Origin of the sequence: Burkholderia lata (assembly GCF_902499025.1) — a bacterium.
Classification (GTDB): domain Bacteria; phylum Pseudomonadota; class Gammaproteobacteria; order Burkholderiales; family Burkholderiaceae; genus Burkholderia; species Burkholderia lata_C.
On record NZ_CABVPW010000027.1, the window covers coordinates 56405 to 112915 of the forward strand.

The following is a 56511-nucleotide window of genomic DNA, read 5'->3' on the forward strand; positions in this document are numbered from 1 at the left end:
ATGACCGGGCGCTCCTGGGCGGGCTGCGGCGGCTGTCGCCCGACAGCGGCGTCGCACACACAGATATATACCAGCCGCGATAGCGGTGCCAAGCCCGCTGGTGCGCCGACGCCACGATTGTGTCATCGGCCGGTCAGCTTCAATCGGGTACCCCTTTCCCGGGTACCCGCATCCATCAGTCTTCCAGCGTTTCGTGCACGGCCGCCGCGCCGCGCTTCCAGTAGGCCGCCGCGCGGATGCGCGACTTGTCGACGCCGCGCTCGCCGGTCAGGTGCTGGCGTACCGCACGCATCGACAGCGCTTCGCCCGCCGCCCACACGTAGCCGTCGCCGGACGGCGGCAGCGGCAGGTTGCGCACGGCATTCAGCAGCAGGTCGCCGTCTGCGGCGTCGGTTTCAGCGCGGAAGCGCCAGATCTCATGCACGTCGGCGCGCGTGTCGAACGCGATCTGCGCGGTGCGATCCGCGACTTCCATCACGACGGCCACGCGCGCACCGGCCGGCAATTCCTCGAGACGCCGCGCAACCGCCGGCAGCGCCGTATCGTCGCCGATCAGCAGGTGCCAGTCGAAACCGGTCGGGACGACGAACGAACCGCGCGGGCCGCCGATGCCGAGCCATTGGCCGACACGTGCCTGTGCTGCCCACTGCGACGCGGGGCCCGGATGGTTCAGCACGAATTCCAGATCGAGTTCGCCGGCGGCGCGGTCGAAGCGGCGCGGCGTGAAGTCGCGCGCGACCGGCTTCGGTTCACCTTCCGGAAACTCGGGACCGTTCGCGCCGAGCGTCGGCAGCGCGGGACGTTCGGCGCCGGGCGGCGGGAAAAATACCTTCACGTGATCGTCGAACGACGCGGATTCGAAATCCGCGAGATCGGGGCCGCCGAGCGTGACGCGCAGCAGGTGCGGCGTCACGGTGTGCACGCGCAGGACCTGCAGCAAGCGGAACTTGAGGGTGTGGCGCACGCGGGTCACGGTGCGGTCGGATGTGTTCTGCATCAATCCGTTCTCCTTAGGGTTTGACGGGGCGGCGCGGATTACGCGCCGGTGCCGCCTTCGATTTCGGCCGTCGCGCGGCGCATGATGGCCGCGATGCGCCGCTGTTCGGTGGCGTCGGCGGCGCTCTTGTGCAGCAGCGCGCGCTTGAGGGCGAGACGCGCCTCGACGAACTCCGGCAGCCAGCCCGCTTGCGTATCGTCCGGTGCTTCGTTGCCCGCCGATTCCCCGGCGAACGCACGGCGCATGAATTCCATCTTGCGTGCGAGATGCGTGAGACGCGCGAACAGCGTGTCGACACGTTCGCGCTGCGCGTCGAGATGCGCGCGGCCGGCGTCGGTCAGCGCATAGCGCTTGCGGTTGCCTTCCGCCTGCGACGCGACGAAGCCGACTTCTTCGAGATACGTGAGCGCCGGATACACCATGCCGGGGCTCGGGCTGTAGAAACCGTTCGAACGCGTGTCGAGCGCCTTGATCAGCTCGTAGCCGTGGCTCGGTTGCTCGGCCACCAGCGCAAGCAGCAGCAGCTGGAGATCGTCAGAGCTGAACTGGCGGCCGCGCGGCATGCCGTCGTCGCCGAAATCGCCAAAGCCGCCGCGCCCGCCACGGCCACCGAACGGGCCGCCGCCAAACGGATCGTGGCCGCGACGATGGCGGCCGATCGCGTACCAGAGACCGGCGAGCCCGTCAGGGCGGGCATGCGCACCATGACCGTCGCATCGGGCATGGCCGCGGGAAGGGGTGTGTCGCATGATCGTGTCCTGTATGTCGTAAAACATATCTAAAGATATATATCGAAAGATAGGTCGTCAAGGACATTTATTGGGGTTGGATGAAGCGCGCCGTGCGCGTGTGACTCACGTGCCGGTTCGGATGACCGGATGGTCGACGGGACGTCAGCGTTCGTGACCGGTCAGGCCATCGATCCGGGCGTACAGCCGAGCCGATTCCAATCGATCTCCCGATGACGTCGCGAACCATTCGACATCGCATAACCGCGATTGTCGGTAAATCAATTAAGACGGGTTTTCAAAACTCCGGTTGCAATCATTCGAATTTCAGAAATGATTTGATTTATTTTCTATAATCCAAACAAAATTTGCGCTCTGGAAAAGATCGTTGAATCGGTTCCGTCCTTCAATGTGACGGTACTTCACCAGTGCTTGATTCACCGGGGAGGCGCGGCGATGATGATCTTCGACCCTTTATTTGCAACCCGGAAATCCTTCGAAAATGTAAAGCATTGCAATGTGAAATACATGGCGCGGTATTACGGTTGCAGTTTGTGATTTTATTTGGCAGGATTTTCATCAAGTTGCTCTGCTTTAAAACAATAAAGAACTCGATAATTCAATTGAATGAAATGACGCACGCGGGTCGAGCAACGATTTGAAAGGAAGCTGACAAGAAAACAGGTAACGAGGCGGCGAACAGGCGGCATTGTTCGCGATCATTGAATCAATCGCTGGCCCGGCAACGTCGATGCGTCACTCGAGCGATCCGGGCGAAACCGATACGGGGCGGCCATGGCGATGCTCAAGAACCACTCTTCCGGAGAAGCTTGCCTGCTCCGCGCGTATCACGTGTTCGGCCGCGATGCTGCGCGCTGCGATACGGTCATCCAGGACGCGTCGGTGTCCCGCGTCCATGCCCATATCCGCTGGGCTGGCGGGCGGTGGGAACTCCACGATCACAGCAGCAACGGCACGGCGGTATCGGGTGTGCCGTTGCGCGACGGCGAGCATGCGGTGCTGCAGCAAGGCGACGTGATCCGGTTCGGCAGGGCCGGGAGCGCGCCGTGGCGCGTCGATACGCTCGACGATCCGGCCGACACGCTGTGGCCGATCCGCGGTGCCACGCATCCGATCGTGCTCGTGCCGCGCCAGATCCTGCCAGCCCGGGCGGCGCAGCCGGTCACGATCGTCCGGTCGCCGGCCGGCGAATGGCTGTGCGACGACACGTTGCCGCCGCGCACGCTCCATGATGGCGATGAAGTGTCGACCGGCGACTGCGCGTGGCGCCTGTCACTCGTGCGCGCCGGTTCGACGATGCAGATTGGCGCATCGGCGCATTCGGCCGCGCCGGTGCAATTGCTCGAATTCTTCGTCAGCCAGAACGAAGAGCACGTGCGCATGTTGCTGCATGTGCGCGGCGGGGTGGTCGACCTTGGCGAGCGCGTCCATCACTATGGCCTCGTCACGCTTGCCCGCGCGCGCTCGGCCGACATGCTGGCCGGTTATGACGCCACCACGCAAGGCTGGATCGAACTCGACCGCCTCGCGCGCATGCTCGGCATCGATACGTCCCACGTCAACGTGCAGATTCACCGCGCCCGAAGCCAGTTCGCGGCGCTGCCGGGGGCGAATGGGAGCCAACTCGTCGAGCGCCGGCGCGGCAGCGTCCGCTTCGGCGATGTTCCGTTCCGCATCATGCGCGGCGAGCACCTCGAATGCCAGTCGGTGCCGGACGTCGAGTCGCGTATCGGTGCGCGGCCCGCGGCGCCGGCTCCTGTCGTCCACTACTCGTGAACGCGGCCGAACCGGCAGTGATGCCGACCGTATCCCGCGCGCCCGTCGAGCCGGACGCACCTGCGCCGCAGCAGTCCGCCGCGCCTTTCGCCGCGCTTGCCGGCAAGCGGCATTACCGGCTCGGCGCGCGGCTCGGCGAAGGCGGCGCCGGCGTGGTGTTTCGCGCGACCTGCGACGAGACGGGACAAGACGTCGCGATCAAGCTGATGCGTGACGATGCCGCGCTGGGCGCGGAGGAACGCGCGCGCCAGCGTGCGCGCTTTCGGCGCGAAACGAACCTGTGCGAAGCGCTGCGGCACCCGAACATCGTGGCGCTGCTGGACAAGGGGGACGCGCCGGACGGGCGGCTGTTCGCCGTATTCGAGCTGGCGCAGGGCCGGACCTTGCGCGACCGGCTCGCGGCGGAAGGACCGCTGTCGGCCGTCGACACGGGCCGGCTGATGACGGAGGTGCTCGGCGCGCTCGGGGCCGCACATCGGCGCGGCATCGTGCATCGCGACCTGAAGCCGCAGAACATCGTGATCACGACGGCCGAGGACGGGCCGCACGCGAAGCTTCTCGACTTCGGCATCGGCGCGTTGCTGCCCGCCGCGGAGGACATCACGCGCCATCCCGCGACGCTGGCCACCGAGGTGCTCGGTTCGCCGCCCTATTGCGCACCCGAGCAATTGCGCAACGAGCCGCCAACGCCCAAAAGCGATCTGTATGCGTGGGGCCTGGTCGTGATCGAGTGCCTGACGGGCGAAGTCGTCATGCGCGGCGCAAGCGTGGCCGACATTCTCTATCAGCAGCTCAGCCCGGTGGATGTCGCGCTTCCGCCGTCGATCGCGTCGCATCCGCTCGGCGCGGTACTGCGGCACGCGCTGAACAAGAATCCGGCGCAGCGCGTGGCGTCGGCGGACGCGCTCGCGGAACAGTTCCGCGTGCTCAATTTTGCCGCGCTCGTCGGCCAGTTCGATGCCAGCCGCACCAGCCGGCAGATGCGCCCGGACCCGCTCGCGCCGCGCGGCGACACGCTTACGACGGCCGGCGAGTACCGGCAGGTCACCACGCTGTGCTGTTGCGTCACGATCGTCGGCGACGGACGACAACGCCATGCGGGAGCCGATCACGGCGCGTTGCTCGACGGCTACGAGGAGCACTGGCTGACGAAGTGTGCCGACATCGCGGTCGGCTATGGCGCACATGCAGCCGGACGGCTCGGCGACACGCTGCTGTTCCATTTCGGCCTGCAAGGCGATATCGACCGGCCCGCGCGCCGTGCGGCGCGTGCGGCGCTCGACATGGTGCGGGTGGCCGAGCGCGCGCAGCTGCCGGTGCCGGCGGCCGTCGGCGGCGCCGGTCATCGCAAACGCTGGCGTGTCGAGGTGGCGGCCGCCATTCACGTCGGGCAGGTGCTCGCGCATGCATCGCACATGTCGGGCGTGACGACGCCGGCCGTGGCGTCGCGGCTGCTGCGGCTGGCCGGACCCGGGCAGATCCTGATCAGCGACGACGCGCGGCTCGTGCTCGAACGGCATGCGGACTACCGGCCGACCTCGCTGCGGCTGGCGCGGGCAGGTCTCGTACCGCAGCCGGTTCATGAATTGCTCGGTGAGCGTCAGGTCGATACGCCGTTCGATTCGCTCGATGCCGGCATGCGCGCAGCGATGGTCGGCCGTGCGCGCGAACTCGACGCGCTGCTGCGCGCGTGGCAGGAGACGCTCGCGCGACATCGTCGCGCAGTGCGCGGCAAGACCGCGCCGCACGGCGTGCCGCGGCTCGTCGTCGGCGAAGCGGGAATCGGCAAGTCGCGGCTCGTGCACGAGCTGTGCGAGGCCGTGCGGCTCCAGGGGCATGCATTCGCACACTGCGGGTGCCTGCCCGAGCGGGAGAACCATGCGCTGTTTCCGATCCTGCGGTTCATCGGCGCGCATTGGCATGTCGACTCGGAGAGCAAGACCGGTTTTGCACTCGCGGCGATCGACGCGATGATCGCGCCGCTCAAGTGCGATCACGCGGCGGCCCGTGTCGCGCTCGCGACCTGGCTGGGGCTGCCCTGCGATGCGAAGGGACTCCTGTGGTCGAGTGCGCGCGAGCAGCACGCACTGTTCGACGTCCTCGAGCAACTGATCGTGTCACTCGGCAACGGCGCGCCGGTGCTGCTCGTCGTCGAGGACATCCAGTGGATCGATCGCTCGACCGAGGATTTTCTTGCGTACCTGGGGCAGTCGCCGCGCGCAGCAGCGCTCGGCATCGTGCTCACGTCGCGCCCCGACAAGCTCGGTCGCTGGCGCGAGGCGACCGAGCGCCTCGTGCTGCGCCGCCTGCCGCGCGACGACGCGCAGCGCCTGATTGCGGCGCACCTGGGCGCGGGCGCGTTCGATCAGCCCTGGCTCGAGCAGCTCGCCGACCGCACGTCCGGCATCCCGCTGTTCATCGAGGCGGTCGCGCGCGACCTGGTGATGAGCGGCGCGGACGGAACGCCCGAGGGGCTGCGGGAGACGGACCCCTACCCGCTTCCACTCAGTCTCGGCGGCATGCTCGGCCTGGTGCTCGACCGCATCGACGACGCGCGCGACACGGCGCAGCTCGCCGCGACGATCGGGCTCGAGGTGGATGCGCAGTTGCTCTCCCACGCGTCGCAGCACGATCGGGCCACGCTCGATGCGCATCTGCGGGTGCTGATCGAAGAGCGGATCGTGTATGCGCAACATCGGCGCGATCGCGTGTTCTATTCGTTCCGCCATGCATTGATTCGCGACGCGGCTTACGAATCGATGCCGCCCGCCGTGCGGCGCAGCAACCATGCGAGCATCGGCCGCGTGCTGGCCGAACAAGCCGATCGCGGCGCCGGTGCGCATGCGTTCGGTGTCGCCGGGCATTTCGCGCGATCGGGCGCATTCGCGGAAGCGATCGCTCACGGCATCGACGCGGCACGCCGCGCACTCGACCGTTCCCGGTACGACGACGCGATCCGCTACGGGCAGGCCGTGTTCGACTGGCTCGGCAGCGCCGACTACCCGCAGCGCGAACACGACCGCGCGCGAATCCGCGCCACGCTGACGCACGCGACGATGGCGCGGTTCGGCTGGGCGGATCCACGGGTGCGCGAGCATGCGGAGCAGTTGTTGTGGCAGATGCAGACGCTCGACGATCCGGAGCTCGAGATCAGCGCGTTGTGGACGCTGTCGACCTACTACCACGTCGCCGGCGATCGTCCCACCATGCGCCGGATCGGCGTGCGGCTCGACGCGCTCGCGATCGAACGCGGCGATGCCGGCGTGCAGGTCGCGGCGGACGCGATGCGTGGCATGAGCCTGTGGGTCGATGGCCACCATGCGCGCGCGCGCGTCGCGTTCGACGCGGTGCTGGCCGGCTACGACGTGCGGCGTGACGCGGGCCACCGCCGCATCCTGGGCCTCGATACGCGCGCGTGGTCGATGGCGTCGCTCGCGAGCGTGCGCTGGTGCATGGACGACGATCCTCGGGCCGCACTGACGATGGCGCACGAAGCCGTGTATTGCGCAACCTGCCTCGACCATTTGCCGACGCTCGGCGTCACGATGATGTACCTCGCACGCACGTACCAGCTCGCGGGCGATCGCGATGCGGCACGCACGCTGTCGGAGGCGATCCTCCGCCTGTCGGACGTGCATCGGCTGCACGCGGTCGAACACTATGCGGCGATCATTCATGCGTGGGCACAAGGGGATCGCGCAGGCGTTGTCACGCACCTCGACGCGCAGCAGCAGTCGGGCGGCCTGCTCGGGCTGACCTACTACGCGTCGCTGCTTGCCGAGCTGGACGCCGCGCGCGGCGACTACGACGCGGCGCTCGCGCAGATCGAGCAGTGCCTCGCATGGTGCGAATCGACCGGGGAACGGTATTACGAAGCACAACTGTTGCTGAAGCAGTGCGAGTACTTGCGTCACGCCGCGCCGCGCAGCGGCGGCGTGACTGCGCCGGACGCGTGCCGGCGCGCAGTCGAAATTGCAACGGCGGCGGGCATGGGCCGGATCGCCAGGCTCGCTGGAGCAACGTTGCAGTCGTTGCCGTAAGCAGTTCCATTCATCATTCAGGAGAGCAGACCGATGAGCAAGGATCTTCGATTACCGACGTACGAACAGTTTCTCGAATACCGGGCCGCCGTCATCCGGGCGATCGCCCTCGCGTGGCATTCCCCGGCGTTTCTCGACGAACTCGAGTCCGATCCGGTCCACGCGTTGCGCGAGCATTTCGACTACCACTTCCCGTTCCGGCTCGACCTGAAAGTCCAGGTCAAATCGTCGACCTGGACGCCTGACGTCAACGGCGACTGGACGGCCGGCCAGAAGAACAAGCTCACGCTGTATCTGCCGCCCGCACCGGCGGACGAGGCGCAATTCGCGCAGGCGCTGGCCGCGTACAACGCGAACCACATCACCATCATGGAATGACCTCGGGGAAACCGACATGGCAAAGGACAACGCAAATCCGACGCTCGAATCGATGCTGGAGTTTCAGAAGGTCTATCTGCGCGCGATCGCGCTTTCATGGCGGAACCCGGAGTTCAAGGGCGAGTTGCTGGACAAGCCGTTCGAGACGCTCGCGAAATACTTCGGTTACCAGTGTCCGTGGATCATCGACATCGAGATCGTCAAGACGGGTGACGAGCATGGCTGGACCGGCAGCGGAAACGACGGCGGGAGCTGGAACCTGCCGCGCAACGTGATGACGGTCGGCATCCCGGAGCAGCCGACGAACCTGGACGAAGAGGCCGTTGCGCTCGCGGCCTACTGCGACGCGGGGCCGAGCTACCTGTTCACTTGCTGCTGATCTCGCCTTGATCCGGCGCGGCCCGGACCGCTTCCCCGGGCCGCGCAATGTTTGTTGACCCGTCGCACGGAACCAGACGATGCTCGAAGACTTTTCGCGCGTGTTGCGCTTCAAGCCGCATTTGCTCGTGCTCGATGCGGGGCCCGAGACGTTGTTCGTTGTCGATGAATTCAAGCGCGCGATGCTGACCGGCGCGATCTTCGTGCGGATTGCCGCTTGCCTGCGGGCGCGGATGGCGATCACCGAAATCGTGACGTCGCTGTCCGGCACGTTCGGCGAATGGGACGTGCTCGCGGGGCTCGATCACCTGGTGCGTCGCGGGTACGTGCGCGCCGATCGGCCGCATGACGACGATGACGCGCGCGGCTTCTTTGAACGCGCCGGACTCGACGGCGATGCGGCCTGCGCCCGCGTTGCCGGATTGCGGGTCGCGGTCGAAGCGTTTGGCGCCGACGCGGCGGCGCTCCGACGTGCGCTCGACACGGCCGGCATCGATGTTGCGCCGGACGCCGATCTGACCGTCGCGATCACAGACACGCACGACCGCGACGATCTTGCGGCGTGCGCCGCCCGCGTGGCGGCGCGCGGCGGGGCATTGCTCATCGTGGCGGCCGGCGGCGTGCAGACACTGATCGGCCCGTTGCTGGCCGGCGACGGCGCGCTCGGCGATGCACCCTGCATCGAATGCGTGCGCTACTGGATTCGGATCAACCGGCCCGTGGAAGCGCTGCTTGCACGCCATCACGGCAGCGACGCGACGCGGCTGCCGCCGGCTGTCTCGCGCGCCGCGGCCGCGGCCGCGGCGGCGCTCGTGGCGGCGACGGTCGAGCAGGTCGCGGTCAACCGCGCGGCATCCGAACGCGCGCAAACGCACATCGTTGCGCAGCGCATCGACACGCTGAGCGCCGAGCGGCATCGCGTGATCCGGCGTCCGCAATGCTCGTGCTGCGGCAATCCCGCGTGGATGCGCGAGCAGGCGGCGCGTGCGCCGCGGCTCGCCGGCCATGCGCCGCTGGCGCGCACCGACGGCGGCTACCGGAGCGTCGCCCCGCAACAGATGTTCGACCGCCATGCACACCTGATTTCGCCGGTCAGCGGTGCGATCGCATATCTGCATCCGATGCCGAAACGGCACGCGGGCTTGCGCAAGGTCTATGCGTCGGGCTTTCTCGTGTGCCCGGCCGCGGTTCCGGCCAGCAACCGGTTCGACAGGATCTGTTCCGGCAAGGGCCACACCGACGAGCAGGCCCGCGTGAGCGCGCTGTGCGAAGCGCTCGAACGATACAGCAGCGTGTATCAAGGTGACGAGGCGACGTTGACCGGCAGCATGGAAAGCCTGCTCGCCGATCCGGCTTGCGATGCCGCCCCGATCCACGTGAACGATCTTCAGCAGTTCAGCGAGCGGCAGTTCGACGCGCGCGAGGCGATCAACGCATTGACCCGTGACGTACGCAAGCAGGTGCCGCCGCGCTTCACGGCGGGTGACGTCATCGACTGGACGCCGGCGTGGTCGCTCGTGACCGGCCGGCGCCGCGCCGTGCCGCTGAGCTACTGCTATGCGGAAACGCCCGACAGCGCTCGGCCGCCGGTGTCATGCGTGCACAATCCCAATGGCTGCGCGGCGGGCGCGAGCATCGACGAAGCGATTTTGCAAGGCATGCTCGAGCTGATCGAGCGCGATGCGGTCGCGATCTGGTGGTACAACCGGATTGCGCGGCCCGGCATCGATCTTGCGAGTTTCGGCGACCCGTATTTCGATGCGCTCGTGCATGAGTACGCGACGCTCGGATGGCGCTTGTGGGCGCTGGACATCACCACCGATCTCGCCGTTCCGGCCGTGGCCGCGCTTGCGGAGAATCCGCGGGACGGGCGTTTCTCGATCGGTTTCGGCTGTCATCCGGACGGCCGCATCGCAGTGCAGCGGGCGCTCACCGAAGTCAACCAGTTGCTCGATGTCGCGGCGGATGCGCCGCATCCGTGGGATCGCGACATGCTTGTGGCGACCGGCTTCCTGTATCCGGCGGCCGGCACGCGCGCGACGACACCTTCGACGTGGCAGCGGATCGACACGGCGTCGGTGCCGGCGGCGCTCGCGCACTGTGTCGGGCGCATCGCGGAGGCCGGCATCGACGTGCTCGTCGTCGACAAGACGCGGCCCGACATCGGGCTGTCGGTGGTGCAGGTCATTGCGCCGGGGCTGTGCCATTTCTGGCCGCGTTTTGGCGCGCGACGGTTGTATTCGGTTCCGGTCGAACAGGGTTGGCGTGCGCAACCGTGCGACGAAGCGGACCTGAATCCGGCGCTGCTGTTTCTGTGATCCCCCTGGCGCCGTTCGCGACGGCGGGCGGCACCGGGCAGGCCGATTCCGCCTGCCCGGCGCCGCCGGTCGACGCACCGGCGCGGGATCACTTGCCCCGTTGACGGTGATGTACGGATCCCGGGTGACCTAGCCCTTCAGATGCGCGTGCCGGTTGTACGCGGCGACGACGAACGTATAGGTTTCGTTGCCGGGCGGCGGCGCTTGCGGCTGTCGGGCCGCCCGACCCAGGCAGTGGGACTCAGTCGAGGATCGTGATCGACGGGTCCCACTGGAAGTAGCCCACCAGCTTGCCGCTGCGCTGGTACACGGCCACGACGAACGTATAGGATGCCGAACCATTGCGTCGCGCGGTGGCTTGCCAGTAGAAGTCCGAACTGGGGCGTTCCTGTACGCCGCCGTTCGGCCAGCCCGGTGCGGGATCGGGCTCGGTCGGGAAGGTATGTTCGAAAATCGGGGTGGACAGCGGCGCCTTTTCCGGAGCCGTGTAGCCGATGAACCTGAACGTGTGAATGAAGCACTTGTAGTCCGCCACGTCGGTCAGGGAAATCGTGCGCCACCGGATGATGTCGTTGACCTCGGCCTGCATTTTCAGATCGCTCCCGGCCTGACCGGAAATGACGTTCCGGTCCGTGGTGACCATGTAGACGTCGTCGTAGCCGTTGTTCGGCAACAGCGTCGGATTCATGGGGTCCTGGCTGAGTTGAGTGCCCGGCTTCTGGTAGCCGAGGATTTTTTCCACGTCGAATGCGGTCAGGACATCGACGATGTTGTACGTACTCAAGATCTGGGACATGACAGCTCCTTTCACGCGTTATCGTTAAAGAAACTCTTTGCCGAGTGACGACGTGCGTGCGTCGGCACCTCTGCGATTGAATCCTGGAACTGGGGATTGAGGTAGTCCGGTTCGGTGATGCCGGAGGCCGTAAACCACGGGTCGAAGGCCGTGCATTTCGACTCTGCCGCCGCGGTCTGACTGAAACCGGCGCAGCAGCTCATCAAGGCGATCGCCACGCAAGTGCCAAGGCTTTTCATTCGTTTCTCCGCTTGTTCAGTGGTCGGTGGGGCAAGACGCCGGATACGGTTTGACGCGTTGCGCTGCCGTGTCGCGTGGCGTTGCAATGCGAATCGACCGGTTCGCTTCATCGATGGTGGAAATGGCGCGTGAGTGCTTTTTCGCGGATCGCGAATGCCGCCGCATCCGGGCGTTCCACTTCATGACGCACGCGTTGTGCCGCCTGCCGGGCGGTGCGTCGTCGTTCGATCGGGCGGTTCCCGTTCGAATCCAAGGCTAGGTGGACGCGGATGTCGGATCAATTACACGTGATTACACGGTCACGCGTTGCTGGCGGTGCGTGCATGTGAATCCTGCATTCGATGCACGGATGTCCCAGCGCCTGCGGAACCCGCGTCCTACAGTGGGCCAGATATGCCGATCCGCCTTTGGGCGCCGGATCAGCCTTTAATCTGGAGACAGCCACATGACAGCCGAGTACACCCTTCAACACCGGATCGCGGGCGACGCGTGCGACGCCGCGCAGGGCGAGTGGTTCGAGAAATTCGAACCGTGCACCGGGCACCTGCTTGCGCGCGTCGCGGCCGGCACCGGTGCCGACGTCGACCGGGCCGTGCGCGCGGCCCGTGCGGAATTCGACGGCGGGCACTGGAGCCGGTTGTCCGGCGCAGAGAGGGCGAAGCTGCTGAACCGGCTGGCCGACCTGCTCGAGCAGGACGCGGAACGCTTCGTCGAGCTGCTGGCGCGCGAACAGGGGCGCCCCGCCATGGAAGTGCGCGTGATGGACCTGCCGATGTCGATCGACACGCTGCGCTATTTCGCCGGGTGGGCGGACAAGCTCGAAGGCCGCCAGATTCCGACTGGCGGCTTCATGGGGCGCCCGACCGTCAACTACACGGTGCGCGAAGCGGTCGGCGTCGCCGGCCTGATCGTGCCGTGGAATGCGCCGCTGATGATCGCGTGCTGGAAGCTGGCGCCCGCGCTCGCGGCCGGCTGTACGGTCGTGATCAAGCCGTCGGAAGACGCGCCGCTCGCGGTCGGTGCGCTGGCGGACCTGGCGGCGCAGGCAGGCTTTCCGCCGGGTGTCGTGAATCTCGTGCACGGCATCGGCGCGTCGGTCGGCGCGGCGCTGGTCAATCATCCGGGCGTCGACAAGATCAGTTTCACCGGCAGCACCGAGGTCGGCCGCACGATCGCGCGCGAAGCCGGCGCTCAGTTCAAGCGGCTGACGCTGGAACTCGGCGGCAAGGCGCCGCAAATCATCTTCGACGACGCGAATCTCGAGCAGGCGATCGCCGGCGTCGCGATGGGGCTGTTCGTCAACCAGGGGCAAACGTGCGCGGCCGGCACGCGCGTGCTGGTGCAGCGCCGTCACTACGATGACGTCGTTGGCGCGCTCGCGCATGCGGCGCGGTCGGTCAGGGTCGGCACGCCGTTCGACCCGGCGACGCAGATGGGCGCACTCATCAGCGCCCGCCACGCCGACCGCGTGAAGACCCATATCGCAGCGGCGCTTCGCGACGGCGCGACGATGGTCGCGGGCGACGAGCCGGTGCCGTCGCAAGGCTTCTTCGTGCGGCCGACGGTGTTCGCGAACGTCGATCCGGCGATGCGCATCGCGCGCGACGAAGTGTTCGGGCCGGTCGGCACGATCATTCCGTTCGATTCGGAGGAAGAAGCCGTCGCGTTGGCGAACGACACCGTCTACGCGTTGTCCGCATCGCTGTGGACCCGCGATCTCGCAACCGCGCACCGCACTGCGGCGCGGCTGCGGGTCGGTGCGGTTGCAGTGAACGCATGGAGCCCGCTCGACGCGCGGCTGCCATGGGGCGGCTTCAAGGAGAGCGGCGTCGGGCGCGACCTGTCGCAAAGCGGGCTCGACGCGTACCTGGAGGAGAAGGTCGTCACGATCGCGATGTAGCCGCGCACGTGCCGGCCAGGAGACACCACGACAACAAGATCGCGGGCGTTGCATGGCTCGCCCGCCTATCCCACTCGACAGACACATGACTACTCAAGACCTGACCTTCGATTACGTCGTCATCGGCGCGGGTTCCGCCGGATGCGTCGTGGCCGCGCGGCTGATCCAGCAACGTGCCGGTTCGGTGCTGCTGCTGGAGGCCGGCACGCGCGACGACAATCCGTTTCACCGGATTCCGGGCGGCGTGATGCAGGTGTTCCAGAAGAAATCGTGGCCCTACATGACCGAACCGCAGCCGAACGCGAACGGTCGCAGCATGATCATCGCGCAGGGCAAGGTGCTGGGCGGCGGCAGTTCGGTCAACGGAATGATCTACATCCGCGGACAGCGCGAGGACTACGACGACTGGGCGACGCAATGGGGATGCACGGACTGGCGCTACGACGACGTGCTGCCGTATTTCAAGAAGGCGGAAGTGAACGAAAGCCTCGGGCCCGCGTATCACGGCCAGACGGGCCCGCTGCCCGTCAGCGAGAACCGCTATCGTCATCCGTTGACGGCTGCGTTCATCCGGGCCGGCCAGGAAATGGGGCTGCGCTACGTCAACGACTTCAACGGCGAAGTGCAGCAGGGCATCGGCTATTACCAGACGACGACGCGCAACGGCGAACGCGCGAGCACCGCGCAGACCTATCTCGCGTCGGTGCGCGACGACGCGAAGCTGAAGGTGGTGACCGGCGCGCTCGTGCACCGGATCCGGACCGACGCGGGGCGTGCGGTCGCGGTCGAATTCAGCGAGGGGGGCAATGCGCCCGTGTCGGTGCGCGTGCGCAACGAGGTCGTCGTGAGCGCGGGGGCAATCGGGAGTCCGAAGGTGCTGATGCTGTCCGGCATCGGGCCGGCGGAGCATCTTGCCGCGAGCGGGATCGATACGGTTGCCGCATTACCGGTCGGCCAGAACTTCCACGATCATCTGCACATGTCGGTGCAGGCATCGATTCGCACGCCGACGAGCCTCTACGGCGAGAACACGGGGCTTCGCGCGATGCGCCATTTCCTGCAATGGAAGTGCTTCAGGAGCGGGCTGCTGACCAGCAACATCCTCGAAGGCGGTGCCTTCATCGACACGCTGGGCACCGGGCGGCCGGACGTTCAGTTCCATTTCCTGCCGCTGCTCGACAACTTCGACAATACGCCCGGAGAGAAGCCGCCGGCGAGCGAGCACGGCATGTCGGTCAAGGTCGGCCATCTGCAACCGAAGTCGCGCGGGCAGGTGCGGTTGCGCAGCCAGGATCCGGCGGACCTTCCGACGATCGATGCGAACTTCCTGAGCGACCCGGCCGACCTCGACGGCCAGATCCGGGCGGTTCAGGCCGGGCTCAGGATCCTGTCGGCGAAGGCGCTGCAGGCGCACGTGAAGGAAATCGTCGCGCCGGCCCGGATCGATCCGGACGACCTGCCGGCAATCGAGCGATTCGTGCGGCAGGACATCAAGACCGTCTATCACCCGGCCGGCACCTGCAGGATGGGCACCGACCCGCGGACGTCGGTGGTCGACCAGAAGACGCTGCGCGTGCACGGCTTCGCCAATCTGCGCGTGATCGATTGCTCGATCTGCCCGCAGGTGCCGAGCGGCAATACGAATGCACCGGCGATCATGATCGGCGAACGCGGCGCCGATCTGCTGCTCGGTCGATGAAACGGGCGGCGCAGGGATGACCCGCGCCGCCTTCGCGTCGGGCGATGCCGACGCGATTCCGTTCGAATCAGAGCGGAAACACGGCCTTGAGCCAGAATGCGGCGCCTTCCGGGCGGTTGCGCACATCGGTTTCCATCTGGTATTTGGCGGTCACGAACCAGCCGTTCCCGCTGTCGTACTTGATCGACGGGCCGATCGCGAACGCACGGCCACGATTGCCGGCGATGGTTTGCCCGGCCTGCGAATCGTCCGTCATCTGCCGGTAGACATAGCCGCCTGCGCCGACCGTCAGCCCGTTGCCGAACCCCCAGCCCGCCGAATAGTCGACGATGAATTCCTGGCCGGACTGGTAGTCCGTCGCGTGGTTGCGCTGGTTGAAGGTCCACATCAGCTTTGCATCGAACACCGGCCCGGTACGGCCGCCGTACGAGATGCCCGCGATCGGCTGGATCGCCCAGACGTTTCGGCCGATGTTGGCCAGGTCGCCTTTGTCGTACCGGCCCGTCGGCGCGAAGAAATCGACCGCGAGCAGCGTGTGGAGCGTCGGCGTGACGTGCCAGCCGAGCGCCGGCCCGAACGTCATGTCGCCGACGCCGGTTCGCCGCTGCGATTGCCCGCCCGCGTGCACCTCGAGCGTGACGAGCGGCAGCAGTGCATGCATGGCCAGCGACGCGCCGGCAAACGTGTAAGGCGTGACCCACACGATCCGCGGTGTCACCGCATAGGCGGTGATGCTGAAGTCCGGCGGCGCGACGTTGCGACCGTCGTTGTCGCGCAGTTCGCCGGCGTGGTAGCGCTCCGCATAGATCAGCGCATAGAGCCCCGGTGGCGGTAGTGCGCAGCACAGGTAGCCTTCCGCCCCGGTCGGGTAGACGGAGCCGCCGCCTTCGGTTGCGTGAGCGCCGTGCGCGACGACGAGCGCGGACAGCATCACGGAAAGGGATTGTCGTTTCATCGCTTGTCTCCTCCTGCGGCGCGCGAGCGGCCGCCGTTTGTCTTCGGGCGGTGTGCGGGACGGCATGGGCCACGCACGTGAAACCCGGCCGGAAGCCGTGTTCCGCCCGTCAGCAGGGTGCCGCGCCAGTTTTTCGCTCGCATGTGTTTGCGTGCAGAGCCATCAGGAGTGCGGTGCATCTAGGGGAAATCTTTACTGCGTCAGGTAGCGTTCCGGCCGCGCATGGGAGTTGTGCGAATGTTCTTTCGCGTCGATGCGCCGTACGCTACGAGCCGATCCCCGCTCATCGATGCTGGCCGTGCGCGTGTCGGCGCACACGGCCGGAAGTCGGGCGAGTCGATCGTCGCGCCTGCTGCAGGTGGATGCAGGCGGCCAGGCAATGGACGTACTTGAAGGCCGGATTTTTCTGGAGGCGAACGTCATGATCGATTCGGGTGCGCATCCGCCGCGGCGGGAAGGCGGCGTGTCGTGCTGGTCGGAGCAGATCCGGCACCGGTTCTTTCCGCTGGAACTGAACGCCGGCGGGTCCGGCGAATTCGACGCCAGCGTCGACGTGTTCGATCATGCGCGCTGCCGCGTGGCGCGCATTTCGGCGAGTGCGCACAGCGCCTCCATCGGGCGTGACGCCTGCAAGACGCTGAAGCACCGCTACATCAAGGTGATCTGGCAACTGAGCGGCGTGGCGAGACTCGAGCAGGGTGCGTGCGAAGTGATCGTGCCGCCAGGGCATTTCACGTTGTACGAGGCGAGCAGCCCGTACTGGATTCAAAGCGACGCGCACGGCGAATTCGTCACGATGCTGTGCGAAGTGGCCGATCATGACGCGCTGCTGGCGTTGGCCCGGCACGCGATCGGCCGCGCGATGCCGACGACGGGCGGCGCGGCCGTGGCGCTCGCGAGCCTGCAGGCGATGATCGCCGAGGGCCGGCGCATGAATCCGCGCAGCCGCTTCGGCGTGCTGGAACTGGTGGCGACGTTGCTCGCCGAGACCATCGATTTCACTGACGGCACGGCGCCCGCTTCGCGGCGCAAGATCCGCGAGACGTTGCTGCGCGATGCGCAGCAATACATCCATCGGCATCTGGACGACGGCGAACTGTCGCCCGATCGCATCGCCGCGGCATTGAAGGTGTGCCGTCGCACGCTCTACCAGGCGTTCGAATCGATCGGCGAGCGGCCGCAGGCGATGATCCAGCGCCTGCGGCTCGAGAAGTGCCATGAAGTGCTGTCGCAGACCGGCGCCGACGGGGCGAGCATTACGCGTCTCGCGCTGCAGTCGGGGTTCTCCGATCCGGCGTATTTCGCGCGCCTGTTTCGCCGGCGCTTCGGGGTCACGCCGTCGCAGTGTCGGGATGCGGCGATGCAGGATGGGGGCGGTGCGGATTCGTCGAGTGAGTCGCGGTTGCACGGGAGGCAGGACGCGTGACCTTCTGGCGCCACGCCGCGATGCCAGGCACATCGTGCCCAAATCGCTTCAGCCCGGCAGCACCGCATTGACCACGATCTCGATGCCCATGCCCGGTACGACGAGCGCACTGACGACCACACTTGAGCGATTGGGATACGGGGCGTAGAAATACTCCCGGTATACGTTGTCGATGATCGGCATGCTGGCGACATCGGTTATCTGGATCTGCACCTGTGTGACGTCATCGAGCGAGCCGCCGGCGGCGGCCATCGTTCGTGCCAGATTGGAAAAGGTCAGTCGTGCCTGATCCTCGATCGGTCCCGTGTCGATGCTGCCGTCGGACCGGACGGGGCCATGCGCGGTGAACACCAGATTGCCCGCGCGCACCGCCCATGAGAAAGGCTGGCCGAGCGATGGCAGCCCGGTATCGATGACTTCCTTCATCGCACGTTCCCCCGCATCAATTCGTCGAGCATCGCATACCAGTCGCAATCCGGATCTCGCAGCGCGAGATGTGTTTCAAAGTGGTTCAAGTCGAGCGCTTCGCGACACACGACCGGGGCCGACTGGCAGGCCAGCAGGCTCGCCAGCCGACGATTCGACCGGATCACGCGTTCCGAATCGCGTTCCCCGTAGCTCAGTGCGAACGGCACCGTATTACCGGCGGTCCAGCAGACGGGGCTGAAGAGGCCATCGTCGTTCGCATCGCCGAGCACCATGTCGTACACCCGTGCTTCCAGGCTGCCTGCCGACGGGGACGGGTGCGCCAGATCCATGATTCCGCTGATCGGTGCGCATCCGCGTATCGTCACGCCGCCAGCGATCGCGTCGTCGCGCCCGCCCGGGCGCAAGGCCGTCAACGCGGCCAGATGACCGCCGGCCGAATGCCCCGCGACATAGACCCGCCGCAGGTCGCCCGCGAAACCCGGCGATGCGGCCAGCGCGCGCAGGAGCAGCGCGCAGTCGTCGAACGCGGCGGGCATCCTGCTTTCGGGGGCGAGGCGGTAGTCGGGCAGGACGAGCGTTGCCCCGAGGCGGACGACATGCTCCGCCATGAAGTGCCCCCATTCCTTGTAGCCGTTCGTCCAGCCTCCGCCGTGCCAGAAGATGACGACCGGCGGTTTGTCGGCGTGACTCGCATGGAAAACGTCGTAGCGGTGGAGGCGGCTCGGTCCGTAGCTGACGTTCCGCTCGGAAGCAATGCCGGCGGGGACGTCCTGCGCCCAGGACAATGCGGTGCGGGCATAGCTTTCCGCTTCGGCCGTCGGCAGCGGCATCTGCGCATCCAGTTGAAAAGGCGACGGGATCAATGGGTCTCCTCATGATCATCGTGCCGGCGACAGCGGGCCGCCGCGCACCGGTTGGTTAGCATGCCGGACATCATAGAGCAGCCTGAAATTTATAAAAAGAACAAAATTTATATTGACGGTGGTTATTGACCGACCAACAATGCGCCACATCGGATGACCGCCGTCGCGGAACGCGGCAGCAGGGCATCCGTCTTCGCGGGCAGGCGATTCGCGGGGATGACAAACAAGTCAGGAGACAACGATGGTTCAGGCGGTTGCCGTAGGCACCATGCGCAAGGTGACACTCAAGATCGTGCCGTTGCTGTTCGTGTTGTGGCTCGTGAATTTCCTTGACCGGGTCAATGTGAGCTTTGCGGCGCTAGACATGACGAAGACGTTTCATTTCACGCCTGAGCTCTACGGCTTTGGCGCGGGCATCTTCTTCATCGGCTACATCCTGTTCGAGATTCCGAGCAATCTGGCGCTGCAGCGCTTCGGCGCCCGCCTGTGGTTGGCACGCATCATCGTGACCTGGGGCATCGTTTCCGCGTTGCAGGCGTTCGTCTTCAACGCGACAAGCTTCGTGGCGATCCGTTTCCTGCTCGGTGTGGCGGAGGCCGGCTTTCTGCCAGGCGTGCTCTATTACCTGACTCGCTGGTTTCCGGCCGAGCAGCGGGCCCGCGCGATCGGGCAGGTGATGTCGGCCAACATGATCGCTGTCGTGGTAGGCGCGCCGCTGTCGGCCGCGATCCTGTCGATGGGTGACGTCGCCGGCCTGGCCGGGTGGCAATGGATCTTCATCCTCGAGGCGGTGCCGGCTGTTGCGCTCGGGGTGTTCGCGTACTTTTTCCTGTCGGACGAACCGGAGCACGCGCGATGGCTGTCGGCGCCGGAGCGCGAATGGCTCGTCGACACGATGCAGCGCGATCGTGAAGCCGCTGCATCGCTCGGAACCGAGAAACTGGGTGTGGCGATGCGGGAACCGATCGTCTGGCTGCTCGGGATGCTTTATCTGCTGGTCGGAACGGGCTTCTTCGGCATCACGCTGTGGTTGCCCCAGATCGTCAAGCAGATGGCAGCGATGTCGACGATCCAGGTTGGCATGCTGAGCGCGTTGCCGTTCCTGCTCGGTGCGATTGCGATGGTGCTCAATGGCCGGCATTCCGACCGGACGCTTGAGCGCCGCTGGCATCTGGCGATCCCGCTGGCGGTCGGCAGTCTCGGGCTGCTGGTAAGCGCGCTCGTTCACTCGGCTGCGCTGGAACTGGCGTTCGTCTGCGTTGCGATGGTCGGAATCGGCGCGTCGCTGAGCGTCTTCTGGTCGATCCCCTCGTCGTTCCTGACCGGTCGGGCCGCAGCCGGCGGGCTGGCGCTGGTCAACACCATCAGCGGCCTGTCGGGCTTCATCGGGCCCTATGCGATCGGATGGATTCGAGGGCACTCGCCCGACTTCTCCAATGCACTGTTCTTCATGGCAGGCAGCATCGCGGCAGCGGCCGTGCTTGCCGCGGTCCTGCCTTTTCCCGGTGTGCCGGGCCGCAAGCTCGACCCAACACCCCGCTCCGCAGCCTGACGGCCGCGCCAGTCGACCGCTCGCCGTGATCGCGCTACGCCGGATCAGGGCAGCAGTTGCGCGACAACCTGTGCGGTTTCGTCGATGTGCGCGAGCAGGAGCTTGCGCGCGCGCGGCGCGTCGCGATCAAGGACCGCCTCCATCAATTCCTGATGTTCCCTGACGATGTCGCGAGCGAGTGCTTCCTTCGGAAGCGGCGCGGCGAAGCGCATGCGGCGGTAGCGCTCGGAATGCCGCACGAGTTGCTCGTCGATGCGACGCAGCCACGTTGAGCGGGCGGCACTGATCAGGGACGCGTGGAAGCGTCGATGGGCGAGTTCCCAGCGATTTGCCGCCTGGATGTCGTCGGGTGCGGGCAGCGGCGTATGGACCAGCTTGTAGAAGGCGGCGGTGATCTGCGCACCCCATTCCTCGTCGCCGTGCCTGATCGCGTCGACAAGCAGGTCGCCTTCGATTTTCTTGCGCGCTTCGAGGATGTCGAGCAGATCGTCCCGTGACGCTTCGGCGACCCTGAAGCCGCGCTGCCCTTCGTTCGTGACGAGCCCGTCGCAACTGAGCAGCATCAGCGCTTCGCGAATGGGACTGATGCCGACGCCATAGCGTTCCTGAAGCGTCTGCGGCTTGAGCTTTTCGCCCGGCGGAAAGGCGCCGGACAGCAGGTCGTTCTGCAGGTATTCGTAGGCCTGTTCCGAAAGCGTCGCCTTCGGGGCATCGGCCGCCGCGCGTTGCAGTGTTTGCGCTCTTTGCACCATGTCCTGTCCTAGAACCGTCGTCCGGGGAGCGGACGCATCCCAAAAGTATATGCAGACGCTGAATTTATAGGGAAAACCACGGTTTTTGCAAGAACCTCGTAATTTATATAGACATTAAAATTTATAAATTATAAGGTTGCGCCGGAATCCTAACGATGTGCGACGTCAACCTTCTTGCTCGGGGAATCGAATGAAAAAGCGTCTGGCATGGCCTTGCCTGTCTCTGGTGCTGGCTGGAGCAGCGCATGCTCAAAGCAGCATGACGATGTACGGGCTGCTGTCGGAAGGTGTCGTGTACACCAGCAACGCCGGCGGGCATCAGCAGTGGCGGCTGGCCAGCGGCGTCCAGCAGGCGCCGCGATGGGGGATCACCGGCAAGGAGGATCTGGGGGGCGGCAACCGGGCGATCTTCACGCTGGAGAACGGGTTCAACCTGTCGAACGGTACGCTGGGCCAGGGCGGGCGCCTGTTCGGGCGGCAAGCGTTCGTGGGCCTGGCCAACGAGCGCCTCGGTCAGCTCACGTTCGGCCGGCAGAACAACACGATGTCGCAGACGCTCGCCCCTTACATGGCCGCCGTGCAGTTTGCGACTTACGGGTCGCCGATCGGCGACAACGACAACGTATTTCCGACCTTCCGCACGAACAATACGGTTCAGTACAAAAGCCCGGAGATCGCCGGTTTTCAGTTGCTGTCGGCCTATGCGCTGTCGAACATGGCGGGCGGTTTTGCCGTCAACCGCGATTTCAACGCCGGATTGATCTATACGAACGGGCCCTTGAGCGCCGGTATCGCCTATCACGAGGTCAACCGGCCGAACGATGCGGCCAATCCGTCAGGGGCAGTGTCGGGCGACTACGGCTTCACGACGCCGTTCATGACGAGTACGACGGGCGCGGACGTCGACAAGCAGCAGATGGCCGGTATCGGCGGATCCTATGCGATCGGCTCCGCAAAGGTGTCGCTGCTGTTCACGCATGTCTTGTTCGACTACGTCGATCAATCGCGGCTCAGGCTCAGCAACTACCAATTGACGGTCACCGACTATCTGTCGCCGACCGTCCTGATCGGCATGGGCTACATCTACACCGCGGGCCGTTATCAGCCGACCGGCAAGGCGCCGAAATGGCACCAGGTGGACGCCGGCATCGACTGGTTCCTGTCGAAGCGAACCGACCTCTTCCTGGTCGGCATTGTCCAGAAAGCCGCCGGTGACGCGCAGTTCGCACAGATCTTCTCCAACGCGCCATCGAATTCGCGGCAGCAGGTTTCCGTGTCGATCGGCATGCGGCACAAGTTCTGAGCCGGCGGCTTCCAGCGAGGCTGGATCGACCGTCTCCGTGAAGACGGTCGCCACGCCGCTCAGAACCGCGTGCTGAACCCGATCCGCGCGATCGACTGCAGTGCGCCGCTCGACGCTCCGTTCGCGTCCATCACGCCGTTGATCTGCGCATTGCTGCCGTGGTTGGCGCGCTGATGCACGCCCGCCACGTACACCATCGTGCGCTTCGACAGCCAGTACTGGACGGCGGCCAGGAACTGGTGCGCGTGCGCGTTGTCGAGCGTGTCGTTGCCCTTCATGTACGTGTAGCTCGCGCCGACCACCCATGCCGGCGACGGCCGCCATGCGGCACCGGCTTCCGCCGACCACGCGCCCGCGCCGTTCTGCGCGTTGTGTACGGTCGTGAAGAGCGCTTTCCCCGTGACCGTGCCGAGCGTGTAGTGCACGCCCGCGCCCCAGTTGCGCACGCTGGTCGGCGGCAGCCCGTCCGTCGCGCCGTACTTCTGGTTCGTATAAGCCGCGCCCGCGCCGAACGGGCCGTTGTCGTAGCTCGCACCGACGCTGACCGTGTTGTTCGCGCCCACCGACCCGGCGACGTTCCCGAAGCCGTACAGCGCGCCGAAGGTCAGGCCCGACAGCGACGGGCTCGTGTACTTGACCGAATTCGCGACGCGATTGCTGCCCGCGACGCGATCCCAGTCGAATGCGCCGGTCGGGTTGTTCGGCAACGCGAGCTTGTCGAATGGCCCGTTGCGAAAGCCGTACAGGCCGACGAGATCCTGCGCGATCTCGTTGCCGCTCGCGGCCAGCGCATCGACCATGAATTCGTACTGGTTGCCGAGCGTCAGCTTGCCGTAGCGGTCGTTTTCCACGCCGACATAGGCCTGGCGCGCGAACAGTCCGCCGCCGATGATCGAGCCGTTGCCGAGCGAATACTGGTTGACGAGCCGGAAGATCGCGCGCGTGCCCGCGCCGAGATCCTCCTTGCCTTCGAAACCGAGCAGGTTCGGGAAGAAGATGTTGTCGTCGAACTTCGCTGCGCCGTGGCCGCCTTGATTGCTGACATAGCTGATGCCGGCATCCATCAGCCCGAACATCGTCACGCTGCTCTGCGCGAACGATGCGGCGGGAAGGGCGCACGCCGCGAGCGCCAGAAGGGTCTTTTTCGTCATCTCCAATGTGCTCCTCACATGTTCCGATCGGATCGGATATTTTTTGATTGGACTACTGATTGATATGAACAAAGATGAATCGGGGAATTCCCGATTCAGTGACAAGCTGAGGAAACCGGTGTGCGACGGGCATCGACAGAAATCACGCGCGTGCCGATGCCCGTTCAGCAGCGTGCTAGACCGTCGAATACCCGCCGTCCACCGGCACGACCGCACCGGTCACGAACGACGCGCCAGGCGAGCACAGGAACAGGATCACGTCCGCGACTTCGTCGGCCGTGCCCCAGCGCCCGAGCGGCGTGCGTTCGAGGATGCGTCGCGATGCCTGCGTGTCGGCCTTCAGGCCGCTGCTGAGTGGCGTGTCGATCCAGCCGGGCGCAACCGCGTTCACGCGGATGCCGCGATCGGCCCACGCCTGCGCGAGCGAGCGCGTGAGCTGCGCGATGCCGCCCTTGCTCGCGCTGTACGCGGGGCGGTCCTTGCTGCCGAAGTACGTGTACATCGACGCGACATTGACGATGCTGCCGCCGTGCGCCGACAGTGCCGGCCGCGCGGCGTCGGACGCACGCATCACCGACGTCAGGTTCACGTTCAGCACGAGCTCGAACTGGTCCATCCGGTACTCGTCCGCGTGCCGGCTGATGCCGACACCGTTGACGAGCACGTCGAGCCGCGGCAGCGCCGCGATTGTGCGCGTCAGCGCGTCGCTGTCGGTCACATCGAGTTCCATGCAGCGGATGCCCGCATGCGCGGGCGCATGCGGGCCGGCCGCATCGAGCCCGAGCGCGACAACCGACGCGCCGGCTTGCGCGAACCGCATCGCCGTGCGCGCACCGATGCCCGACGTGCCGCCCGTCACGACGACGGACTGGCCTTCAAACGCCCACTGACGACTCATGCTCGACGCTCCCGATGGTGTGTGCGCGACGGGCCGGCCGTTGCGCGGGTGAAACGAGGATCTTGATCTGCGCGCGGTCGGCGAGCAGCGCGTCGAAGCCGTCGGCGACGGCGTCTTCGAGCGATACGGTGCGCGTGACGATCGACGTGAGGTCGAGTGCACCCGACGCGACGATGCGCAGCAGGTCTTCGTACGCGTGCCGGTAGCCGACGCTCGCCGTGAAGGTCAGCTCGTCGTTGACCGCGCGGAACGCGTCGAAGCCCGCATGCGGCATCAGGCCGACCATCACGACGCGGCCGCCCTTGCGCAGCGCGTGCATCGCCGCTTCGAACGTTGTCTGCAACCCGGCCGCCTCGAAACTCGCATCGACGCCGAGCCCGCCCGTGGCTGCGCGGATCGCATCCTGCAGCGCGGGGGCACCGAGTGCGCGTGCGTCGAACGTATGCGTTGCGCCGAAGCGCGCGGCCGCCGCGAGCCGTTCGGGCGAGACGTCGACGGCCACGATCGTGGTCGCCCCCTGCAGCTTCGCGAGCATGATCAGCAACAGGCCGATCGGCCCGAGCCCGAACACCGCGCAGGTCTCGCCGAGCCGCAGTTCGCCACGCCGCAACGCGTGCAGCGCAACGGCCGCCGGCTCCATCACCGCCGCCTGTTCGAGACTGACGCTGTCGGGCAGGCGATGCAGCATGTACGCGGGCACGACCGCGAAGTCGGCCATGCCGCCGTCGCCCATCAGCCCGGCGAAGCCCATCGACACGCACAGGTTGTACGACCCCGAGCGGCAATACGCGCACTGGCTGCAGCGATACTCGGGCTCGACCGCGACGCGATCGCCCGCGCGCAGCGCCGTCACACCGGCGCCGACTTCGACGACGGTGCCGCAGAACTCGTGGCCGAGCGTCAGCGGCGCGGTGCGGCGCGACAGCGGATGCGGCAAGTCGACGGGAATCGCGTGCGGGCCGTCCGCATATTCGTGCAGGTCGCTGCCGCAGATCCCGCAATACGCGATCGCGATGCGCACGTCGCCGGGGCCGACGCGCGGCGTGTCGATTTCCACGAGACGGACGTCGCGCGGGCCATGCCATTGAAGTGCCCGCATGTCAGCGCCCTCCGAGGTTTTGTGCATCGAGACGGCTCGCGGCCGTGCCGGCGAGGGCGCGCTTGCGGAGTACGGCGGGCGCCGTTTCGACGAGGCCGAACGACAGCACGCACGCGAGGATCGCGCCGGCAGCCGACGTCCACATCGCGAACTGCAGGCCGTACTTGTCCGCCGCGAAGCCGGCGACGGTCGGTGCAACGAAGCCGCCGATCAGCTCGCCCGCGCCCATGATCAGGCCGAGCGCGCTGGCGATCGCGCGCGGCGGCACCGTTTCGGCGGGAATCGTCGCCATGAACAGCGTGAAGCAGCCGAGGCCCGTGTACGTGGCGAACACGAGCGCGCCGAGCGCCCACAGCGAGCCGGCCTGCATCATCACGATCGGGCACACGGCCGCGATCAGCGCGAACGCGATCATCGTCGGCTTGCGGCCGATCCGGTCGGAGATCGCCGGCACCGCGAAGCCCCAGAACACCCACGCGGCGCCGAGGCAGGTCATCACGACGCCCATGTCGGCCGGCGACAGGTGGCGGCTTTCCACGAGGAACACCGGCGCGAACGAGATGATCACGATGAACCACGTGAGAAAGAAGCAGCTGATCAGCATGCAGAGCAGGATGTTGCGTTCCTTCAGCAGCGCCCAGCGGCTGACTGCCGCGCCGCTCGCGGCCGGCGCGCCGGCGGTATCGGCCTGCGCGTGCCGCACGCCGCCGGGCGGCACTTCGCGCACCCAGCGCCAGATGCAGAGCGCGATCAGGAAGCCCGGAATGCACGATACGTAGAACGCCTCGCGCCAGCCGTACGTGGTCGCGATGCCGATGACCACCGGCGGGCCGATCATCGCGCCGAGCAGGCCGGCGGCGGAGCCTTGCAGCAGGCCCATGTTCAGCCCGCGGCGGCTCGGCGTCGAGCTTTCGACCATCAGCGATTGCGACAGCGGCAGCACGGGGCCTTCGGCGATGCCCATCAGCGCGCGGAATGCGATCAGGCTCGCGAAGCCGCCGACGAGCCCCGACAGCGCCGAACACACGGAAAAGCCGAGCACGGCCGCGATCAGTAGCGGCTTGCGCGTGCCGCGCGCGTCGGACCACGCGCCGGTCGCGGCGCCGGACAATGCCCACGTGAGCGCGAGCGCGGACGACACCATGCCGAGCTGCGTGTTCGTCAGGTGCAGCTCGGCCGACATGAACGGGAACAGGAACGACAGCGCGAGGCGGTCGAAGAACACGAAGCCGAACGTCATGAACAGGATCAGCAGCAGCCTGTTCTCGTACGTCCAGGCGGATCGGGAGGAGGAAGCGGATGTCATGGTGAGCCTCGCCGCGAGTCAGCGGAACAGCTTCTCGATCGCTTGCGCGCCGAGGCCGACCTTCTCGTAATGCGCCTTGCACATCGCGATGTACGAGTGCACGTCGAAGTAGCCGTCGGGGTTGCCTGCGTCGTCGAGCCAGATCAGCGGCCCCTTGACGATGAAGAACGCGCGCATCGGCTCCGGGTGATCGAAGGCCACGAGCGTGTGGCCCTCGCCCGGCGTCTCGTATACGAAATCGCCGCGCGTCGCGGTCCACTCGTGCTCCAGATAGCCCCACTTGCCCGACAGCGTGTAAGCGAACACCTCGTGCGGGTGATAGTGCCGGTTCACGAGCCCGGCTTCCTTGGCCATCAGGATGTCGCACCATTTGTTCTGCGACGGCGAGATCCACAGCGGCCGCGACGAAACCGTTTCGGTGAACGGAACGTAATAGCGCTCGTCGTCGGTGGCCGCGTTCGCGATGTACGCTTCGGGCAGCGCATCGGGCTTGAACGGATTGGCAATCGGCGGGATGTTTTGCCAGAATTCGGCTACGGCTTTGTCGACCACGGTTTGTCTCCTGGTGTATGAGTTGTCGTGGGCTCGACTTTAGCCAGCCGGTGCGCGCCGCTCTTGACTGGGCTGGACGAATTGCTTGACCGCGCCGGACATTGCATCGCACCAAAATCCGGACGAACCATCCCCCAATCCGTGCCGCTCCGCACGACAGGCGCCCGCAGGAGGCGACGTGACGAATACGACCGTTTTTTCCCGCACGCGAGGCTCGACAGCCGACGTGCCGGTGCGCGACAGGATGGCGTACTGGGATGCGTTCAATGCGGCGACGCTGGTCGGGCTGCGCTGCTCGTCGCTGTCGCCGGCCGGGCTCGAGGTCGAGAAGACCGATATCTCGCTGCCGGGCCTGGGCATCGCGGACATCAGCGGCCAGGATCACGTGATCGAGCGCAGCCCCGCTTTGGTGCGCCAGTTGCCGAAGGAGTCGCTGTTTGCGTGCCAGCTTCTAAGCGGGCGCGCGTATTTCATCCAGCGGGACCGCTGCCTGCTGGCGGACGCCGGCGATGTCGTCGTCTACGACACGCGCGTGCCTTATCTGTTCGGATTCCTGACGCCGATGCGGCAGCTGCTGATCGATATCCCGATCACGACGTTCGACGACCGGCTCGATGCGGAACTGGCGGCGCTGCCGCTGCGGATCGCGCCGAAGCCGGGCGCGGGCGCGATGCTCGGCACGACGTTGCGCGCGAGCGTCGAGCGCTTCATGAAGGATCCGGTCGAGCGCGACGCCGCGCGGTTCGCCGAACACACGCGCACGCTGATCGCGGAACTCATCGATGCGGAGGTGAACGGTGCGGGCGCTTCGCGCGCGTCGTTGTCGTATCTGCTGACCGCGAAGCAGTACATCGCGACGCATCTCGGCGACCCGGAACTCGGGCCGCAGGCAGTCGCCGACGCGGTCGGGCTGTCGCTGCGGCATCTGAGCCGGCTCTTCGCGGCCGAAGGCGAGTCGATCACGCAACACATCTGGTCGGAACGCCTGTCGCATGCGTATCGCGAGCTGACCGATGCGCGGCTGCGCAAGACGAGCGTTGGCGAAATCGCGTTTCGCTGGGGCTTTTCGAGCCAGGCGCACTTCAGCCGTGCGATTCGCGACCGCTACGGTGCGTCGCCGATGGCGCTGCGCGAGGCGGCGCGCGCGGACGGGGGCTGACTGCGGCAGTCGATGCAGGTGGAGCGGCGGCGCGTGTTTCACGCGCCGTCTTTTTATTGTCGTGAACGAAAACGCCCGCGCGCCGTGTCGCGTTACTCCGCCAGCATGAACTCGGCACAGCGCTCCGCGATCATGATCGTCGGCGCGTTCGTATTGCCGGACACGATGCGCGGCATCACCGACGCATCGCAGATCCGCAGTCCGTCGACGCCTCGTACCGCGAGGCGCGGCGTGACGACCGCATGCTCGTCGTTGCCCATGCGGCAGGTGCCGGCCGGGTGATAGACGGTCTTCGCGCGGTGCCGCACATAGTCGGCGAGTGCCGTCTCGGTCAGTGCCTCGGCTTCGCGCACGATGCGGGCGAGCGACGGCGCGCGAATGATCTGCCGGGCGAGCGCGACGCCGCGTACGAGGCCGTTGACGTCGGCCGGATCGGACAGCGCGCCGCTGTCGAACAGGATCGGTGCGGCCGGATCGTTGCCGCGCAGTTGCACGGAACCGCGCGAGCGCGGCCTGAGCAGGCACGGGTTGATCGACAGGCCGTGGCCGGGCAGCGGCTCGCGATCGACGTCGCCGACGAGCGTCGGCAGCACGTGGAACTGGATGTCCGGGCGGCCGCTGCCGGTCGTGTCGACGAACGCGCCGGATTCGACGACGTTCGACGTCAGCAGGCCCGTGCGGCACAGCATCCACTGCAGCCCGTGCCGCAACGCCTTCAGCCCGCGATCCTCGCCCAGCAGGCTGACGGGCGCGTGGCTGCGGCCGTAGATCGAGACTTCGAGATGATCCTGGTAGTTCGCGCCGACGTCGCGGCTGTCGTGCAGCACGTCGATGCCGTGCGCGTGCAGGTGCGCGCCGGGCCCGATGCCCGACAGCATCAGCAGCTTCGGCGTGCTCAGCGCACCGGCCGCGAGCACGACGTCGGCGCGCGCGGTGGCCGCACCCGTCGCGCCGCTTTCCGTCCGCCATTCGACGCCGGTCGCGCGCCGGCCGTCGAACCGGATGCGTGTCACGCGGCAGCCGGTCAGCACGCGCAGGTTCGGGTGGCCGATCGCGTCGGCGAGATAGGTGGCCGCGGTACTGCCGCGCTGCCCGTCGAAGATCGTCGTGTGATAGAAGCCGACGCCATGTTGCGCGGCGCCGTTGAAGTCGTCGTTGTACGCGATGCCGGTTTCCTGCGCGGCCTTCACGAACGCGAGGCTCAACGGATGCCGGAAGCGCGTGTCGCCGACCTTCAGCGGCCCGTCGATGCCGTGAAACGGCTCGGAGAGCCGCAGGTGCGATTCGGCGCGCTTGAACACGGGCAGCACGTCGTCCCAGCCCCAGCCCGTGCAGCCGAGCGCGGCCCAGTCGTCGTAGTCGTCGCGCGTGCCGCGCACGTACAGCATCGCGTTGACCGAACTGCCGCCGCCGAGCGTGCGGCCCTGCGGCACGTAGGTCTTGCGTCCGGCGGCACCGGCTTGCGGCTCGCTCTCGAACGTGACCGTGCGCCGCGTGCCCAGCACGCGGATGAACGTCGCCGGAATCCGGATGAACAGGCTGTCGTCCTTCGGGCCGTCCTCGAGCAGCAGCACGCGCCTGCCGGCCTTCACCAGCCGATGCGCGACCGTGCAGCCGGCCGAACCGCCGCCGACGACGATATGGTCGTACGTCTCCATCCCGCTTCTTCTCCTTGCTGTCGGGCGGCGAAACGAGTGCCGCCGCGCAGGAAGCCAGCTTAGCGACCGCTATGCGGCCCCATTTGACCGGGACGGACGCCGTGCTTGCCTCGCCGGGACACGGCGGCGGCGGGCGGGCGGCGGGCTAGCGCGCGTCGGCCGGCGCCGGCGCGCGGGTATCGGTCGGCGTCTCGCCGAAGCGCGCGCGATAGCTGCGGCTGAAGTGCGCGCTGTTGTTGAAGCCCCAGCGGAACGCGATCTCGCTGACCGTCAGGTGCTTCAGCGACCGGTCGCGCAGGTCGGCACGGCAGCGCTCGAGCCGCCGCGCGAGGATGTAGCGCGTGAGCGGCATCCCTTCGATTTCGAAGACGCGCGCGAGCTGGCGCGGCGACAGGTTGATCGCGCGGCTCACCGACTGGCTGTCGAGGTCGTCGTCGGCGAGATGGCTGTCGATGAACGCCTTGGCGCGCGACAGCGTGTGGACGGTCGACTTGGTCGGGGACGCGTCGCCGTCGCGCAGCCGCAGCATCGACTGCACGAGATCGAGGATCGCGGCAGCGCGCCGTTCGCGCGCATCGTGCGTTGGCTCCTGCGGCGCCGCGAGCAGCGCGTACACCTGCCGCACGGCCCACGACGCGACGCCGTCGTCACGATCGATCTTGACGAGGCTGCGGTAGCGCCACGGGCCGACGCGCGCCTCGAATACGTCGCGCGGCACGTCGAGCACGGTCATCGCCATGTCGGCGGGAAAGCCGTGGCCGTAGGGCATCGACGTGTCGTAGAGGACGAGATCGCCGGGCCCGTGCTGCATGCAGTCGACGTCCTGGAACGTATAGCCTTGCCCGGCGTGCATCAGGCAGATGAACACGGCGTCGCGCTGGTCCGCATGGATGTTGTGCGACGTGCGCACGACCGCATGCCGGTTCGCGACGATGTCGCATGCGCGGAACAGCCCGAGGTCGCGCTTGCGCAGCGTCGCGTCGATGCCTTCCGACGACTTGCCGCTGCATTCGATCCGCACGAGCGTGCGAGCGACATGGTCGACCCAGAAGTCGACGCGTTCGTGGCCGCGTACGGCGCGCGTCGAGATCGTGGCGATCTCCGTGCTGGTGTCCGGCATGACGTTCTCCCAATGACCGCTCGAGCGGCGCAGTCTCGGGCACGTCGAATGGCGCGGTCAATCCGTGAAAGACCCGGGACAGGCGTGTGATCCGCTTGCAGCGGGGCGCTGCGCCGGCAAGCGCGATCGATGTCCGGCTGAGTCAACACGAGTGGCCATGCCGGTCAAAACGCGATGGCGGTTTTCGGCTATGTAGCGTGCATTTCGCTACGCACGGGAGACGGGTGACGCCGGCTTACTTTGACGAAGACGATTGCAGCCCGAGCGACACGTCCTGCTCGTAACCCATCTTGCCGCCGCGGAACTCGACGCTGACGTAGCCGGCCCGCCGTGCGTCGGCGACGTTCGCGTAGATCGACGTCATCACCATGCCCGCGTCGCAGTCGAGCGGGATCGTGCGGTCGACGCGGCCCGTCGCGATGTTCACGGCCCGCAGCGACTGCATCGCAATGCCGCATTTGTCGGACAGCGCATAGACGCCGACCAGCATGTGCGTCTTCGTGCGATACCACATCGGAATATCGACGGTGCCGTCGATCTGGAGGTGATCCTGATCGTTGTCGTTCAGTCGACCGACTTCGTTCAGCGTGATCGGGAATGTCTTGCGACCGTCGTCCCAGGTGCCGGTCGCCGTTTTACCGGAGACGGTCAGCGCGATCGGGCAAGGCTTCGGCCGCGATGGCGATGCGGCCGGTACGACCGGCGAGTCGGCGTTCGATGCGGGCGACGATGCTTCGCACAGCGTCACGCGGCCGTCGGGCTCTCGGTGGCCCTGCAACGGGATCGGCTTGCGATGCGCGTCGTAGTAGTAGCTGCCGTCGACGCGCCAGCGGCCCGCGTCGTTGCGGTTGATCCGGTCGTAGGTCTGCAGCGATACGTGGACGGGTGCATTGCCGATCGTGCCGGTGTAGTTCGCGACCTCGTACCAGCCTGCGTAAGACGCGGCCGGCGCGCCCGCGAGCAGCGCGGCGAGCATGGCGGTGAACGGGGGGACGTAGCGGGCGCGATGGGTGTTCCGGGGCATGGGCGGTTTTTGTGCGTGGTGTCGGTTCGGGCATCACGGATATCGGTACGGCCGTGTCGAGCCGTGCGGCGGGCCGCCCGGACGCACGCCATTGTATCCATCCGCCGCTTACGAATTACCCGCCCCCGCGAATGCGGCGACGAGGGCGCGTAGATGACACGGGCCGGTCGCGGAACCGCACGGACTGCGCGATCCGATCGACCGGCCACCGCCAAGACTTCAGCCCGCGCTGGCCTCGTCGATCCGGCGAATGTCGTCCTGATCGAGCTGAACGCGGATCGCTTCGCCGAGCGATGCCAACTGCGCCAGCGACGTCGCGCTGGCGATCGGCGCGGTGATCGTCGGCCGTGCGATCTGCCATGCGAGCGCGATCGCGGCCGGCTGCGTGCCGTGCTTCGCCGCCACCGCATCGAGTGCCGCCAGAATACGCAGCCCGCGTTCATTGAGATAACCGGCGACGCGATCGCCGCGCACGCTCTTCTTCAGGTCGGCCTCGCTGCGGTACTTGCCCGACAGGAAACCGCTCGCGAGCGCGTAATAGTTGACGACACCGAGCTTCAGGTCGCGCACGACCGGTTCGAGATCGCGTTCGTAGTCGGCGCGGTCGAGCAGGTTGTATTCGGGCTGGATGACCTGGTACGCGGGCAGGCCGTCGCGCTTGCTGACGTCGGCGGCTTCACGCAGGCGCGCGCCGCTGTAGTTCGATGCGCCGATGATCCGCACCTTGCCCGCGTCGATCAGCGATTGATAGGCGCCGAGCGTTTCCTCGAGCGGGGCCGTATCGGCGAGATCGCTGTGCGAGAAATACAGGTCGATGTAGTCGGTCTGCAGGCGGCGCAGCGAATCGTCGGCGGCTTTCAGGATGTTGTCGCGGGTCAGCCCGGCGCGCGCGGCCAGCAGGCCGACCTTGGTCGAGATCACGACCTGTTCGCGCTTGCCGGAACGCTTGAGCCACTTGCCGATGATCGTTTCCGATTCACCGCCGCTGTTGCCGGGGGCCCAGGCCGAATAGACGTCGGCCGTGTCGATGAAGTTGATGCCGGCGTCGGCGAGCGCGTCGAGCAGCGCAAACGACGTGTTCTCGTCGACGGTCCAGCCGAAGACGTTGCCGCCGAACGCGAGCGGCGAAACCTGGATGGTCGACGTGCCGAGGGTGCGTAGTGCCATGTTTCTCTCCGGGTGCTGCGAGGTGAGTGGATTGGACTGCGGGAGATGAAGCCGGTCGCGTTGAGACGGCCGGGCGCGGCATCAGGTTCCTCCCACCGCACGCAAAACGGCGTGTTCCGAGGCCGTGTGTCGCGATGCCGGATCAAGCGGCGTCATCGTGGATGCGCCTTCCGTTCGAGCGCCGCCCGGTACGCGCCAAGATCTTGTATTTATTACCGATTTCCTCGTGTGAAGCGAAGAAATTACCGGGTGCGTCGGCGTTGTCGCCGGTCAGTGTCTACGATATCCTTTCATCCCAAAATTATGGGAGGCAGCAGGCCGCTGCCATACGAACGAAAAACATTCTGAGGCGGTCATGGCTGACCCTGCGGCATTCATTCGAACTCCGTTTTTCCTGCAAGACAAGCGCCTGCTCACGCTGTCTTTCCCTCACGACGACGCACCCTCGGTCACCGACTCGTACGGCCGGCATCGTCCGGCGCGGCTGGTCGCCGAGCGGCTCGTCGCGCACGAGGGGCTCGGGATCGACTTCACGTTCGAACTGACGCTGTTGTCCGGCGAGGCGGGCGTCACGCTGGTCGACATGCTGGGCAAACTGCTCGCGGTGTCGATGGTGCGCCCCGATGGCGGTCTGCGGCATTTCACCGGCTATTGCACGGAGTTTTCGCTCGTCCGCAACGACGACTCGATCGCGGAATATCGTGCGGTGCTGCGCCCGTGGAGCCACTTCCTGCGGACCCGCGTCAACAACCGCCTGTTCCTCGGGCAGTCGCTCCAGCAGCAGATCGGCACGCTGCTCGCCGATTACCAGGCACTCGCACCGTCCTGGGACTGGCGCGTGCGCGGCGACGATCCCGCGCGCACCATGAACGTCCAGGGCGGAGGGCTCGGCGAAAGCGACTGGAACTACATCGTTCGCCATCTGGAAGCCGTCGGCTTCCTGTACTGGTGGGAGCACGACGAGAAAGGCCTGAAGCTGGTCGTCGGTGACGACAGCACGGTGCAGTGCCCGGCCATCGACGGCCGCTCGCCGGAGATCCGCTTCCAGACGCACGACGGCCCGATGGCCGCGGACGCCATTTCGCAATGGTCCGCGGTACGGTCGCTGTCCGCGGGCAGTTACAGCGCGACGGCGTTCGACTTCAAGGCGCCGCATCCCGCCAATGCGCAGATTCCGACGCTGCACCCGCCGGGTATCGCGCCGCAGGTCGAGCACCACGAATACGTCGGGCACTATGGTTTCGTGAAAGACGCGCGCGCCGGCGATGCGCTGGCTCGCGTGCGCATGGAAGAGATCGAGGCGGCGGCATCGCGTTTCGACGCGGCCGGCAATCATCACGGCATCCTGCCCGGGCGCTGGTTCCAGCTGTCCGATCACTTCAGCGTGTCGTCGGGCAGCCCGGAGGATCACCGCTACCTGATTCTCGAAGCCCGGCACGAAGCGGCGAACAATTACCTGCAGGCCGACGGCAAGCCGGAGTATCGCAACCGCTTCGTCGCCGGCCTGCGGCATACGCCGTGGCGCCCGGGCCGCGGCTTCAACAGCGAACCCGTGCGTGTGCTGGCGCCGCAAACCGCGACCGTCGCGGGTGCGAAGGGCGCTGGCAGCGTCGACGTCGACGAGTACGGCCGGGTCTGCATCGTGTACCACTGGGATCGCGCGGCACAGACCAGCGCACGGATTCGTGTGGCCGCCGGCTGGGCCGGTGGCGAGAAGGGCATGATTGCCCATCCGCGCGTGGGCAGCGAGGTGCTGGTGATGTGCCTCGACGGCAATCCCGACCGGCCCGTCGTGTCGGGCACCACGTACAACGCGGAACGGATGCCGCCGTGGGCGCTTCCGGACCAGCAGGTGCTGACGGGGCTGCGCAGCCGCGAGTTGTCGGGCGACAGCGGCAATGCCGCGGGCGGACGTTCGAATCACGTGCTGCTCGACGACACGCCGCAACAGCTCCAGCTCAAGCTGCGCAGCGATACCGACGCGAGCGAACTGACGCTGGGGCACAACGTCCGCATCGACAAGACGCAGGGGCGCACCGATCAGCGCGCGCGTGGTTTCGAATTGCGGACCGACGCGCACGGCGCGGTGCGGGCCGCCAAGGGCCTGCTGGTGACCAGCGAGGCGCGTTACGACGCGCGGGCCCATGCGACCGACCTCGACGAGACCGCCGCGCGCCTCGAGAAGGCGCACGATCTGCATGAATCGCTGTCGGGTGCCGCGCATGACGTGAAGGCGCAGGAGGCCGGCGACCAGGATGCCGTCCATCAGGCGCTCAGGACGCAGAACGACGGCCTCAAGGGTAGCGGCGGGAATCCGCAGCAGGGCGAGTTTCCGGAATTCGCGCAGCCGTTCCTGGCACTCGCCAGCCCGGCCGGCATCCTGGCCACGACGACGGGGTCGACCCATGTCGCGAGTGACCAGCACGTTGCGCTGACGAGCGGCGCCCATACGAGCATCGCCGCGGGCAAGAGCATGCTGGTCAGTGCGCAGGAGGCGGTACGCGTCGCCGCATTCGAGAAGGGCATCCGGCTGGTGGCCGCCGCCGCGGACATCGACATCCAGGCGCTGAAGGACAGCATCAACGTGCTGGCCAAGCTGGATGTGAAGGTGGATGCGAACCGCATCACCATCACCGCCAAGGAAGAAGTCCTGATCAATGGCGGGACCAGCTATACGCGCTGGAACGGCAGCGGCATCGTCCATGGGACCAAGGGCGAATGGACGGCGCATGCCGCGTCGCATACGTTCATCGGGCCGGACAGCCTGCCGGTGCCCGCACAGGCGTTCCCGGGAACGGCATGCGCACCGTGCATGGTCAATGCGGCGTCGATGGCGTCGCCATTCGCGGCCAAGGCTTGAGACAGGGCACCGCATGACGAACGAGTTGAAGGCCGCGCAGGCGGTCGATGTGCTTCAGGCCGCATTGTCCTCACAGGACGGGCTGCGTGCTTACGTCCTGATCGACGGTGCGTTGCTGAATGCATTGCCGGATGAAGAAAAGGCGTCATGGCCTGCGTTTGTCGCGGCATCGCTGCTCGACAACGCCGACGACGATGCGAGAGTCGTCGGGCCGCTGCTGTTCGAATGGCAGCCTGACGATGACAGCGCCGATGCGGTGGGCGAGACCGGGCCGCGTGACATTCCGTGGCAGGCGGCGAGCGTGCTGGTTTCGCCATTGACGCTCGCGCAACTGGCTGCGCATCTCGCGCCGATGGTGGATGTTCAGCTCGAGCAGATGGAGAGCGCGATGCTGATGCGCTTCTTCGATCCGCGCGTGTTCCCGTTCTGGCTCGAGATTCTGCCCGCGGCGCATCGCGCGTATCTGGCGCAAGGTGTGCGGCACTGGATTCATCTGGATACCGGATTGCAGATCCGGACGGCGGAAATCGCCGTGCCGGCCAACGTCAAGCAGGCTGCCGAGTTTCCGCTGCAGTTGTCCCAGGCACAGGAGGACGACCTGCTGGCTGCCTGTTATCCGTACACGATGATCGAGCGGCTGCGCGCCGAGAAGCCCGCGCTGCTGGCGTCGTTGCCGGCCGCGCAGCACTACGGTTTCGTGCGCGATCAGCTTGCGCGGTGTCAGGCGCATGGCGCGGAAAGCGCGGCGTCGCTGCTGATTTACTGCGAACTGGCGCTACGGTACGGCCCGCGCTTCGACGAGCATCCGGCGATGGCCGCCGTGTTCGACGCGGTGGCGCAAGGGCAGGATTTTCCGCAGGCACTGGGGCTTGTGCCGGTGGAAAGCTGGCGGCAGATGCAGGAAGTGGCGGGTTAGCGGCACAGGCGTGGCGCGTTGCCTTTATCGGGCTGGTTGGATGGACGAATAGGCCCCTGAATGAAATCGATTGGGAAAGAAGGATGTTCAACATGAACCGCTGCTGGATCGCTTTGCTGTCCGTGATGGTGTTTTCCACGGCCGCATGCAGCAAGACCACGGGCGATGCCGAAAAGGAAAGCCTGGCGCCCGGCGACGCGAACAAGTGGAATGACCCGAACTACGACGTGATCACGGCGGGGTCCTTCAACTATACGGACTCCGATATCTACGGCGTCTACCTGCTGCCGCCGGACAAGAACAGCCTCGACGATGCGGCAAGCGCAGACGGGGCGAGTGCCACGCCGCGGAACGCGACACGCTGGACAGGCGGCGGCGGGCAGAGACCGAGCCTCGCATGGGATCTTCGCTGGACCACCCCCCGCAAGTTCAAGGTGTGGTGGGAGCGGGTGGTCGACAAGCGCGCATTGGACGCGTCGTCGCCGGATTACGACGAATACACGCATCGCGAAACCCGGCCCGGGATGGCGTGGTGTGAAGGCGAGATCACGATCACGCGTCCGCCCGTCAAGGGCAAGACCGGCGGTATCGTGTTGCACTTCTTCCCCGATGGCCATGTGGAAGGCGACATGAATTTCCAGGTCGATGGCCCGGATCCGAAGGTGGCGCTTGCAACGCGCGACGCGCAGCACAAGCTGACCGGCCGTGCCTGCCTGAAGGAAATTCCCAATCCGTTCTATGGGCGCAAGAAGCCGACCCAATGGAATTGACGTTGGCTGCATTGCCGGAACAGGAGCGAAACCGCCATGAGCAATCCCCCCATCATCAGACGCATCTCGGATCTCACTCCCGCCGAGGATGCGATCCGAAGCGCCCAGCGCGAGATTCTTGATCCGCTGCTGATCGAGCAATGCAAGGAGTGCCCGAAGCCCGTGTGGTTCACGGCCTTCTTCGACGGAACGGGCAACAACTTCGACCAGGATGGCCGCGGGTTGAAGGATGTCAGACTGACCAAGTACAGCAATATCGCGAAGCTCTGGCAGTTTGCGCATGCCAAGGACAACGCGTTTCCCCGGACTGTCGCACGGTATGTCGAAGGGGTCGGCACGCCGTGCAGCAAAGTGGGCGATAGCGGAAAAGGTCTCGATAACGCGCTCGGCATGGCTGCCGCGAGAAAAGGCGAGTTGCGCATCCGATGGATGCTCGACGAGCTCGACAAGCACGTGACCGGTCACATGCCGGCGGTGAGCCAGATCAACCTGGCCGTATTCGGCTTCTCGCGCGGCGCGACGGAAGCGCGTGCCTTCGTTCGCATGCTGACCGAGCAACTCGCCGAGAATATCGGCGGGCGGCTCTGGTGGAACAAGAAGAACATGAAGGGGCATCGCCCCGAAGTGGTGGTCTACTTCCTTGGCATTCTCGATACGGTGTCGTCGACCGGTTTCGGCGGCAGCCGCCTCGAGACTGCGGCACCCGTCATCGTCATGCCTTTGCTCGGACCGTTCGGACCGTACGCCGGCGGTTACCTGGCCTACATCAACAAGGGCGGTCACGCTGAGTGGGCGAACGATCTCCGCATTCCGGGCTATGTGCGGCAGTGCGTTCACTATGTGGCTTCGCAGGAGGTCCGGGAAAAATTCCCAAGCGACTCGGTGCGGGAAGACCAGAAGATTCCAGCGAACTGCCGCGAAGTGTACTACCCGGGCATGCACTCGGACGTAGGCGGTGGTTACGAGCGCAATTACCAGGAAGGTCGAACCAATGAGCTGGCCAACGTCGCGCTGAACAATCTCTATATCGAAGCCTGGAAAGCCGGTGTCCCGTTCCGTTCACCGCAGGAGGTGATGGCGGACGCCGGGCAGCTGTTCGAGATTTCGAAGGACCTTGAGGCGGCCTGGGATGTCTACATGGGCCAGGGAGGTGTCAAGAGCGCGGGAGTGGCGCCGAACAGCGACAGGCTCGAGGCGCAGATCATCTGGCACATGAACCGCTATTACCAGTGGCGGGCCAGCAGAAGCCGACGTCTGAAAGACGGACGCCTGAAACCGCCGGGTGGCGTGGACGATCATATGGCCATTACCGATCGCGAGTGGAATTACGATACGGATTGCCTGCGTCACGCGAACGGCGGATATCTGACTGTCTCTGTTTCGGAGCAGGAAAAAGCCATCGATGCGGCCGTCCGGGTCACCGGCAACTGGCTGGGGAGTATCGATCCGGCGGCGCGCGCGACCTTCGACAAGTTCTTCGATCACTACGTGCACGACTCGATTGCCGGCTTCAAGAAGCAGATGGAAGACGGATACGTCGGCCCTGCCGAAATGAGCCGCTGGACGGTCAACCGACAGTACTTCATGGGCAAGCGTGGCAACAGGTTCCTGTACTGGCGCTACGAAGGCGACAAGGCCGAGCGTGCCGCCACGCAAGTGGCCAAGGCCGATCCAGCCAAGCAGCAGGACCCGACGGCGGCCAACGAGCCTCAGCTCGCCAGCAACCAGCCCGCGACGACCGGCAGCGATGCGCTGCCCGATGCGACGTCGACCGCCTGACGCCGCACGCGACCGCGAGCGGACAACCTGACGTCGCGGCAGACCGGATCTGCCGCGACACTTCCTTCCTTACCGCAACTGCACGGCCGCGAGAAACAGCACCATGCTGCCGATCGCGCCGTCCAGCACGCGCCACGCCACGGCCTTGCGGAACCACGGCGCCAGCAGTCGCGCACCGTAGCCGAGCCCGAGGAACCACACGACGCTGACCGACATCGCGCCGATCGCGAACGCGAGCCGCGCGCCTTCCGGCTCGCGTGCGCCGGCCGTGCCGATCAGCAGGAACGTGTCGAGATACACGTGCGGGTTGAGCCACGTGAACGCGAGCGTCATCAGCACGATCGCGAGGCCGCTCTGCGGCGGCGGCGCGACCGCGTCGCCGCGTACGTCGAGGGTCTCGTGGCCCGGCTTGAACGCGCGGCGCAGCGCGTTGATGCCGAACCACGCGAGATACGCGAGGCCGACGTACAGCACCGCGTGAACGAAGGTCGGGTAGCGTTCGACGAGCACCGATGCGCCGCCGACGCCCGCGCCGATCAGGATCATGTCGGACAGCGCGCACAGCAGCACGATCTTGCCGACGTGCGAGCGCATGATGCCCTGCCGCAGCACGAAGGCGTTCTGCGCGCCGATGGTGACGATGAGCGAGCCGCAGAGTGCGGCGCCGTGGGAAAAAGCGAGCCAGTTCATGATGGGTGACAGCAGTGGAAGCAGTAGACGGATGAATCGGGTAGCGCTAGTCTGCGGTCAGCATGAAGATAAGAGAAGCTAAATCCCCTAATGCCGATTAAGGAAATCTAATGCTCGACTACGCGTTGCTCGATGCCCTCGCGGCCGTGATCCGGCACGGCTCGTTCGAGCGTGCGGCCAAGGAGCTGAATGTCACCGCGTCGGCCGTGTCGCAGCGCGTGAAACTGCTGGAGGAGCGGGTCGGCAGCGTGCTCGTCAAGCGCGGGCAGCCGTGCGTCGCGACGACGTCGGGTGCGCTGCTGTGCCGGCATACCGAGCGCGTGCAACTGCTCGAGGCCGAGCTGGGCGGCCGGATGCCGGCGCTGCCGGGCCAGATCGCGAGCGCGTGGCCGACGTTGCGCGTGGCCGTCAACGACGACAGCGTCGCGACGTGGTTCATCGACGCGGTCGGGCCGTTCTGCACGGAGCGCGAGACGTTGCTCGACCTCGTGATCGACGACCAGGACTACACGGCCTCGCGCATTCGCGACGGCAGCGTGCAGGGCGCCGTGACCGCGCAGGCCGAGCCGATCCAGGGATGCCGGTCGGAGCGGCTCGGGCGCATCCGCTATCGCGCGGTGTGCTCGCCGGCGTTTTACGAACGCTACTTCGACGCGGGCATCACGCGCGATGCGCTGCGCCGCGCGCCGTGCGTGATGTTCAATCCGAAGGACGGGCTGCAGGCGCGTTTCATCCGGCGCGTGACGCGTGCGGATCTCGATCCGCCGCAGCACTGGATACCGCACGTTGCGGGCTACCTGCGTGCGTGCGAAACGGGATTGGGCTGGGGAATGTGTCCGGACCGGATGGTCGATCGCCAGCTGGCGGCGGGCGAACTGGTCGACATGTCGCGCGGGCGAACCGTCGACATCGACCTGTACTGGCAGAGCTGGCGCCTGTCGATCGGCTGGCTCGACGATTTCAGCGCGGCGCTGAAGGCGCGCGCCGCGCTGTTTCTCGACTGATCGATGACGCGAGGCGGGCGGCGCGCAAGCGGTGCGCGCCGTGCGGCATCAGAGGTGATGCAGGCCGTCGAAATCGACGATCTGGACGTGGCGGCCCTGCATTTCGATCAGGCCGCGCTTCTGGAATTTCGACAGCGTGCGGCTGACCGTTTCGAGCGTCATGCCGAGGTAACTGCCGATATCTTCGCGCGTCATCCGCAGGTTGAATTCCGACGGCGAGTAACCGCGCTTCAGGTAGCGCGACGACACGTCGAGCAGGAACGCGGCGACGCGCTCTTCTGCATTCAGCGAACCGAGCAGCATCGTTTGCGACGTTTCGCGGACGATCTGTTCGCTCATCAGCTTGTGCATGCGCAACTGCATTGAACCGGCTTCCGAGCACAGTGTCTTGAGCGCGCTGTACGGAATCACGCAGACGGAGCTGTCTTCCAGCGCGACCGCGGTGCGCGGATGCGTGTCGTCGCAGATGCCGTCGAGGCCGAGCGCTTCGCCGGCGAGATGCAGGCCCGTGACCTGCTCGCGGCCATCGTGGCGCGTCGCGACGGTTTTCAGCGAACCCGAGCGTACTGCGTACAGGTTGTCGAACGCGTCGCCTTCGCGGAACAGCGCTTCGCCGCGCTTGACGGGGCGCGCCGCGCAGATGACCGACTCGAGGCGACTGAGCGCTTCGGGCGCCAGGCCCTGCGGCATGCACAGGTGCCGCATGGCGCACGTCGAGCAGTGCGCGGCCTGGCGAGGAGCCCAGCTACCGGTATGGGGCGTGGCGGCGGGACGTGTGGCGACGGGCGTCAGCATGATCGTTTACTCCGGCGTTGAATCGACGGAATCATTGTCCCACCGCAACTTGCCGCTGTCGGGTGACAAAACGTCGCGACCGCCCGCGCATGCCGGACGCCGCTTACGCGGCCGGTTCGTCGACGTTGGCGGCCGCCGGAATCAGCAGCACGGGCAGCGTCGCGTGGCGCACGCATTGCTCGGCGATGCTGCCGAGCACGAGACGACGGAACCCGCGGCGGCCGTGCGTGCCGAGCACGATGAGATCGGCACCGAACGCTTTCGCGCCGTCGAGGATCAGCGACGACACGTCGTTGAGCGACGTCGCTTCGCTCAGCTTCGTCTCGCCTTTCACGCCCGCTGCCTGCATCAGCGTCGCGAAATCCTTCGCGAGTGCGTTGCCCTGCGCGACGAGCTGATCGCGCAGCACGGACGGATCGTAGCCGGGCACGTTGTAGTAGATCGCGGCGTTCTCGACGACGTAGAACGGTTGCAGCTCGGCGCCGTGCGATTTCGCGAGCGCCAGCGCGGCATCGAACGCGTGGCGGGACGTGTCGCTGCCGTCGACGGCAACCAGAATACGCTTGTACATAGTGTCTCCGAGTGGCGGGTTGAAACGAAGTCGGCCGGATGGCCGATCGGGGTGGGCAATGCAGCCATGCTGCGAGGCAGAGTAAACCAACGGCCGGGACTTTGCAGTGAGGTGCCGGTCGTGGCGCGCGGCGGCGCCGCTTCCGTTCCTGCGGCGCACGGCGATGCACGTGGCGCATGCTGCGCCGCGCGACGTGTGTCGAACGACGTGGTCGTCGTCGTCCGCATCGTCGACGGGAAGGCATGCGAAAGCATCGGTGTCGCGAGCGGCACACGCACGCACGTCGCCGCGCACGCCGATCGCATCGATACGACACGGCGCGACACGACACGACGATTCCGCGGATGCATCGTCCGCATCGCCATTCAATCGCAACCGCGCCGATTCGACATGACCTCGATCAACGCATGTGCGTCGCGGCGCTTCACGGCATGCATGACACCGTCGCTGCCGTCGCGCGGGATCGTTCGCTCCTGCATCGCGCGGTGACCGGTGCACGGTCGGCGCACAGCAGTCGCGTGCGCCGATCCCCAGCCATCGGCTGTCGACCGGAACCGGTCCGCAAACGAACGATCGATTCAAACGCCGCGCCGGCTACCTCGGCACGGCCGTCAGTTCGAATACGCGCTCCGGCCGCCGCTGGTGGCCGGGCCAGTACGCGCTGCCGTACATCCGGTGGACGGGGCCGAACAGCGCGTCGCTCATGGGCTGCGGCGCGTCGAAGCCTTTCTCGATCACCGTGTAGCCGGCGCGCAGCGCGAACGCCGGATGATTGCCGCCGGGGCGGCTGTCGAAACCGGCGAAGCCGTCGCCGGCCTCAGGCATCGCGTTGACGAGCGACGCGTTGCTGCGCGTGATTTCGTCGGGCGAGATCGGCCCGCCGCCGGCAAGGCGCGCCGCCTCGCGGTTCTTGCCGTCGGTGTCGACCGTGCTGTCGTGCGTGTCGTCGTTGTCGAGCTCGATGCTGCGCGGACGCGAACGATCGGTTTGACCGGATGTTTCCATCTCGGCTCTCCTCGCGGCGATGCGTTCCGGATCGAAGCAAATCCCGTTCCGGGCATGACGGGAAAAGGCGCGCGGGCGATCGCCGCGGTCGCGCGACGCGCACTGATTTGTCATGATTTATTTCAGCTAGAAGACGCGTTTTCTACAGAGTATGATTCTTTTCCTGCGAAGCGGCGACAGGGGATTCGGTCGCGCCGCCTCTGCCCGCGCCGGGGGGCCGCAGCACCCTTAAAGACGGGTAGTGAACAACAAAGCAAGGGACTAGAGGTGGCGGATTCATGCAAGCGACTACTGCCTTCACGCACCGCGGTTATCTGTTGAACTGCGCGCCCGCGCGCGCCAGTGACGGTTCGTTCAAACCCTACGTCGTGATCTCCCGATCGAGCGACGGGGAACTGGTTGCGAACCGTTTTTTCCCGATCGAGCTCCAGTTCAACGACGAAGGCGCCGCTATCGCGCACGCGCGCGACTGGGCCGTGCGATGGATCGACGCGAGCAGCATCACGATCTGACGCCGTCGCGATCCGGTGCCATCGGCCGTCCGGCCGATCCCCGGCGTGCCGCTCCCGGACGGAAAACGCGGTAATCTTGTGGAACCCGTCACTTTATTAGCGGCCGTGCGACCGAGCGCGGCCGCCTGCATTGGCATATGTCGACATCACCCGCCCGTCAGTGGGGCCTCGAAGAAATCGTTACCGGCTTGCGCGAGTCGCGCGAGGAACTCCATCGCACGCGCCATCCGCGCGGCATCCGCGAACTGCCGTCGCGCGATGCGATCTGCAAGATTGTGACCGGCCTGCGCGCGTCGATGTTTCCGACGCACTACGGCGCACCGGATCTGACTGACGAAAGCGTCGACTTCTACGTCGGCCACACGCTTGAAAGCACGCTGCGCATTTTGTCCGAACAGATCCGCCGCGCGTTGCCGTTCCTGCCGGAGCATGCCGATACGCCGTTCGCCGAGCTCGACGAACGCGCGTTCGAAATCGCGCGCGAATTCGGCCGGCAGTTGCCGGCGGTCCGCGCGCTGCTCGTCAGCGATATCCAGGCCGCGTATGCGGGCGATCCGGCCGCGCAGCACATCACCGAGATCCTGCTGTGCTACCCCGGCGTGCTGGCGATGATGCATCACCGGCTCGCGCACGCGCTGCACCGGCTGGGTGTGCCGCTGCTTGCGCGATTCATCAATGAAATCGCCCACTCGGCTACCGGTATCGACATCCACCCGGGCGCGCAGATCGGCCCGAGCTTCTTCATCGACCACGGCACGGGCGTCGTGATCGGCGAGACGGCGATCATCGGCGAGCGCGTGCGCGTGTACCAGGCCGTCACGCTGGGTGCGAAGAGCTTCCCGGCCGATGGCGAAGGTGCGCTGGTCAAGGGCAATGCGCGGCACCCGATCGTCGAGGACGACGTGGTGATCTACGCGGGCGCGACGATTCTCGGCCGCGTGACGATCGGGCGCGGCTCGGTGATCGGCGGCAACGTGTGGCTCACGCACAGCGTGCCGCCCGGCACGAGCGTCGCGCAGGGCAAGGTTCGAGAGGGCGGCAGCGCCGAGAAGCCGTAACGCGGCGCGCGGCTACCGGCCGCCGTCGCGCGGGTCGGTCAGTGCTTGCCGTCTGGCGCGCGGTGCTTGTACAGCACGTCCTGGTCGACGCGGATCAGGTTCTGCCCAGCATCGACGACGAAATCCACGCCGTTGTACGCGTTGCCCGTCAGCATCAGGATCGCGCTCGCGACGTCGTCGGGGCCCGCGATGCGCGCGAGCGGCGTCGATGCGCGGCTCGCGTGTTCGAAGTCGGCCTGTGTCTGGTCGTCGCTCGGCAGCATCAGCCCGGGGAACACCGCGTTCACGCGCAGCACCGGCGCGGACGACAGCGCGAGCATCTGCGTGAGGTTGCCGAGCGCGGCCTTCGCGACCGTATAACTGAAATGGTCGCGGTGAAAGTTTTCCTTGATCTTCTGGTCGACCACATTCACGACGACACCCTGCGTGCCGGCCGCGCGGGCCCGTTCGTAGAACGCGCGCGTGAGCAGGATCGGCGCGCGGCAGTTGACGGCCCACGCCTGGTCGAACGCCGCGAGGTCGAAGCTCGGGAAATGGTCCTGCCAGAACACCGACGCGTTGTTGACGAGCACGTCGAGGCGCCCGAAGCGCGCATAGACCTGGTCGATCAGCGCGGTGATCTGTTCGGCATCCGACAGGTCGGCCTGCAGCGCAACCGAATCGAGCCCGCGTTCGGCGATCGCGCGGGCCGCGGCCTGCGCGGCATCGGCCGAACGGTCGTAGTGCACCGCGGTGCGATAGCCGTGCGCGGCGAAATACTCGGCGAACGCGCGCCCGGCCCGGCGCGCGGCGCCGGTCACGAGCACGACGGGCGCGTGCGCCGTTTGCTTCGTCTGCGCCATTACGTATTCGTCAGGTTGACTGAAGAAGGATTCGCGACGATCGACAGGAATTCGCGGCGCGTCGACGGATCGGTGCGGAACGTGCCGAGCATGCGCGACGTGACCATCTCGACGCCCGGCTTGTGTACGCCGCGCGTCGAGATGCACTGGTGCGCGGCTTCGAGGATCACGCCGACGCCCTTCGGCTGCAGCACGTCGAACAGCGTGTCGGCGATCTGCACGGTCATCTTTTCCTGGATCTGCAGGCGCTTCGCGAACGCGTCGACGAGGCGCGCGAGCTTCGAGATGCCGACCACGCGATGGTTCGGCAGATACGCGACGTGCGCGCGACCGATGATCGGCACCATGTGGTGCTCGCAGTAGCTCTCGAAGCGAATGTCCTTCAGCACGATCATTTCGTCGTAGCCGTCGACCTCGCTGAACGTGCGCGCGAGGATGTCGCGCGGCTCCAGCGCATAGCCGGCGAAGAACTGCTCATAGGCGCGCACGACGCGTGCGGGCGTGTCGATCAGGCCTTCGCGCGCGGGATCGTCGCCGGCCCAGCGCAACAGCACGCGGACTGCGTCTTCTGCTTCTTCACGGCTCGGTCGGGATGCGGCCGGCTCGGACCGTGCGGACTTCTTTTTAGCCATCTATCTGCTCCATCGAATGCCGCCGCCGGGGCGGCGCGGAATCCGGGCATTGTTTCATGCTTTCGCCGGTCGCGTGCGAGGCCTGGGGCACGTCCTTCGCGGGAACCGGCCCGGCACTTACTTCGGCCATTCGTCCTGCTCGTCGTTGAACAGCGACGCGACGACGCCGCGCAGCCACGCGGTGCGCGGATCGTTGTGGTACTTGCGATGCCAGTGCTGCTTCAGGTCGAAGCGCGGCAGCGCGAGCGGCGGCTCGACGGGCACGATGAACGCATGCTCGGCCGCATACGCATAGCCGATCGCATGCGGCACCGTCGCGATCAGGTCGGTGCGGCTCAGGATGAACGGCAGGCTCATGAAGTGCGGCGTCTCGAGCACCGCGCGGCGCTGCATGCGCTGCTTCGCGAGATATTTCTCGAGCACCTCCTGGCTGCGGCCTTCGGCGCGCACCACCGCGTGCCCGCACCCGAGGAACTGCTCGACCGTGAACGGCGGCGCCTGTTCGAACGGATGGCCGCGCCGCATCAGGCAGACGAACCGGTGCGTGAACAAGCGCTGCTGGAAGAAGTTGTTGCCGTCGAGATCGGGGAAGTAGCCGACCGCGAGATCGAGCGACCCGGCTTCGAGGCCGCGACCGACCTCGTCGTGCGCGAGCGACACCGAGCGCAGGTTCGCATGCGGCGCGAGCGTCGCGAACGCCTGCAGCAGCTTCGGCAGGAACACGATCTCGCCGACGTCCGACAGCGCGATCGAGAACGTGTGCGCGCTCGCGGCCGGATCGAAATCGTGCGGCGCGACGAGGCCGCGCTCGATCTGCGCGAGCGCATCGCGGGCGGCCGGCAGCAGCGCGAGCGCGCGCGGCGTCGGTTCCATCCCGCGCGACGTGCGCACGAACAGCGGATCGCCGAAATACTCGCGCAGGCGGCCGAGCGCCGTGCTCACGCGCGGCTGGCTGACGCCGAGCAGGTCGCCCGCGCGGCTCACGTTGCGCGTGTCGTCGAGCGCGACGAGGTAGGGAATGAGGTTCAGATCGAGCGCATCCATCGCCGGGCCAGTATCGTCAAAACGTATACAACATATCTCCTGAATCGCGTTGCCGCATAGTCGGGAAAGCGCTCAAATGTGTTCCATTACTCGAACCAATGTTCAGGAGACGAACAATGCGTACCCAGGTCGCCATCATCGGCGCCGGTCCGTCCGGCCTTTTGCTTTCCCATCTGCTGCGCCTGCAAGGCGTCGATTCCATCCTCGTCGAAGCGCGTTCGCGCGAATACTGCGAGAACCGCATCCGCGCCGGCGTGCTGGAGCAGGGCACGGTCGACACGCTGAACGAAGCAGGCCTCGGCGACCGGATGCGCCGCGAAGGGCTCGAACACCACGGCATCGAGCTGCTGTTCTCGGGCCAGCGCCATCGCATCGACCTGTCCGCGCTCACCGGCGGGCGCGCGATCACCGTCTACAGCCAGCACGAAGTGGTACGCGACCTGATCGCAGCCGGCGTCGAGCATGGCCACGCGATGCACTTCGAGGTGAGCGACGTCGCGTTGCACGACGTCGAAGGCGAGCACCCGTTCGTCACGTTCAAGCATGCCGACGGCCGCGAAGACCGCATCGACTGCGACTACATCGCCGGCTGCGACGGCTTCCACGGCATCGCGCGCCAGACGATTCCCGCCGAGCGGCTGAACACGTTCGAGCGCGTCTATCCGTTCGCGTGGCTCGGCATCCTCGCCGACGCGGCGCCGTCGCTCGACGAGCTCGTCTACGCGCACCACGACAACGGTTTCGCGCTGTTCTCGATGCGCTCGCCGACGGTCACGCGCCTGTACCTGCAATGCAAGCCGGACGAAGACCTCACCGAATGGTCCGACACGCGGATCTGGGACGAATTGCACACGCGCTTCTCGAACGACACGGGCTGGACGCCGACCGAGGGCCGGATCACGCAGAAGAGCGTGACGCCGATGCGCAGCTTCGTGTCCGAGACGATGCAGCACGGTCGCCTGTTCCTCGCCGGCGACGCCGCGCACATCGTGCCGCCGACCGGCGCGAAGGGGATGAACCTGGCGGTGGCCGACGTCCGCGCGCTGTCCCGCGCGCTCGGCGCCCGCTACCGCACGGGCGACGCGACGCTGCTCGACACGTATTCGGCGACCTGCCTCGAGCGCGTGTGGCGCGCCGAGCACTTCTCGTACTTCATGACGAACATGCTGCATTCGTCGCCGGAAGACTCGCCGTTCGTCAATCGCCTGAAGTTTGCCGAGTTGAAATACGTGACGCGCTCGCGGGCCGCCGCGCAGTCGCTCGCCGAAAACTACGTCGGCTTGCCGTTCGACGACGCAGCGGCCCCCGAGGGAACCCGCCTTGACAACGCGCTGTGCGCGACCCTATGATCGGCCCATCGTTCGCTAATCGAATCTAGGTTCGAATAGCGAACAAATACCGGAGTCGACATCGGCCCCGGCGCGGCACGCGGCACGCGCGTGTCCCCTCGACAGGCCGCGCATCGAGCCGCGGGTTCGTATCAGGAAGAGACATGGTCAACAAGATTTTCGAATCGCTTCAGTCGGCGGTGGCCGACATCCACGACGGCGCGACAATCATGATCGGCGGCTTCGGCACGGCAGGCATGCCGTCCGAGCTGATCGACGCGCTGATCGAACAGGGCGCGCGCGACCTGACGATCGTCAACAACAACGCGGGCAACGGCGAGACCGGCCTCGCGGCGCTGCTGAAGGCGAAGCAGGTGCGCAAGATCATCTGCTCGTTCCCGCGCCAGAGCGATTCGCAGGTATTCGACGGGCTGTACCGCGCCGGCGAGATCGAGCTGGAGCTCGTGCCGCAGGGCAACCTCGCGGAGCGCATCCGCGCGGCGGGCGCCGGCATCGGCGGTTTCTTCACGCCGACGGGATACGGCACCAAGCTCGCGGAAGGCAAGGAAACGCGCGTGATCGACGGCAAGCCGTACGTGTTCGAGACGCCGATCCACGCCGATTTCGCGCTCGTGAAGGCGTACAAGGGCGATCGCTGGGGCAATCTCGTGTATCGCAAGACCGCACGCAACTTCGGGCCGATCATGGCGAGCGCCGCGAAGGTCGCGATCGTGCAGGTGTCGGAAGTCGTGCCGCTCGGCGCGCTGAACCCGGAACACATCGTGACGCCGGGCATTTTCGTCCAGCGCATCGTCGAGGTGCCGCAGGCCGCGCACGCGGCCGAGCTGGCCGCCGAACACGCATCGCAAGCCGCCTGACCGAACTTTGTATGGGACCGGAGTAAGCGCTGAAGCGCCAACTCCGGTCGACAGGAGACCCGACATGAAACGACTGACCCGCGATGAAATGGCCAAGCGCGTCGCCCAGGACATCCCCGAAGGCGCGTACGTGAACCTCGGCATCGGCGTGCCGACGCTGGTGGCGAACCACCTCGATCGAGGCAAGGAAATCTTCCTGCACAGCGAGAACGGCCTGCTCGGCATGGGGCCGGCGCCCGCACCGGGCGAAGAAGACGACGAACTGATCAACGCCGGCAAGCAGCACGTGACGTTGCTCACCGGCGGCGCGTATTTCCACCACGCGGATTCGTTCGCGATGATGCGCGGCGGCCACCTCGACTACTGCGTGCTCGGCGCGTTCCAGGTGTCGGCCAACGGCGACCTCGCGAACTGGCATACGGGCGCGCCCGACGCGATCCCGGCGGTCGGCGGCGCGATGGACCTCGCGATCGGCGCGAAGCAGGTGTTCGTGATGATGGAGCACCTGACGAAGCAGGGTGAGAGCAAGATCGTCGCGCAGTGCTCGTATCCGGTCACCGGCGTGCAATGCGTGAGCCGCATCTATACGGATCTCGCGGTGCTCGACGTGACGGCCGACGGCCTTGCGGTGAGCGAGATCTTCACCGACCTGTCGTTCGACGAACTGCAGAAGCTGACCGGCGTGCCGCTGATCGACGCGACGCACAAGGCCGCTGCCTGAACCCCCGGCGTGCCGGCGCGTGCGCTCGCGCGCAGGCCGGCACGCTTGGGTGGACAATAGGCGCACGCCGTTTCCCCTATCTGATGCCATGCTCGAAGACAGCGCCCGCCTGACCTCCCTCATCTGCGGCACCGAGCCGCTCAACCGGATCTGGTCGCCTCGCGCGACGATCCAGCGGATGCTCGACGTCGAGGCCGCGCTTGCGCGTGCGCTCGCCGCGCAGCAGGTGATTCCCGCTGCCGCGGTCGCGCCGATCGAACGCGCGTGCGATGCCAGCCGGCTCGACGCCGACGCGCTCGCGCACGGTGCGGCGCTCGGCGGCAATCTCGCGATTCCGCTCGTCAAGCAACTCACCGCGCAGGTGAAGGCCGACGATCCCGAGGCCGCGAAGTTCGTGCACTGGGGCGCGACGAGCCAGGACATCATCGATACCGCCACCGTGCTGCAGTTGCGCGACACGCTCGACGTGCTCGAGCCGATGCTCGACGAAGCATGCGCGTCGCTCGCGGCGCTCGCGCGCACGCATCGCGCGACGCCGATGATCGGCCGCACGTGGCTGCAGCAGGCGCTGCCGATCACGCTCGGCCTGAAATTCGCGCAATGGCTCGATGCGCTGCTGCGCCATCGCGCGCGCTTCGCCGAATTGCGTGCGCGTGCGCTGGTGCTGCAGTTCGGCGGCGCGGCCGGCACGCTCGCGAGCCTGCGTGAGCACGCGGCCGGCGTCACGGCTGCGCTGGCGGCGGACCTGAAGCTCGCGGCACCGGCCGTGCCGTGGCATACGCAGCGCGACCGCATCGCGGAAGCCGCGTCCTGCTTCGGGATGCTGACGGGTACGCTCGGCAAGATCGCGCGCGATGTCTCGCTGCAGATGCAGACCGAAGTCGGCGAGCTCGGCGAACCGGCTGCTGCCGGCAAGGGTGGCTCGTCGACGATGCCGCACAAGCGCAACCCGGTCGGCTGCGCGGCCGTGCTGACTGCAGCCGTGCGCGCGCCGAGCCTCGTCGCGACGGTGTTCGCGGGAATGGTGCAGGAGCACGAGCGCGCACTCGGCGGCTGGCAGGCCGAATGGGATGCGCTGCCCGATCTCGCGCGCCTGACGGGCGGCGCGCTTGCGCAGATCGCGCAGATCGTCGCGGGCCTCGACGTGAACACCGAACGCCTGGCCGCGAACCTCGACCTGACGCGCGGGCTGATTCTCGGCGAAGCGGTGATGCTCGCGCTCGGCGACAAGATCGGCCGGCTCGACGCACATCACGTCGTCGAGCATGCGTCGAAGGAAGCCGTGCGCACGGGCGCGACGCTGTTCGATGTGCTCGCCGCCGATGCGACCGTATCGGCCCACCTGTCGCGCGACGCGCTCGCGCGGCTGCTCGATCCCGCTCATTACGTCGGCGAGGCGCAGGCCTACGTCGACGCCGTGCTCGCGCTGCACGCGGGCGCGCAATCACCAGGAGAACATTGATGCCTTTCGCCACTGTCAACGGCGTGAAACTGCATTACCGGATCGACCGTGCCGCGCGCGACGACGCGCCGTGGCTCGTCTTCTCGAACTCGCTCGGCGCCGACCTGCAGATGTGGGCACCGCAGATTCGTCCGCTCACGCAGCACTTCAACATCCTGCGCTACGACACGCGCGGCCACGGCCATTCGGAAGCGCCGGCCGGCTCATACACGGTCGACCAGCTCGCCGGCGACGTGATCGGCCTGCTCGACCACGTTGGCATCGAACGCGCGCATTTCTGCGGGATTTCGATGGGCGGGCTGACGGGCGCGGCGCTCGCCGCACGCTTCCCGTCGCGCATCGTTCGCGCGGTGCTGTCGAACACCGCCGCGAAGATCGGCTCGCCGGAAGTGTGGGCGCCGCGCGCGCAGAAGGCGCGTGCCGAAGGGATGGCCGCGCTCGCCGACGCCGTGCTGCCGCGCTGGTTCACCGACGCGTTCGTCGAGCGCGAGCCGCGCCTGTTCGATGCGATCCGCGACACCTTCGTGCATACCGACAAGGACGGCTACGCGGCGAACTGCGATGCGCTGAACGCAGCCGACCTGCGCGAAGAAGTGAAAGGCATCGCGCTGCCGGTGCTCGTCGTGACCGGCGCGAAGGACATGTCGACGCCGCCCGACCAGGGCCGCGCGCTGGCCGCCGCGATTCCGGGTGCGCAGCACGTCGAATTCGACGCCGCGCATATTTCGAACATCGAGTGCACCGACGGCTTCAACCGCGCGCTGCTCGATTTCCTGACCGCGTGAGGCACCGGCGATGGACGACCAGGAACGTTATGAAGCAGGGATGAAGGTGCGTCGCGCGGTGCTCGGCGATGCGCACGTCGACCGTTCGCTCGAGAACCGCACCGAGGTGACCGACGAATTCCAGAACCTGATCACGCGCTATGCGTGGGGCGAGATCTGGACGCGCGACGGCCTGCCGCGCCATACGCGCAGCCTGCTGACCATCGCGATGATGGTGGCGCTGAACCGCGGCGAGGAACTGGCGCTGCACCTGCGCGCTGCGCGCAACAACGGCGTGACGCGCGACGAGATCAAGGAAGTGCTGCTGCAGACCGCGATCTATTGCGGCGTGCCGGCCGCGAATTCCGCGTTCCATCTCGCGGACAAGATCTTCAAGGAGCAGGACGCGGCCGGTTAAGTGCCGGCTGTAGTTCGATGTTGAGTCGAGGCCCACTGATGGTGGCGGGCCTCGACGATGAATGAACGCGCCGGCAGAGCATCGGCGCGCGGCGCACCGGATGACCGGTGCGCGAACAAAGGCAAGACGCGGTTCCGAGGTCGCGTCGCTGATAAACAAATGAGCTTTGCATGGGGCCGGAGCAAGCGCTGAAGCGCCAGTTCCGGTCGATCGCGAAGCATGGGATCCGGGTAAGCGCCAAAGCGCCAACCTGGATCGACACAGGAGACTAGCGATGAATCGCACACCCGTGGTCGATGTCCAGACCTTCATCAACGAGCAGCCGTTCGGCGGTTTTCAATGGCTCGTATTCCTCATGTGTTTCGTGATCGTGCTGCTCGACGGCTTCGATACGGCTGCGATCGGTTTCATCGCGCCGTCGCTGCTCGGCGAATGGAACCTCACCAAACCGGATCTCGCGCCGGTGCTGAGCGCCGCGCTGTTCGGCCTCGCGTGCGGCGCGCTCGTGTCGGGCCCGCTGTCCGACAAGCTCGGGCGCCGCTCGCTGCTGATCGGCTCGGTATTCCTGTTCGGCGTCGCATGCCTGATGTCCGCATTCTCGACGACCATCGGGCACCTGACGATCCTGCGTTTCATCACCGGCGTCGGGCTCGGTGCGGCGATGCCGAACGCGGTCACGATGATGGGCGAGTTCTGCCCGGATAAACGCCGCGCGACCGTGATCAACCTGATGTTCTGCGGCTTCCCGCTCGGCGCCGCGTTCGGCGGTTTCCTCGCCGCCTGGATGATTCCGCATTTCGGCTGGCGCAGCGTGCTGATCCTCGGCGGCGTGACGCCGCTGCTGCTCGGCGTGCTGTTGCTGCTGAAGATGCCGGAATCGGTGCGCTTCATGGTCGCCAACAACCACGCCGTCGACAAGATCCGCGCGACGCTTGCGCGCATCTCGCGCGATGCGCTGAATGCCGGCTCGTTCGCGATGACCGAAGCCGCGCCGCAGACCGGCAGCAAGGGTCTCGGCGTCGTGCTGTCGCGCTCGTACATCGTCGGTTCGGTGATGCTGTGGCTCGCGTACTTCATGGGGCTCGTGATCTTCTACGCGTCGATCAACTGGATGCCGATCCTGCTGAAGGATGCCGGCCTGACGCCGAAGAGCGCGACGCTGATCTCCGCGCTGTTCCCGCTCGGCGGCGTGGGGGCGGTGCTGTGCGGCGTGCTGATGGATCGCTTCAACGCGAACCGCGTGATCGCGGTGTGCTACGCGCTGACCGCGGTGAGCGTCTATGCAATCGGGCAGGCGGCCGGCAACGTCGGGCTGCTCGTGCTGGTCGTGTTCGTGGCCGGCGTGCTGATGAACACCGCGCAATCGTCGATGCCGGCGCTCGCAGCCGCGTTCTATCCGACCGAGGGGCGCGGCACGGGTGTCGCGTGGATGCTCGGCGTCGGCCGCTTCGGCGGGATTGCGGGATCGTTCCTCGTCGCCGAACTGACGCGCCGGCATTTCTCGTTCGCGGGCGTGTTCGCGACGATCGCCGTCGCGGGCTTGCTCGCGTGCGTCGCGCTGCTGATCAAGCAGATGGCGCGGCCGCATGGCGTGACGCAGCCGGCAGGCAAGATCGAATCGCTCGGGCATTGAGCGAAGCGCGGGCCGGTGCGATGCGCCGGCCCGCCGAGTCGGCGGCCGGCGGGCCGCCGGCTATTCCTCCGCGTCGTGTGCCTTCACGAAGTTGCGCAGATACGCGCGCAGCGCGGCCTCCCGGCTGCGATGATCGGCGAGGTTCGCGGCGCCCATGTCTTCCTCTTCGCCGAACATCGTCGGCGGCGCGCAGTAGATACCGATCTCGATGTCTTCGCGCAGCACGCGAATCTCGTGTGTGAGCGGGTGATACTCGGCGATCCAGTGCATCCCCTCGATGTGTTCACCCGCCCTCAGCAGTGGCTTCATCGGTACTCTCCCGGCAATAGCGGCGCAACCGGCCAAGCGGTTGCGCGCGCCCGTACCAAAAGGGTACGCCTGCACCGGACGAATCTCAACGGGCGTGCGGTGAGTGCTCACTACGCCAGCAGGTGTGCGACGAGCGGATACAACGACAGGATCAGCAGCACGGCCATCGTCACGTTGAAGATGCGCAGCGCGCGGGGATTCGACAGGAAGCGGCGCAGGCCGAGCCCGAATGCGGCCCACAGGCAGATGCACGGGAAACCGATCAGGATGAACACGACGGCCATCCATGCGGCGTTCAGCCCGTAGTCGGCGGACAGGCGGACCGTCGTCGCGGCCGTCAGCACCATCATCCAGGCTTTCGGGTTGACCCACTGGAACGCGGCGGCTTCGACGAACGTCATCGGCCGCGGCTTGGCACCGTGTGCCTTCACTTCGCCCGACGTACCGATGCGCCACGCGAGATACAGCAGGTACGCGACGCTCGCGGCTTCGAGGATCGTGTACATCAGCGGCACGCGCTTGAACGCTTCGCCGAGGCCGAAGCCGACGCAGAGCATCAGGATCGCGACGCCGATGCTGATGCCGAACAGGTGCGGCATCGTGCGGCGGAACCCGAAATTGACGCCGGATGCGAGCAGCATCGTGTTGTTCGGGCCGGGCGTGATCGACGTGACGAGCGCGAACAGCATGCCGGCGGGCAGCGCGCTCAGGGTGAGGAATTCCATCGCGGATTCTCCATTCGGTTCTGGACTGGGATGGAGGTCAGTTTAGCGACGGTTCTCTGTACAGTACCGGTACAGTTGGTTTGACGAATACCGGTACGGGAGGTTGGGAG

At 66.6% G+C, this 56511-nt stretch carries 52 protein-coding genes (1 of these 52 running past the window's edge); 25 read left to right on the forward strand and 27 right to left on the reverse strand.

Annotated features, from left to right (window positions below):
* The 3 genes from BDI24065_RS25575 to BDI24065_RS25585 all read right to left on the reverse strand — a co-directional run.
* Window positions 1–2, reverse strand: a 2-nt sliver of a protein-coding gene (locus BDI24065_RS25575) for a hypothetical protein (protein ID WP_175033599.1). The gene continues 223 nt to the left of window position 1, outside the view; just 2 of its 225 coding nucleotides fall inside the window; its start codon straddles the left edge of the window (only 2 of its three bases are visible, at window positions 1–2); its stop codon lies beyond the left edge, outside the window.
* Between the two features lie 173 nt (window positions 3–175).
* Window positions 176–997, reverse strand: coding sequence for a siderophore-interacting protein (locus tag BDI24065_RS25580; RefSeq protein WP_175033600.1), 822 nt, complete (start codon window positions 995–997; stop codon window positions 176–178).
* Window positions 998–1035: 38 nt separating this feature from the next.
* Window positions 1036–1746: a PadR family transcriptional regulator gene (locus BDI24065_RS25585; protein WP_175033601.1), complete on the reverse strand. Its 711-nt coding sequence runs from the start codon at window positions 1744–1746 to the stop codon at window positions 1036–1038.
* Between the two features lie 774 nt (window positions 1747–2520).
* On the opposite strand from BDI24065_RS25585, the gene BDI24065_RS25590 reads away from it, so the two are divergent.
* From BDI24065_RS25590 to BDI24065_RS25610, 5 genes are all read left to right on the forward strand, one after another.
* On the forward strand, window positions 2521–3522 hold the full coding sequence (locus BDI24065_RS25590; protein WP_175033602.1) for an FHA domain-containing protein: 1002 nt from the start codon (window positions 2521–2523) through the stop codon (window positions 3520–3522).
* A 20-nt stretch (window positions 3523–3542) separates the two neighbouring features.
* Window positions 3543–7562 carry a TOMM system kinase/cyclase fusion protein gene (locus tag BDI24065_RS25595; RefSeq protein ID WP_438820035.1) on the forward strand — a complete coding sequence of 1340 codons (4020 nt, stop codon included), beginning with the start codon at window positions 3543–3545 and terminating at the stop codon, window positions 7560–7562.
* Between the two features lie 33 nt (window positions 7563–7595).
* On the forward strand, window positions 7596–7940 hold the full coding sequence (locus BDI24065_RS25600; RefSeq protein ID WP_175033604.1) for a BMA_0021/BMA_0022 family TOMM bacteriocin: 345 nt from the start codon (window positions 7596–7598) through the stop codon (window positions 7938–7940).
* A gap of 16 nt (window positions 7941–7956) precedes the next feature.
* Window positions 7957–8319 carry a BMA_0021/BMA_0022 family TOMM bacteriocin gene (locus BDI24065_RS25605; protein ID WP_175033605.1) on the forward strand — a complete coding sequence of 121 codons (363 nt, stop codon included), beginning with the start codon at window positions 7957–7959 and terminating at the stop codon, window positions 8317–8319.
* Window positions 8320–8398: 79 nt separating this feature from the next.
* Window positions 8399–10636 carry a TOMM precursor leader peptide-binding protein gene (locus BDI24065_RS25610; protein ID WP_175033606.1) on the forward strand — a complete coding sequence of 746 codons (2238 nt, stop codon included), beginning with the start codon at window positions 8399–8401 and terminating at the stop codon, window positions 10634–10636.
* 241 nt (window positions 10637–10877) lie between these two features.
* Here the strand turns inward: BDI24065_RS25610 and BDI24065_RS25615 are convergent, their stop codons facing one another.
* Together BDI24065_RS25615 and BDI24065_RS25620 are read right to left on the reverse strand one after the other, a co-directional pair.
* Complete coding sequence (locus BDI24065_RS25615; protein WP_175033607.1) at window positions 10878–11432, reverse strand: AidA/PixA family protein; 555 nt, start codon at window positions 11430–11432, stop codon at window positions 10878–10880.
* An 11-nt stretch (window positions 11433–11443) separates the two neighbouring features.
* On the reverse strand, window positions 11444–11671 hold the full coding sequence (locus BDI24065_RS25620) for a hypothetical protein (protein WP_175033608.1): 228 nt from the start codon (window positions 11669–11671) through the stop codon (window positions 11444–11446).
* A 446-nt stretch (window positions 11672–12117) separates the two neighbouring features.
* Here BDI24065_RS25620 and BDI24065_RS25625 point away from each other — a divergent pair, with 446 nt between their 5' ends.
* Both BDI24065_RS25625 and BDI24065_RS25630 read left to right on the forward strand, forming a co-directional pair.
* Window positions 12118–13572 carry an aldehyde dehydrogenase family protein gene (locus BDI24065_RS25625; protein ID WP_175033609.1) on the forward strand — a complete coding sequence of 485 codons (1455 nt, stop codon included), beginning with the start codon at window positions 12118–12120 and terminating at the stop codon, window positions 13570–13572.
* An 85-nt stretch (window positions 13573–13657) separates the two neighbouring features.
* On the forward strand, window positions 13658–15271 hold the full coding sequence (locus BDI24065_RS25630) for a GMC family oxidoreductase (RefSeq protein ID WP_175033610.1): 1614 nt from the start codon (window positions 13658–13660) through the stop codon (window positions 15269–15271).
* A 67-nt stretch (window positions 15272–15338) separates the two neighbouring features.
* Here BDI24065_RS25630 and BDI24065_RS25635 read toward each other — a convergent pair whose 3' ends face one another.
* Window positions 15339–16226 (reverse strand): SphA family protein, encoded by an 888-nt coding sequence (locus tag BDI24065_RS25635; RefSeq protein ID WP_175033611.1) that lies wholly within the window; start codon window positions 16224–16226, stop codon window positions 15339–15341.
* A gap of 379 nt (window positions 16227–16605) precedes the next feature.
* Here BDI24065_RS25635 and BDI24065_RS25640 point away from each other — a divergent pair, with 379 nt between their 5' ends.
* Window positions 16606–17652 carry a helix-turn-helix domain-containing protein gene (locus BDI24065_RS25640; RefSeq protein WP_254609865.1) on the forward strand — a complete coding sequence of 349 codons (1047 nt, stop codon included), beginning with the start codon at window positions 16606–16608 and terminating at the stop codon, window positions 17650–17652.
* Window positions 17653–17700: 48 nt separating this feature from the next.
* Here BDI24065_RS25640 and BDI24065_RS25645 read toward each other — a convergent pair whose 3' ends face one another.
* Entirely contained in the window at window positions 17701–18078 is a 378-nt protein-coding gene (locus tag BDI24065_RS25645) for a RidA family protein (protein ID WP_175033613.1), read from the reverse strand.
* Entirely contained in the window at window positions 18075–18911 is an 837-nt protein-coding gene (locus tag BDI24065_RS25650) for an alpha/beta hydrolase (RefSeq protein ID WP_175033614.1), read from the reverse strand. Before BDI24065_RS25650 ends, BDI24065_RS25645 begins: the two co-directional genes overlap by 4 nt.
* A 274-nt stretch (window positions 18912–19185) precedes the next feature.
* Between BDI24065_RS25650 and BDI24065_RS25655 the strand changes: the two genes are divergently transcribed.
* Window positions 19186–20496 (forward strand): MFS transporter, encoded by a 1311-nt coding sequence (locus BDI24065_RS25655; protein ID WP_175033615.1) that lies wholly within the window; start codon window positions 19186–19188, stop codon window positions 20494–20496.
* A 44-nt stretch (window positions 20497–20540) separates the two neighbouring features.
* Here the strand turns inward: BDI24065_RS25655 and BDI24065_RS25660 are convergent, their stop codons facing one another.
* Window positions 20541–21248: a GntR family transcriptional regulator gene (locus tag BDI24065_RS25660; protein ID WP_175033616.1), complete on the reverse strand. Its 708-nt coding sequence runs from the start codon at window positions 21246–21248 to the stop codon at window positions 20541–20543.
* Window positions 21249–21438: 190 nt separating this feature from the next.
* Between BDI24065_RS25660 and BDI24065_RS25665 the strand changes: the two genes are divergently transcribed.
* Entirely contained in the window at window positions 21439–22551 is a 1113-nt protein-coding gene (locus BDI24065_RS25665) for a porin (protein ID WP_175033617.1), read from the forward strand.
* A 59-nt stretch (window positions 22552–22610) separates the two neighbouring features.
* Here the strand turns inward: BDI24065_RS25665 and BDI24065_RS25670 are convergent, their stop codons facing one another.
* From BDI24065_RS25670 to BDI24065_RS25690, 5 genes are all read right to left on the reverse strand, one after another.
* Window positions 22611–23702 carry a porin gene (locus tag BDI24065_RS25670; RefSeq protein WP_175033618.1) on the reverse strand — a complete coding sequence of 364 codons (1092 nt, stop codon included), beginning with the start codon at window positions 23700–23702 and terminating at the stop codon, window positions 22611–22613.
* Between the two features lie 175 nt (window positions 23703–23877).
* Window positions 23878–24600, reverse strand: coding sequence for an SDR family NAD(P)-dependent oxidoreductase (locus BDI24065_RS25675; RefSeq protein ID WP_175033619.1), 723 nt, complete (start codon window positions 24598–24600; stop codon window positions 23878–23880).
* The gene (locus BDI24065_RS25680) at window positions 24578–25699 is read right to left on the reverse strand and encodes a 2,3-butanediol dehydrogenase (protein WP_175033620.1); all 1122 of its coding nucleotides are present in this window, start codon (window positions 25697–25699) and stop codon (window positions 24578–24580) included. Before BDI24065_RS25680 ends, BDI24065_RS25675 begins: the two co-directional genes overlap by 23 nt.
* Window position 25700: 1 nt before the next feature.
* Window positions 25701–27005 (reverse strand): MFS transporter, encoded by a 1305-nt coding sequence (locus BDI24065_RS25685; RefSeq protein WP_175033621.1) that lies wholly within the window; start codon window positions 27003–27005, stop codon window positions 25701–25703.
* 18 nt (window positions 27006–27023) lie between these two features.
* A complete protein-coding gene (locus BDI24065_RS25690; RefSeq protein ID WP_175033622.1) occupies window positions 27024–27557 on the reverse strand; it encodes a 2,4'-dihydroxyacetophenone dioxygenase family protein in 534 nt (177 codons plus the stop codon).
* Window positions 27558–27735: 178 nt separating this feature from the next.
* Between BDI24065_RS25690 and BDI24065_RS25695 the strand changes: the two genes are divergently transcribed.
* Complete coding sequence (locus tag BDI24065_RS25695; RefSeq protein WP_175033623.1) at window positions 27736–28716, forward strand: helix-turn-helix domain-containing protein; 981 nt, start codon at window positions 27736–27738, stop codon at window positions 28714–28716.
* A gap of 92 nt (window positions 28717–28808) precedes the next feature.
* Here the strand turns inward: BDI24065_RS25695 and BDI24065_RS25700 are convergent, their stop codons facing one another.
* The 4 genes from BDI24065_RS25700 to BDI24065_RS25715 all read right to left on the reverse strand — a co-directional run bounded on the left by BDI24065_RS25700 (window position 28809) and on the right by BDI24065_RS25715 (window position 33685).
* Window positions 28809–30374: a GMC family oxidoreductase gene (locus BDI24065_RS25700; protein WP_175033624.1), complete on the reverse strand. Its 1566-nt coding sequence runs from the start codon at window positions 30372–30374 to the stop codon at window positions 28809–28811.
* Window positions 30375–30519: 145 nt separating this feature from the next.
* A complete protein-coding gene (locus BDI24065_RS25705; RefSeq protein WP_175033625.1) occupies window positions 30520–31494 on the reverse strand; it encodes a helix-turn-helix domain-containing protein in 975 nt (324 codons plus the stop codon).
* A gap of 235 nt (window positions 31495–31729) precedes the next feature.
* Window positions 31730–32518, reverse strand: a complete 789-nt coding sequence (locus BDI24065_RS25710) for a hypothetical protein (protein ID WP_175033626.1) — start codon at window positions 32516–32518, stop codon at window positions 31730–31732.
* Between the two features lie 219 nt (window positions 32519–32737).
* The gene (locus tag BDI24065_RS25715) at window positions 32738–33685 is read right to left on the reverse strand and encodes an aldo/keto reductase (RefSeq protein WP_175033627.1); all 948 of its coding nucleotides are present in this window, start codon (window positions 33683–33685) and stop codon (window positions 32738–32740) included.
* 355 nt (window positions 33686–34040) lie between these two features.
* Here BDI24065_RS25715 and BDI24065_RS25720 point away from each other — a divergent pair, with 355 nt between their 5' ends.
* The 4 genes from BDI24065_RS25720 to BDI24065_RS25735 all read left to right on the forward strand — a co-directional run bounded on the left by BDI24065_RS25720 (window position 34041) and on the right by BDI24065_RS25735 (window position 40010).
* Complete coding sequence (locus tag BDI24065_RS25720; protein WP_175033628.1) at window positions 34041–36545, forward strand: type VI secretion system Vgr family protein; 2505 nt, start codon at window positions 34041–34043, stop codon at window positions 36543–36545.
* 13 nt (window positions 36546–36558) lie between these two features.
* The gene (locus tag BDI24065_RS25725; RefSeq protein ID WP_175033629.1) at window positions 36559–37461 is read left to right on the forward strand and encodes a DUF4123 domain-containing protein; all 903 of its coding nucleotides are present in this window, start codon (window positions 36559–36561) and stop codon (window positions 37459–37461) included.
* A gap of 92 nt (window positions 37462–37553) precedes the next feature.
* Window positions 37554–38231 (forward strand): DUF3304 domain-containing protein, encoded by a 678-nt coding sequence (locus BDI24065_RS25730; protein ID WP_175033630.1) that lies wholly within the window; start codon window positions 37554–37556, stop codon window positions 38229–38231.
* A 36-nt stretch (window positions 38232–38267) separates the two neighbouring features.
* Entirely contained in the window at window positions 38268–40010 is a 1743-nt protein-coding gene (locus tag BDI24065_RS25735) for a T6SS phospholipase effector Tle1-like catalytic domain-containing protein (protein WP_175033631.1), read from the forward strand.
* A 69-nt stretch (window positions 40011–40079) separates the two neighbouring features.
* On the opposite strand, the gene BDI24065_RS25740 is transcribed toward BDI24065_RS25735, so the two are convergent.
* Window positions 40080–40700 (reverse strand): LysE/ArgO family amino acid transporter, encoded by a 621-nt coding sequence (locus BDI24065_RS25740; RefSeq protein WP_060357193.1) that lies wholly within the window; start codon window positions 40698–40700, stop codon window positions 40080–40082.
* Window positions 40701–40810: 110 nt separating this feature from the next.
* Between BDI24065_RS25740 and BDI24065_RS25745 the strand changes: the two genes are divergently transcribed.
* Window positions 40811–41704: a LysR family transcriptional regulator ArgP gene (locus BDI24065_RS25745; protein WP_122948404.1), complete on the forward strand. Its 894-nt coding sequence runs from the start codon at window positions 40811–40813 to the stop codon at window positions 41702–41704.
* Window positions 41705–41752: 48 nt separating this feature from the next.
* Here the strand turns inward: BDI24065_RS25745 and fnr are convergent, their stop codons facing one another.
* From fnr to BDI24065_RS25760, 3 genes are all read right to left on the reverse strand, one after another.
* Window positions 41753–42499: a fumarate/nitrate reduction transcriptional regulator Fnr gene (fnr, locus tag BDI24065_RS25750; protein WP_175033632.1), complete on the reverse strand. Its 747-nt coding sequence runs from the start codon at window positions 42497–42499 to the stop codon at window positions 41753–41755.
* 103 nt (window positions 42500–42602) lie between these two features.
* On the reverse strand, window positions 42603–43070 hold the full coding sequence (locus tag BDI24065_RS25755) for a universal stress protein (protein ID WP_175033633.1): 468 nt from the start codon (window positions 43068–43070) through the stop codon (window positions 42603–42605).
* Between the two features lie 594 nt (window positions 43071–43664).
* Complete coding sequence (locus BDI24065_RS25760; protein WP_175033634.1) at window positions 43665–44075, reverse strand: DUF3005 domain-containing protein; 411 nt, start codon at window positions 44073–44075, stop codon at window positions 43665–43667.
* Between the two features lie 278 nt (window positions 44076–44353).
* On the opposite strand from BDI24065_RS25760, the gene BDI24065_RS25765 reads away from it, so the two are divergent.
* Both BDI24065_RS25765 and epsC read left to right on the forward strand, forming a co-directional pair.
* A complete protein-coding gene (locus BDI24065_RS25765; RefSeq protein WP_114181230.1) occupies window positions 44354–44587 on the forward strand; it encodes a hypothetical protein in 234 nt (77 codons plus the stop codon).
* A gap of 137 nt (window positions 44588–44724) precedes the next feature.
* Window positions 44725–45645, forward strand: coding sequence for a serine O-acetyltransferase EpsC (gene epsC / locus BDI24065_RS25770; protein WP_175033635.1), 921 nt, complete (start codon window positions 44725–44727; stop codon window positions 45643–45645).
* A gap of 38 nt (window positions 45646–45683) precedes the next feature.
* On the opposite strand, the gene BDI24065_RS25775 is transcribed toward epsC, so the two are convergent.
* The 3 genes from BDI24065_RS25775 to BDI24065_RS25785 form a co-directional block, all read right to left on the reverse strand.
* Window positions 45684–46487 (reverse strand): SDR family oxidoreductase, encoded by an 804-nt coding sequence (locus BDI24065_RS25775; protein ID WP_175033636.1) that lies wholly within the window; start codon window positions 46485–46487, stop codon window positions 45684–45686.
* Window positions 46487–47119, reverse strand: a complete 633-nt coding sequence (gene folE, locus BDI24065_RS25780; RefSeq protein ID WP_175033637.1) for a GTP cyclohydrolase I FolE — start codon at window positions 47117–47119, stop codon at window positions 46487–46489. Before folE ends, BDI24065_RS25775 begins: the two co-directional genes overlap by 1 nt.
* 117 nt (window positions 47120–47236) lie before the next feature.
* Complete coding sequence (locus BDI24065_RS25785) at window positions 47237–48163, reverse strand: LysR family transcriptional regulator (protein ID WP_175033638.1); 927 nt, start codon at window positions 48161–48163, stop codon at window positions 47237–47239.
* 116 nt (window positions 48164–48279) lie between these two features.
* On the opposite strand from BDI24065_RS25785, the gene pobA reads away from it, so the two are divergent.
* The 7 genes from pobA to BDI24065_RS25820 all read left to right on the forward strand — a co-directional run bounded on the left by pobA (window position 48280) and on the right by BDI24065_RS25820 (window position 55367).
* Complete coding sequence (gene pobA, locus BDI24065_RS25790) at window positions 48280–49512, forward strand: 4-hydroxybenzoate 3-monooxygenase (RefSeq protein WP_175033639.1); 1233 nt, start codon at window positions 48280–48282, stop codon at window positions 49510–49512.
* A gap of 143 nt (window positions 49513–49655) precedes the next feature.
* Window positions 49656–50369: a 3-oxoacid CoA-transferase subunit A gene (locus BDI24065_RS25795; protein ID WP_175033640.1), complete on the forward strand. Its 714-nt coding sequence runs from the start codon at window positions 49656–49658 to the stop codon at window positions 50367–50369.
* Between the two features lie 64 nt (window positions 50370–50433).
* Window positions 50434–51090, forward strand: a complete 657-nt coding sequence (locus BDI24065_RS25800; protein WP_175033641.1) for a CoA transferase subunit B — start codon at window positions 50434–50436, stop codon at window positions 51088–51090.
* An 88-nt stretch (window positions 51091–51178) separates the two neighbouring features.
* On the forward strand, window positions 51179–52552 hold the full coding sequence (locus tag BDI24065_RS25805; protein ID WP_175033642.1) for a 3-carboxy-cis,cis-muconate cycloisomerase: 1374 nt from the start codon (window positions 51179–51181) through the stop codon (window positions 52550–52552).
* Window positions 52552–53337 (forward strand): 3-oxoadipate enol-lactonase, encoded by a 786-nt coding sequence (gene pcaD, locus BDI24065_RS25810; protein ID WP_175033643.1) that lies wholly within the window; start codon window positions 52552–52554, stop codon window positions 53335–53337. The genes BDI24065_RS25805 and pcaD overlap by 1 nt, the downstream gene beginning before the upstream one ends.
* Window positions 53338–53347: 10 nt before the next feature.
* Window positions 53348–53734 (forward strand): 4-carboxymuconolactone decarboxylase, encoded by a 387-nt coding sequence (gene pcaC / locus BDI24065_RS25815; RefSeq protein ID WP_034206288.1) that lies wholly within the window; start codon window positions 53348–53350, stop codon window positions 53732–53734.
* Between the two features lie 274 nt (window positions 53735–54008).
* On the forward strand, window positions 54009–55367 hold the full coding sequence (locus BDI24065_RS25820; protein WP_175033644.1) for an MFS transporter: 1359 nt from the start codon (window positions 54009–54011) through the stop codon (window positions 55365–55367).
* A gap of 60 nt (window positions 55368–55427) precedes the next feature.
* On the opposite strand, the gene BDI24065_RS25825 is transcribed toward BDI24065_RS25820, so the two are convergent.
* The gene (locus BDI24065_RS25825; RefSeq protein WP_175033645.1) at window positions 55428–55676 is read right to left on the reverse strand and encodes a hypothetical protein; all 249 of its coding nucleotides are present in this window, start codon (window positions 55674–55676) and stop codon (window positions 55428–55430) included.
* A 110-nt stretch (window positions 55677–55786) separates the two neighbouring features.
* The gene (locus BDI24065_RS25830; RefSeq protein WP_175033646.1) at window positions 55787–56401 is read right to left on the reverse strand and encodes a LysE family translocator; all 615 of its coding nucleotides are present in this window, start codon (window positions 56399–56401) and stop codon (window positions 55787–55789) included.
* Window positions 56402–56511: the final 110 nt, after the last annotated feature.

Bases quoted from the DNA above. Each gene is read 5' to 3' on its own strand.
- BDI24065_RS25580 (WP_175033600.1), bottom strand. From the start codon at position 997: ATGCAGAACACATCCGACCGCACCGTGACCCGCGTGCGCCACACCCTC.
- BDI24065_RS25585 (WP_175033601.1), bottom strand. From the start codon at position 1,746: ATGCGACACACCCCTTCCCGCGGCCATGCCCGATGCGACGGTCATGGT.
- BDI24065_RS25590 (WP_175033602.1), top strand. From the start codon at position 2,521: ATGGCGATGCTCAAGAACCACTCTTCCGGAGAAGCTTGCCTGCTCCGC.
- BDI24065_RS25595 (WP_438820035.1), top strand. From the start codon at position 3,543: ATGCCGACCGTATCCCGCGCGCCCGTCGAGCCGGACGCACCTGCGCCG.
- BDI24065_RS25600 (WP_175033604.1), top strand. From the start codon at position 7,596: ATGAGCAAGGATCTTCGATTACCGACGTACGAACAGTTTCTCGAATAC.
- BDI24065_RS25605 (WP_175033605.1), top strand. From the start codon at position 7,957: ATGGCAAAGGACAACGCAAATCCGACGCTCGAATCGATGCTGGAGTTT.
- BDI24065_RS25610 (WP_175033606.1), top strand. From the start codon at position 8,399: ATGCTCGAAGACTTTTCGCGCGTGTTGCGCTTCAAGCCGCATTTGCTC.
- BDI24065_RS25615 (WP_175033607.1), bottom strand. From the start codon at position 11,432: ATGTCCCAGATCTTGAGTACGTACAACATCGTCGATGTCCTGACCGCA.
- BDI24065_RS25620 (WP_175033608.1), bottom strand. From the start codon at position 11,671: ATGAAAAGCCTTGGCACTTGCGTGGCGATCGCCTTGATGAGCTGCTGC.
- BDI24065_RS25625 (WP_175033609.1), top strand. From the start codon at position 12,118: ATGACAGCCGAGTACACCCTTCAACACCGGATCGCGGGCGACGCGTGC.
- BDI24065_RS25630 (WP_175033610.1), top strand. From the start codon at position 13,658: ATGACTACTCAAGACCTGACCTTCGATTACGTCGTCATCGGCGCGGGT.
- BDI24065_RS25635 (WP_175033611.1), bottom strand. From the start codon at position 16,226: ATGAAACGACAATCCCTTTCCGTGATGCTGTCCGCGCTCGTCGTCGCG.
- BDI24065_RS25640 (WP_254609865.1), top strand. From the start codon at position 16,606: ATGGACGTACTTGAAGGCCGGATTTTTCTGGAGGCGAACGTCATGATC.
- BDI24065_RS25645 (WP_175033613.1), bottom strand. From the start codon at position 18,078: ATGAAGGAAGTCATCGATACCGGGCTGCCATCGCTCGGCCAGCCTTTC.
- BDI24065_RS25650 (WP_175033614.1), bottom strand. From the start codon at position 18,911: ATGCCGCTGCCGACGGCCGAAGCGGAAAGCTATGCCCGCACCGCATTG.
- BDI24065_RS25655 (WP_175033615.1), top strand. From the start codon at position 19,186: ATGGTTCAGGCGGTTGCCGTAGGCACCATGCGCAAGGTGACACTCAAG.
- BDI24065_RS25660 (WP_175033616.1), bottom strand. From the start codon at position 21,248: ATGGTGCAAAGAGCGCAAACACTGCAACGCGCGGCGGCCGATGCCCCG.
- BDI24065_RS25665 (WP_175033617.1), top strand. From the start codon at position 21,439: ATGAAAAAGCGTCTGGCATGGCCTTGCCTGTCTCTGGTGCTGGCTGGA.
- BDI24065_RS25670 (WP_175033618.1), bottom strand. From the start codon at position 23,702: ATGACGAAAAAGACCCTTCTGGCGCTCGCGGCGTGCGCCCTTCCCGCC.
- BDI24065_RS25675 (WP_175033619.1), bottom strand. From the start codon at position 24,600: ATGAGTCGTCAGTGGGCGTTTGAAGGCCAGTCCGTCGTCGTGACGGGC.
- BDI24065_RS25680 (WP_175033620.1), bottom strand. From the start codon at position 25,699: ATGCGGGCACTTCAATGGCATGGCCCGCGCGACGTCCGTCTCGTGGAA.
- BDI24065_RS25685 (WP_175033621.1), bottom strand. From the start codon at position 27,005: ATGACATCCGCTTCCTCCTCCCGATCCGCCTGGACGTACGAGAACAGG.
- BDI24065_RS25700 (WP_175033624.1), bottom strand. From the start codon at position 30,374: ATGGAGACGTACGACCATATCGTCGTCGGCGGCGGTTCGGCCGGCTGC.
- BDI24065_RS25705 (WP_175033625.1), bottom strand. From the start codon at position 31,494: ATGCCGGACACCAGCACGGAGATCGCCACGATCTCGACGCGCGCCGTA.
- BDI24065_RS25710 (WP_175033626.1), bottom strand. From the start codon at position 32,518: ATGCCCCGGAACACCCATCGCGCCCGCTACGTCCCCCCGTTCACCGCC.
- BDI24065_RS25715 (WP_175033627.1), bottom strand. From the start codon at position 33,685: ATGGCACTACGCACCCTCGGCACGTCGACCATCCAGGTTTCGCCGCTC.
- BDI24065_RS25720 (WP_175033628.1), top strand. From the start codon at position 34,041: ATGGCTGACCCTGCGGCATTCATTCGAACTCCGTTTTTCCTGCAAGAC.
- BDI24065_RS25725 (WP_175033629.1), top strand. From the start codon at position 36,559: ATGACGAACGAGTTGAAGGCCGCGCAGGCGGTCGATGTGCTTCAGGCC.
- BDI24065_RS25730 (WP_175033630.1), top strand. From the start codon at position 37,554: ATGAACCGCTGCTGGATCGCTTTGCTGTCCGTGATGGTGTTTTCCACG.
- BDI24065_RS25735 (WP_175033631.1), top strand. From the start codon at position 38,268: ATGAGCAATCCCCCCATCATCAGACGCATCTCGGATCTCACTCCCGCC.
- BDI24065_RS25740 (WP_060357193.1), bottom strand. From the start codon at position 40,700: ATGAACTGGCTCGCTTTTTCCCACGGCGCCGCACTCTGCGGCTCGCTC.
- BDI24065_RS25745 (WP_122948404.1), top strand. From the start codon at position 40,811: ATGCTCGACTACGCGTTGCTCGATGCCCTCGCGGCCGTGATCCGGCAC.
- fnr (WP_175033632.1), bottom strand. From the start codon at position 42,499: ATGCTGACGCCCGTCGCCACACGTCCCGCCGCCACGCCCCATACCGGT.
- BDI24065_RS25755 (WP_175033633.1), bottom strand. From the start codon at position 43,070: ATGTACAAGCGTATTCTGGTTGCCGTCGACGGCAGCGACACGTCCCGC.
- BDI24065_RS25760 (WP_175033634.1), bottom strand. From the start codon at position 44,075: ATGGAAACATCCGGTCAAACCGATCGTTCGCGTCCGCGCAGCATCGAG.
- BDI24065_RS25765 (WP_114181230.1), top strand. From the start codon at position 44,354: ATGCAAGCGACTACTGCCTTCACGCACCGCGGTTATCTGTTGAACTGC.
- epsC (WP_175033635.1), top strand. From the start codon at position 44,725: ATGTCGACATCACCCGCCCGTCAGTGGGGCCTCGAAGAAATCGTTACC.
- BDI24065_RS25775 (WP_175033636.1), bottom strand. From the start codon at position 46,487: ATGGCGCAGACGAAGCAAACGGCGCACGCGCCCGTCGTGCTCGTGACC.
- folE (WP_175033637.1), bottom strand. From the start codon at position 47,119: ATGGCTAAAAAGAAGTCCGCACGGTCCGAGCCGGCCGCATCCCGACCG.
- BDI24065_RS25785 (WP_175033638.1), bottom strand. From the start codon at position 48,163: ATGGATGCGCTCGATCTGAACCTCATTCCCTACCTCGTCGCGCTCGAC.
- pobA (WP_175033639.1), top strand. From the start codon at position 48,280: ATGCGTACCCAGGTCGCCATCATCGGCGCCGGTCCGTCCGGCCTTTTG.
- BDI24065_RS25795 (WP_175033640.1), top strand. From the start codon at position 49,656: ATGGTCAACAAGATTTTCGAATCGCTTCAGTCGGCGGTGGCCGACATC.
- BDI24065_RS25800 (WP_175033641.1), top strand. From the start codon at position 50,434: ATGAAACGACTGACCCGCGATGAAATGGCCAAGCGCGTCGCCCAGGAC.
- BDI24065_RS25805 (WP_175033642.1), top strand. From the start codon at position 51,179: ATGCTCGAAGACAGCGCCCGCCTGACCTCCCTCATCTGCGGCACCGAG.
- pcaD (WP_175033643.1), top strand. From the start codon at position 52,552: ATGCCTTTCGCCACTGTCAACGGCGTGAAACTGCATTACCGGATCGAC.
- pcaC (WP_034206288.1), top strand. From the start codon at position 53,348: ATGGACGACCAGGAACGTTATGAAGCAGGGATGAAGGTGCGTCGCGCG.
- BDI24065_RS25820 (WP_175033644.1), top strand. From the start codon at position 54,009: ATGAATCGCACACCCGTGGTCGATGTCCAGACCTTCATCAACGAGCAG.
- BDI24065_RS25825 (WP_175033645.1), bottom strand. From the start codon at position 55,676: ATGAAGCCACTGCTGAGGGCGGGTGAACACATCGAGGGGATGCACTGG.
- BDI24065_RS25830 (WP_175033646.1), bottom strand. From the start codon at position 56,401: ATGGAATTCCTCACCCTGAGCGCGCTGCCCGCCGGCATGCTGTTCGCG.